Source organism: Streptomyces decoyicus (assembly GCF_019880305.1).
GTDB lineage: Bacteria > Actinomycetota > Actinomycetes > Streptomycetales > Streptomycetaceae > Streptomyces > Streptomyces decoyicus.
This window is the reverse complement of sequence record NZ_CP082301.1, coordinates 1,654,052-1,710,779: the sequence shown is the minus strand read 5'-3', so window position 1 is coordinate 1,710,779 and position 56,728 is coordinate 1,654,052. Positions and strand designations below refer to the sequence as shown.

Here is a 56,728-nt window from a genome sequence, read left to right as displayed (position 1 = left end):
TTGCGGTTCAGGGCGAGCGAGTCGGGAGCGAAGGTGGTCACGAGGCGATCCCCGGTGTCACGGGCGGAAGTGGCGCTGGAGACCCTGCCATACGTCGTCGTAACCGCGCTGGAGATGGCCGGCGTCCCGGGCCTGTTCGGTCAGCGTCAGCGGCCAGCGGGTCTCGAACATGAAAGCCAGCCCGTCGTCGATCTTCTGCGGTCGCAGCTCGGCGGCGCCGGCCCGGTCGAAGGTCTCCCGGTCGGGCCCGTGCGCCGACATCATGTTGTGCAGGGAGCCGCCGCCCGGCACGAAACCCTCGGCCTTGGCGTCGTAGGCGCCCTCGATCAGCCCCATGTACTCGGTCATCACATTGCGGTGGAAGTAGGGCGGCCGGAAGGTGTCCTCGCCGACCAGCCAGCGGGGCGCGAAGACCACGAAGTCCACGCCCGCCAGGCCCGGGGTGTCGGAGGGGGAGGTGAGGACGGTGAAGATCGACGGGTCGGGGTGGTCGTAGCTGATCGAGCCGATGACATTGAAGCGGCGCAGGTCATAGACGTACGGGACGTGGTTGCCGTGCCAGGCGACGACATCCAGCGGCGAGTGGTCGTAGGTGGCCGTCCAGAGGTTGCCGCAGAACTTGTTGACGACCTCGACGGGGCCCTCGACGTCCTCGTAGGCGGCGACCGGGGCGCGGAAGTCCCGGGGGTTGGCCAGGCCGTTGGCGCCGATCGGGCCGAGGTCGGGGAGCTGGAAGGGCCGTCCGTAGTTCTCGCAGACATAGCCGCGAGCTGTCGGGCTCCGCCCGTCGGATGCAGCGGCCGGCAGCTCGACGCGGAAGCGGACGCCGCGCGGGATCAGCGCCACCTCGCCCGGTTCGGCGCGCAGCAGGCCGAGTTCGGTGCGCAGCAGCAGCCCGCCGTGCTCCGGCACGATCAGCAGCTCGCCGTCCGCGTTGCCGAACACCCGCCGGTCCATGGAGGTGTTGGCGTGGTAGAGGTGGACGGCGATACCGGTGCGCTGGGTGGCGTCGCCGTTGCCGCCCAGCGTCCAGAGCCCGTCCAGGAAGTCGGCCGGGCCGGCGGGCTCGGGCAGGGGGTTCCAGCGCAGCCGGTTGGGGTCGGGAACGCAGTCGGTGAACGGCGCCGAGCGGAGCGCGCGCTGTTCGGCGCGGACGAACGGCGGATGCGCGGCCGACGGGCGGATGCGGTAGAGCCAGGAGCGGTGGTTGTGGTCGCGCGGTTCGGTGAACGCCGACCCGCTGAGCTGCTCGGCATACAGGCCGAGCGGTGCGCGCTGAGGGGAGTTGCGGCCCGCCGGCAGGGCACCCGGCACGGCCTCCGAGCTGTGCTCGTTGCCGAATCCGGTGGCGTACGCCAGCCCCTCGGCCGTCTTCCTCGCCTGCTCGTTGCCCGTGCCTGCCATCGCGTGCTCCCGCCGCTCAAGGAATCCTATGCAAGACCTTAGGATTGCCGTGGGGGGGAGTCAACGATGTCGGTACCTCCCTGTTCCTGGGGAGAGGCCGGGAACTTGGGGGGCCGGCCGCGTCGGCCGGATCGCGCCGATGGTGCCCCGCCCGTCCGGACGCCGGGCAGGATGGACGGGTGCAGCAGCCGACCCCCCGCCCCGCCGCCCCGCAGACCCCCCTTCGCCGCGCGCCCGTCCAGCGGCGCAGCGCCCAGCGCCTGGCCAGAATCCTCGACGCCTGTGCCGAGGTCCTGGAGGAGACCGGGTACGAGGAGCTGACCACCCGCGCCGTGGCCCTGCGGGCCGGCGTCCCGATCGGCTCGGTCTACCGCTTCTTCCCCAACAAGCGGGCCATGGCCGAGGCCCTCGCGCGGCGCAATCTCGACGCCTACGCGGACCGCATCACCGCCCGGCTCACCGCACCGGCCGACCAGCCCCTGCGGTGGCGCCATGCGATGGATGTGGTGGTCGACGAATACCTCGCCATGAAGCGGACGGTGCCGGGCTTCGCCCTGGTGGAGTTCACCGTCCCGGCCCCGCGCGAGTCCCGGCAGGCCAACTACGAGGTCGCCGACCGGTTGCGTGCCCTCTTCGCCGGACCGCTCGGCCTGGACACGGACGACGAGCGGCTGCGCACCGCCTTCCTGGTCGGCGTCGAGACGGCCGATGCGCTGCTCCAGCTCGCCTTCCGCACGGATCCGGCCGGCGATCCCGCCATCGTCACGGAGACCAAGGAACTGCTCCGGGCCTATCTGGCGCGTTATCTGGACGGGCCGGGCGCGGGGGAGGGGTGAGTGCCGGGCGGATACCGGCGGTGTGACGGGGAGCCGCGGGCCGATTTCCGCCGGAGGGCTGCCCTCATGCCAACCGGTCGGTATGGTCGGACGGTACGCAGCTCCGCCGCCGGCACCGTCCCCGGGAGGGACCGATGACCCGTACCGCCCTGCGCATCTGCCCGCTCTGTGAGGCCACTTGCGGGCTCAGCGTCACCGTGGACGGTGACCGGGTGACCGCGGTCCGCGGCGACCGGGACGACATCTTCAGCAAGGGCTTCATCTGCCCCAAAGGCGCGTCCTTCGGTGAGCTGGACGCCGACCCCGACCGGCTCACCCGCCCCCTGGTGCGCCGCAACGGAGCGCTGACGGAGGCCACCTGGGACGAGGCGTTCGCCGCCGTCCAGGCCGGGCTGCGCCCGCTGATCGAGGCGCACGGCAACTCCCCCGAGCTCCCGGGTGCGCGCGAAGCGGCCGGTCCCCCCGTCGCCGTGGTGCTCGGCAACCCCAATGTGCACACCGTCGCCGGCGCCCTCTACCCGCCCGTCCTGCTCGCCGCCCTCGGCTCCCGCAGCGTCTTCACCGCCTCCACCGTCGACCAGATGCCCAAGCATGTCTCCAGCGGGCTGCTCTACGGCGATGCGCTGGCCATCCCCGTACCGGACCTGGACCGCACCGACCACCTCCTGGTCATCGGCGCCAACCCACTGGACTCCAACGGGAGCCTGTGCACCGCACCCGACTTCCCGGGCCGGATCAGGGCGCTGCGCCGCCGCGGCGGGCGGCTCACCGTCATCGACCCCCGGCGCACCCGTACCGCGAAGCTGGCCGACGAGCATCTCGCGGTCCGGCCCGGCACCGACGCCCTGCTGCTCTTCGCGATGGTGCGGGTGCTCTTCGAGGAGGGCCTCGTCGACGTGGGGGAGCGGGCCGGGCACCTTGCCGGCATCGACGAGGTCGAGCGGCTGGCGGCGGACTTCACGCCCGAGGCGGTGGCGCCGCTGTGCGAGGTGCCCGCCGAGCAGATCCGGCGGCTGGCCCGTGAACTGGCCGCCGCCGAAACGGCCGCGGTGTACGGCCGGATCGGCTCCACCACCGTCGAGTTCGGCACCCTCACCAGCTGGCTCGTCGATGTACTCGCCATTCTCACCGGGAACTTCGACCGGCCCGGCGGCATCATGTTCCCGCTCTCGGCGACCGGCGCCGCACCCCGCCCGGCCGGGCCCGGCCGCGGCTTCGCCCTGGGCCGCTGGCACAGCCGGGTCTCCGGCCACCCCGAGGCCAAGTCCGAGCTGCCCATCGTCGCGCTGGCCGAGGAGATCGACACCCCTGGTGCGGGCCGTGTCCGGGCCGCCGTGGTGATCGCCGCCAACCCGGTCCTCTCGGTCCCGGACGGCGACCGCCTCGACGCCGCGCTCGCCTCGCTGGACTTCATGGTGAGCGTCGACCCGTACCTCAACGAGACCTCGCGGCACGCCGATGTCGTGCTGCCGCCACCCCCGCCGTCCCGCAGCCCGCACTTCGACTACGCCTTCAACGCCCTGGCCGTGCGCAACCAGGCCCGCTACACCCGGGCGGTGCTCCCGCTCGCCGACGGGCAGCCCGACGAGTGCGAGATCCATGCGCGGCTGATCCTCTGCCTGGGTGGCCAGGACGGCGCGGACCCCGGCCTGGTGGACGCCATGGTGATCGACACGGCGCTCGGCAAGGCGGCCGGGGATCCGCACTCTCCTGTGTACGGACGCCAAGTGGACGCGCTCGCAAAGGAGTTGACCGGACTGACCGGAGCCGAACGCCGGCTGGACATGATGCTGCGGCTCGGCCCGTACGGCGAGGGCTTCGGCGCCGACCCCGAGGGGCTGGCCCTCGGCCGGCTGCTGGCGCACCCGCACGGCATCGACCTCGGCCCGCTCGCGCCGCGGGTGCCCGGAGTCCTCAGGACCCGCAGCGGCGCCGTGGAACTGTGCCCCGGGCCGATCGCCGCGGAGGCGGCCCGGCTGCGCGGCCGGCTCGGCCGGCTCCCCGACGGCGTGCTGCTCGTCGGCCGCCGCCATCTGCGGTCCAACAACAGCTGGCTGCACAACGTCCCGGCCCTGACGGGCGGCAGCAACCGCTGCACGGTCCAGGTGCACCCCGACGACGCGGCGCGGCTGGAGCTCACCGACGGCGGGACGGCGCGGCTGAAGGGGGACGGCGGCGAGCTGGAGGTGCCGGTGGAGATCACCGAGGCCGTGCGCCCCGGTGTGGTGAGCCTGCCGCACGGCTGGGGCCACAACCGGCCCGGGACCCGGCTGAGGGTCGCCGCCGCCGACCCCGGCGTCAACGTCAACCAGCTCAACGCCGGGCGGCTGCTGGACCCGCTCTCGGGCACCGCGGTGCTCAACGGACTGCCGGTTGTGCTCACGCCCGTCCGGTGAGATCCGTATTGACCTGGGGTTTTGCTCGTATTGCTCGCGCGTCAAGGTCTTGTTAACAAAAGTTTGCGGGACCTAACGTCACCTGAACTGCCACCCCCCGGCAGATGTTCAAGGGCGAACGTGAGGTACCCCTAATGCTGACAATCCTCGGATTTGTCATGATCGCCACCTTCCTGGTGCTGATCATGATGAAGAAGATGTCACCGATGGCCGCGCTGGTGCTCATCCCCGCGCTGTTCTGCATCCTGGTCGGACAGGGCGCGCACCTGGGCGACTACGTCCTCAAGGGCATCGGCGACCTGGCTCCCACGGCCGCGATGCTGATGTTCGCCATCATCTACTTCGGGGTGATGATCGACGTCGGGCTCTTCGACCCGATCGTCCGCGGCATCCTGAGGTTCTGCAAGGCCGACCCCGTGCGGGTGGTGGTCGGCACGGCACTGCTCGCCGCGATCGTCTCGCTCGACGGCGACGGCTCCACCACCTTCATGATCACCGTCTCGGCGCTCTACCCGCTCTACAAGCGGCTGAAGATGAGCCTCGTGGTCATGACCGGTGTCGCCGCCACCGCCAACGGCGTGATGAACACCCTCCCCTGGGGCGGCCCGACCGCCCGCGCCGCCACCGCGCTCAAGCTCGACGCCGGCGACATCTTCGTCCCGATGATCCCCGCCCTCGCCGTCGGCCTGGTCGCGGTCTTCGCCCTCGCGTACGTCCTCGGCCGGCGGGAGCGCAAGCGGCTCGGCGTGCTGACCCTCGGCGACGCCCGGGTGGTCACGGAGGCCGCGGACGAGGAGGAGACCGAGCTGGTCCTGGTCGGCGCGGGCGCCGGCGGCAAGGGGGGCGCCCCGGCCGGTACGCAGCGCGGCACCGGCGGCGCGGGCACCGGCTCCGACACGGACCCCGAGGCGGCCCCGGACCCCGACGCGGCCGCCGACTCCGGCGACCACGCCGACGACGGCCTCCAGACCCTGGACCCGCAGCGCGCCACCCTGCGCCCCAAGCTCTACTGGTTCAACGCCGCGCTCACCCTCGCGCTGCTCACCCTGCTGATCCTTCAGGTCATGCCGATCCCGGTCCTCTTCCTCATCGGCGCGGCCCTCGCCCTCACCGTCAACTTCCCGCAGATGAAGGACCAGAAGGCCCGCGTCGCCGCGCATGCCGAGAACGTGCTCAACGTCTCCGGGATGGTCTTCGCCGCCGCCGTCTTCACCGGCGTGCTCACCGGCACCGGCATGGTCGAGCACATGGCGCGCTGGCTGGTCAGCGGCATCCCCGACGCGCTCGGCCCGCACATGGGCATCGTCACCGGCGTCCTCAGCGTCCCGCTGACCTACTTCATGTCCAACGACGGCTTCTACTTCGGCATCGTGCCCATCCTCGCCGAGGCCGGCGCCGCCCACGGCGTGGCCCCCATCGAGATCGCCCGTGCCTCCCTCGTCGGCCAGGCCCTGCACATGTCCAGCCCGCTGGTCCCCGCCGTCTACGTCCTCGTCGGCATGGCCAAGGTCGAGTTCGGCGACCACACCAAATTCACCGTCAAGTGGGCCGCTCTGACCTCCCTGGTGGTCCTCTGCGCGGGACTGCTCTTCGGCATCATCTAGATGACCGCCACCCGCCCCGAAGGGCCCGGCAGGAGTTGGCTGCTGCGCCTGGTCCTCACCTTCTCCTTCGCCCAAGGAGCGGTGAGCATGGCCAGGCCGGCCGTCTCCTACCGGGCCCTCGCCCTCGGCGCCGACGAACGCGCCATCGGCGTGATCACCGCCGTCTACGCCCTGCTGCCGCTGCTCGTGGCCGTCCCGCTCGGCCGCCGTACCGACCACGGCCGCTGCGCGCCGCTGCTGGTCGTCGGGGTGGCGCTGATCAGCGGCGGCTGTGCGCTCAGCGGGCTGGCCGCGTCGCTGCCCGTGATGGCCGCCTGGAGCGGGGTGATGGGACTGGGGCACCTGTGCTTCGTCATCGGTGCCCAGTCGATCGTCGCCCGCCGCAGCGCCCCCGAGGACCGCGACCGCAACTTCGGCCACTTCACCATCGGCGCCTCCCTGGGCCAGCTGATCGGCCCGGTCGCCGCCGGGCTCGTCATCTCCGCACACGACGGCCGGATGGCCCCGACGAGCGCCACCGCCCTGCTCGTCTCCGGCGCCGTGGCCGCCGTCTCCTACGCCTCGCTCTGGCGCCTCGAACAGCGCACCCGCGCCGTGCCGCCGGACGCCGCGGACCGTACGGCCGGGCCACCGGTCCCGGTACGCGCCATCCTGCGTACCCGCGGCGTCCCGGCCGGCATCTTCATGAGCCTGGCCGTGCTCTCCGCGACCGACGTCCTCACCGCCTACCTCCCCGTCATCGGCGAGGACCGCGCCATCGCCCCCACCACCATCGGCCTGCTGCTCAGCCTGCGGGCCGCGGCCACCATCGCCTGCCGGCTGGTGATGACGCCGATGATCCGGTGTCTGGGACGCACCGCGCTGATGGCCGGCAGCTGCGCGCCGGCCGGGGTGCTGTGCGGCGGCCTGGTGCTGCCGGTGCCGGTGTGGGCGCTGGCCGCGATGCTGCTCGCCCTGGGCTTCTGCCTCGGTGTCGGCCAGCCGCTGTCGATGACGACGGTCGTCCAGGCCGCCCCCGACCGGGCCGGCAGCACGGCACTGGCGCTCCGCCTCACCGGCAACCGGCTCGGCCAGGTCGCCGCCCCCGCCGGCGCCGGACTGCTGGCCGGCGTCGCGGGCACCGCCGCGCCCTTCGCCCTGCTCGGCGTGCTGCTGCTGGCCTCGGGCGCGATGGCGGCCCGTACGGGGCAGGCGAGGGGCGGCCCGGATGTGCCGGCACGGGGCACGCGGAGCGGACGGTCGTCGCGGTCCTTGGCAAGGCGGGATACCTCAGCGTGAGCGACGAAAAGTGCATGCCGTCCGCCAAGGCGGGCCTGTGACGACAGGCCCTAGGCTCGTGGCGACCGTCACCCCGGCGTGTGGCGGGATCCCTGGCGGCGCAAAACTACCGGCGCTAGTTTAGAGAGATGACCAGCAGCCGGCCCGGGAGGACCACGACGTGAAGCAGCACGACGCGATGTACATCGACGGAAGCTGGCGGCCCGCCGAGGGCAGCGGCACGATCGAGGTCGTCAACCCGGCCGACGGGCAGGTCTTCGCCACCGTCCCGGCCGGCTCGGCGCAGGACGTGGACGCCGCGGTCCGCGCCGCCCGCGCGGCGCTCCCGGGCTGGGCCGCCACCCCGCCCCAGGAGCGCGCCGCCCGGCTGACCGCGCTGCGCGACCAACTCGTCGCGCGCGGCGAGGAGATCGCCGAGACCGTCACCGCCGAGCTCGGCTCGCCGCTCGCGTTCAGCAAGATGGTGCACGCCGGGGTGCCGGTCGCGGTCTGCGGCTCGTACGCCGAACTGGCCGGCACGTACTCCTTCGAGGAGAAGATCGGCAACTCCACCGTGCTGCACGAACCGGTCGGCGTGGTCGGCGCGATCACGCCCTGGAACTACCCCCTGCACCAGGTCGTCGCCAAGGTCGCCCCGGCGCTCGCGGCCGGCTGCACGGTGGTGCTCAAACCCGCCGAGGACACCCCGCTGGTCGCCCAGCTGTTCGCCGAGTGCGCCGACGCGGCCGGCATACCCGCCGGTGTCTTCAACCTCGTCACCGGACTCGGCCCGGTCGCCGGGCAGGCGCTCGCCGAGCACGAGGGGATCGACCTGGTCTCCTTCACCGGCTCGACGGCCGTCGGCAAGCGGATCGGTGCCCTCGCGGGCGCCGCGGTCAAGCGGGTGGCGCTGGAGCTGGGCGGCAAGTCCGCCAATGTCATCCTGCCGGGCGCCGATCTGCCCAAGGCCGTCGCGGTCGGAGTCGCCAACGTGATGGCCAACTCCGGTCAGACGTGCAGCGCCTGGACCCGGATGCTGGTCCACAAGGACCACTACGCCGAGGCCGTCGAGCTGGCGACGGCGGCGGCCGCGAAGTACGTACCCGGCGAGAAGGTCGGCCCGCTGGTCAACGCCGGGCAGCGGGACCGGGTGCGCGGCTACATCGAGCAGGGCATCGCCGAGGGCGCGAAGGTCGTGGCGGGCGGCCCGGAGGCGCCCGCGGGGACGGGCTACTACGTCACACCGACGGTCTTCGCGGACGTCACACCCGAGATGACCATCGCCCAGGAGGAGATCTTCGGCCCGGTCCTGTCGATCCTGAAGTACGAGGACGAGGACGATGCCGCCCGGATCGCCAACGACACCGTCTACGGCCTGGCCGGCGCGGTCTGGGCGGGCGACGAGGCCGAGGCGGTCGCCTTCGCCCGCCGCCTGCACACCGGGCAGGTCGACATCAACGGCGGCCGCTTCAACCCCCTTGCCCCGTTCGGCGGTTACAAGCAGTCCGGCGTCGGCCGCGAGCTGGGCCCGCACGGTCTGACCGAATATCTCCAGACCAAGTCCCTCCAGTTCTGACCCGGCCGGGCGGCGGGACCGGCCGGTGCCGCCCCCGCCGCAACGCCGCCGTCCGGTCACCTGAGCTCCTCAGTCACCTGAGCCCCCTCAGTCCCCGAGCATCCTCAGCCCCGAGCTCCCTCAGTCCCTCAGTCCCCAGTCCCCTCAGCCCCCTGTCCTCCGCACCGAGGAGATCTTGTGGTTCGCGCCGCAGTACTGCCCGCCGTCAACGCCCCGTTGCAGGTCACCGAGATCGACCTGCCCGAGCCCGGCCCCGGCCAGGTCCGTATCCGGCTCGCCGCCGCCGGTGTCTGCCACTCCGACCTGTCGCTGTCCAACGGCACCCTGCGCCAGCCCGCTCCGGCCGTCCTCGGGCACGAGGGCGCGGGCACCGTCACCGCGGTCGGCCCCGACGTGACCACGGTGGCCCCCGGTGACCAGGTCGTCCTCAACTGGGCGCCGTCCTGCGGCGACTGCCACTTCTGCGGGCTGGCCGAGCCGTGGCTGTGCGCCCGTTCCGGCCTCGCCGCGAACGACCCGTACGCGAAGCGGGCCGACGACGCCACTGAGCTCTACCCCGGCCTGGGCACCGCCGCGTTCGCCGAGGAGACCGTGGTGCCCGCGCGGGCCGCGCTGCCGCTGCCGGACGGGGTGCCGCTCACCGATGCGGCGCTGCTCGGCTGCGCGGTGCTCACCGGCTGGGGCGCCGTGCACCACAGTGCGAAGGTCCGTGCGGGGGAGTCGGTCGTGGTCTTCGGCGTCGGCGGGGTGGGCCTGGCCACGCTGCAGGCGGCGCGGATCGCGGGCGCCGGTCCGATCGTGGCCGTGGATGTCTCCCCGGAGAAGGAAGAGCTGGCCCGCGCGGCCGGCGCCACCGAGTTCGTGGTGGCGGGTGACGACACCGCCAAGCGGATCCGCAAGCTCACCGGGGGCGTGGGTGCCGATGTCGCCGTGGAGTGCGTGGGCCGCGCCGACACCATCCGTACGGCCTGGTCGGCGACCCGGCGCGGCGGCCGCACGACGGTCGTCGGCATCGGTGGCCAGGACCAGCAGGTGACCTTCTCCGCCCTGGAGCTCTTCTACTTCGGCCGGACCCTCTCCGGCTGCGTCTACGGCAACAGCGACCCCGCCCGCGACCTCCCCGTGATCGCCGGGCATGTCCGCTCCGGCGCGCTCGACCTCTCCACCCTGGTCACCGACCGGATCGGCCTCGACGGCATCCCGGCCGCCTTCGACGCCATGCTGGCGGGCAAGGGCGGACGGGCGCTGGTCGTCTTCTAGCCCCCGGACCCGCCGGACCCGCCGGACCCGCCGGACCCGCCGGGCAGGCCCTGCGCCCGGTGGGTCCGCACCGCGATCCAGCCCGCCATGGCCCGTACGCCGATGCCGAGGGCACGCTCGTCGGGGGCGAAGTCGGGGTAGTGCGGGTAGCTGGTGGTGACGGGCGCGCCGGGGGTACGGACGCCGAGGAAGGTGAACGTGCCGGGGACACGGTCCAAGTAGAGGGCGAAGTCCTCGCCGCTGAAGGGCGGAAAGGCGGCATGGAGCTCGGTCACCGCGTCGCGGCCGCGGGTGCGCCGCAGGTGGTGGGCGAGCACGCGGGCGTCGCGTTCCGGGCAGACCATGGCCGGGAAGGGCTCGGCGGGGAAGCGCACCCCGGCCCCCGCGCAGGACGCGGCCAGGCGACGGATGTCCGTGCGTACGTCCAGGTACCGCTCCTGAGGCCAGCAGCGGTAGGACACGCTCACCTCGGTCTCCTGCGCTCGGGCCCGGACAGCCACGAACCGGGCCAGCGGCCCGTTGGGCGTCCGGGCGTCGGCGATGATGCGCTCAAGGTCAGCGGGAGTCCGCGGCAGTGCCACCGTGGCGAGCGCGCCGATCTCGTCGGCCAGCCGTCGCGCGGCAGCGGGCGCGTCCGGCCCGGAGACCGTCACCTCCGCCTTGTCCTGGCCCGGCATCCCGAAGCCCGGGGTCACGGCGAACCGGCCCACGGGGAACGGCCCGCAGTGCAGGGCGTGCATCTCCTCCACGCGGGTGCGCTCCAGCACCCCCGTGTCGATCAGTGCACGGGCCCCGGACAGGGTCTCCTCGGCAGGCTGGAAGAGGAACACCACCGTTCCGTCCAGTTGCCGCCGCAGCCGCGCCAGGACCTGCGCCACGCCGAGCGCCACGGCGGTGTGGACGTCGTGCCCGCAGTGGTGGGCCGCCGCCCGGCCGCCGCCGACGATGTCCTCGGGCGGCACCGCGTCCATGTCCGCCCGGTACGCGACGGTCCGGCCCGGCCGCGCCCCGCGCAGGACACCGACGACGCCGTGGCCGCCCACCCCGGTGGTGACGGCCAGCCCGGCCGCCCGCAGCTCCCGGGCCACCACACCGGCGGTGCGCTGTTCCTGCCCAGGCGCCTCGGGGTGCCGATGGAGATCCCGCCGCAGCTCGATCAGCCCCTGCTCCAGGCGCGCCACCTCGGCGTCCACGGCCCCTTGCCCCACCGGCCCTTGCCCCGCCGGCCGTCCCGACCCGCCGGCGACGGCCCTCCCCGACGCACCCCACACCACTCCCGTACCGGCTGCCGCCGTGCCGGCCAGTAACGTACGGCGCGCGAGAGCACGCTCCATGGGACGGTCCACTGTTCCCCCTCGATGATCCTTCGTCGGTCTCCCGGAACGCCTGACGGGCAGTCGCTTTCCGCCATGCGTGTCCGGGCCGGCGCCGCCAGGTGAACAAAAAACCCGGATACGACACGATTGCCGCAGGCGGATGCCGTTGCCCATCCGACGGGCCACCCCTTGGAGGTGGGGACAACCCCAGCGCGGCCGGCAGCGGCCGGCAGCAGTCATCTCGCCCTGCAAACGCCCTGCGCGGCTCGGCCGGGCGCACCGGCTCCGGGCGCCCCGGCTCCCGGGCGCCCCGGCCTCCCCCCCCCCGCACCGGTCGCAGAAAACTCGTGCCGCGCGGTCCGTTGACGGCGTACCGGCCGGTCGGTACGGTCACCCGACATCACGGCGCCGCCCCCCTTCCTTCCCGCACCCCTCGGAGCGTGCACGCATGGACACGGCCCCCTCCGCGCCACACGACCAGTCCGGTACCCCGCCCTCCTCCCGCAACCGCCGCAAGGTCGCCACCGCCGCGGCCCTCGCCTCCGCCGTCGAGTGGTACGACTACTTCGTCTTCGGCATCGCCGCCGCGCTCGTCCTCGGCCCCGCCTTCTTCCCCTCGGGCAGCGAGGCCGCCGGGGTGCTCGCTTCCTTCGCGACCTTCGCGGTGGGCTTTCTGGCCCGGCCCGTCGGCGGGGTGATCGCCGGTCAGCTCGGGGACCGGCGCGGCCGCAAACCCATGCTGGTGCTCGCCCTGACCGTGATGGGGCTGGCCACCACCGCCATCGGGCTGCTCCCCTCCTACGACACCATCGGGCTGGCCGCCCCGGTCCTGCTGGTCCTCCTGCGGCTGCTCCAGGGCCTCGCGGTCGGCGCGCAGTGGGGCGGCGCGATGCTGATGGCCACCGAATACGCCCCCGAGGGCAAGCGCGGGCTCTACGGCTCGCTGGTGCAACTCGGCGTCCCGATCGGCGTGATGACCGCCAACTCCGTCTTCCTCCTGGCGGGTGCGCTCACGGACGAGCGGTCCTTCGGCACCTGGGGCTGGCGACTCCCGTTCCTCGTCGGCGTGCTCGTGCTGCTGCTCGCCCGCTATATCCACACCCATGTCGAGGAGACCCCCGAATTCCGGGCCGCGGAGGAGAAGCTGGCGGCGGCGGAGCAGGCCGTCGAGGCGCGCCGTTCACCCCTGCGTACGATCCTGCGGCACCATCTCGGCACGGTCCTGCTGGCCGGCGGCTCGTTCGCGGTGAACACCGCCACCTTCTACATCCTGATCACCGGCGTCCTGGACTACGCCACCCGCGAGCTGGAGATGCGGCGCACCTCCGTGCTGGCCGTCTCGCTCCTGGTCAGCCTCACCCAGCTCGTCCTGATCCCGGCCGCCGCCGCGCTGTCCGACCGGATCGGCCGGCTGCGGGTCTATGCCGCGGGCGCCGTCGGGCTGCTGCTCTGGGCGGTGCCGATGTTCCTGCTCATCGATACCGCGTCGCTGGTGTGGCTGGGCGTCGGCACCTTCGTCGGCAGTTGCTTCCTCAGCATCATGTACGGCCCGCAGGCGGCGCTGTTCGCCGAGCTGTTCACCGCCGAGATGCGCTACACGGGCGCCTCGCTCGGCTATCAGATCAGCGCGATCCTGGGCGGCGGACTCGCGCCGTTCCTGATGGTGCTGCTGCTGGAGGCGAGCGGCACGTCGATGGCCGTGTCCGGATACATCATGGTGCTGTCCGTCATCGCGCTGGTGTCCATCTGGCTGCTCACCCGCCGGTCCGCCGCGGCCGCCGAGCCGGACGCGGCGCCCAGGCCGCAGGGGTGACGGCCGGCGGCTCCCCGGCGCACGGAATCCGCGTACCGGGGAGCCGCGCCGCCCGTTCAGGCGCCTTACGGCCGGTCCCCGTACGGGCCGCCATACGGTGAGCGCCGTGTGGTCAGCCGCCCTGCGGCGGTACGAGTTCCGGGTGCTGGAGTGCCAGGCCGTCCACCAGCGCCCGCAGCCCGGTCTCGAACGCGCCCTCGTCCACCTGTCGCTGATGCTCGGCCAGGAGATGGGCCTGGCCCAGGTGCGGATAGTCGGCGGGGTCGTAGGCCCTCGGATCGTCGACGAAGCCGCGGGCGAACGAGCCCAGCGCGGAGCCGGCCACGAAGTAACGGACCATGGCGCAGACCCTGGTGGCCTGGGCGGGCGGCCAGCCCGCCTCGACCATGCCGCCGAACGCCGCGTCGGCCATCTTCAGCCCGGCGGGACGGCGGCCGGGGCCCTGGGCGAGGAACGGCACGATATGCGGATGTGCGGCGAGCGCCGCGCGGTAGGAGCGGGCCCAGTCGAGCAGCCCGGCGCGCCAGTCCGCGCCCGCCTCGAAGGCCGACACGTCGACCTTCGCGATGACCGTGTCGGCCACCGCGTCGAGGATCTCGTCCTTGGTCGTGAAGTGGTTGTAGAGGGACGGCCCGCTCACGCCCAGCTCCGCCGCCAGACGGCGGGTGGAGAGCGCCGGCAGCCCTTCGGCGTCGATGAGCGCCAGCGCCGTGGTGACGATGCGCTCGCGGCTCAGAAGGGGCTTGCGGGGTCGGGCCATGACGCACATAGTAGAGGCTTCCCACCAAAAACTAGCAGTGCTAATTAACTCTGCTCGTCCACAAGGGGCCCGAGATGAACCTGGAGCTCAGCGCGGAGCAGGCCGCGGTGCGGCAGCTCGCCAAGGACTTCGCCGACCGTGAGATCACTCCGCACGCCACCGCCTGGGACCGTGCGGAACAGGTCGACCGCGGCATTGTGAAGAAGCTCGGCGAGCTCGGCTTCCTCGGGCTCACCGTCCCCGAGGAGTACGGCGGCTCCGGGGGTGACCACTTCTCCTACGTCCTGGTCACCGAGGAACTGGGCCGCGCCGACTCCTCGGTGCGCGGCATCGTCTCGGTCTCCCTGGGGCTGGTGGCCAAGACCCTCGCCGCATGGGGCGACGCGGACCAGAAGCGGGCGTGGCTGCCGCGGCTCACCTCCGGCGAGGCGGTCGGCTGCTTCGGCCTGACCGAGCCGGGTACCGGATCCGACGCGGCCAACCTCGCCACCCGGGCGGTACGCGACGGGGACGAGTACGTCATCGACGGCGCCAAGATGTTCATCACCAACGGCACCTGGGCCGATCTCGTGCTGCTCTTCGCCCGCACCGGCGGAGCCCCCGGGCACCAGGGCATCAGCGCCTTCCTCGTGCCGGCCGACAGTCCCGGTCTGGAGCGCCGTGAGATCCACGGCAAGCTGGGCCTGCGCGGCCAGGCCACCGCGGAGCTGGTCCTTCAGGGCGTACGGGTCCCGGCCACCGCCATGCTCGGCCCCGAGGGCAAGGGGTTCTCGGTCGCGATGTCCGCGCTGGCCAAGGGCCGGATGTCGGTCGCGGCCGGCTGTGTGGGCATCGCCCAGGCCGCCCTGGATGCCGCGCTCGGCTACGCGGGCGAGCGCGAGCAGTTCGGCAAGCCCATCGCCCGGCACCAGCTGGTGCAGGAGCTGATCAGTGATATCGCCGTGGACGTGGAAGCCGCACGGCTGCTGACCTGGCGGGTCGCCGATCTGATCGACCGCGGCGAGCCGTTCGTCACCGCCGCGTCCAAGGCCAAGCTCTTCGCCTCCGAGGCCGCGGTGCGCGCCGCCAACAACGCCCTCCAGGTCTTCGGCGGCTACGGCTATATCGACGAGTACCCGGTCGGCAAGCTGCTGCGGGACGCACGGGTGATGACGCTGTACGAGGGCACCAGCCAGATACAGAAGCTGGTCATCGGCCGTGCGCTGACCGGGGTCTCCGCCTTCTGACCGGCCCGTCCACGGATGTCCCGGCCGCCCGCCGCCAGCCCCTAAGCGCTTGCTCAGCAGCGCGATATGGTGTTCGATCCGTCAGAGGAGGGTCCCTGGCGGATCGAGGAGCGGGGTAGGCGATGGGTGCGGCGGCGGAGCGGGCCGAAGAGGAGAACGAGGAATGGGCCGGGGTGACCCCGGACGCCGCGCGACGTCTGGTCAGCGCCGCCGTCGAGGCGTTCGCGGAGCGTGGCTATCACGCCACCACCACCCGTGACATCGCCGGCCGGGCCGGTATGAGCCCGGCCGCCCTCTACATCCACTACAAGACCAAGGAAGAGCTGCTCTACCGCATCAGCGGCATCGGCCACGAAAAGGCGCTGCGCATCATGGGTGCCGCGGCCGAGGCCGAGGGCAGCGCCACCGAGCGCCTCCGCGACGCCGTCCGGACCTTCGCCCGCTGGCACGCGGAGCACCACACCACCGCCCGGGTCATCCAGTACGAACTCCAGGCGCTGGGCCCGGAGCACTACACCGAGATCACCGGTCTGCGCCGCCGGACCGACCGTTTGCTGCGGCAGATCATCCAGGACGGCGCGGACAGCGGGGAGTTCCGGGCCGACGACGTGCCGGGCACCACCCTCGCGGTGCTGTCGCTGTGCGTGGACGTCGCCCGCTGGTTCACCGCGGACGGCCCGCGCACCCCCGACGAGGTCGGCACCCTCTATGCCGACCTCGTGCTGCGCATGGTGGGTGCACCGGCGGACCGGGCCCGTTCTCCCGAGGGCCAGGCCGGCTAGGGCCTGTCGTTCGGATCAGGCCCTAGGGGAGAGACCTAAAGGTAGAAGCGGCTGACCGTCTCCGCGACGCAGACCGGCTTGTCGCCGCCCTCGCGCTCGATCGTCACGACCGTGGCGAGCTGGACGCCGCCGGTCACCTCGGTCACCTCGGCGATCCTGGCCGTGGCGCGCAGCCGTGAGCCGACCGGGACGGTGGCGGGGAAGCGCACCTTGTTGGCGCCGTAGTTGATGCCCATCTTCACGTTGTCGACCCGCATCAGCTGCGGTACGAGGGCGGGCAGCAGCGACAGCGTCAGATAGCCGTGCGCAATGGTGGTGCCGAAGGGGCCGGCCGCGGCCTTCTCCTGGTCCACATGGATCCACTGGTGGTCGCCGGTGGCCTCCGCGAACAGGTCGATCCGCTTCTGGTCGATCTCCAGCCAGTCGCTGGTGCCCAGCTCCTCACCGACTGCGTCCCGCAGTTCGTCGAGCGATCCGAACACTCGGGGCTGTGCCATCTTGTCCGCCTCCTCGGGATCCATCCGCCGCCGCTGTGCACCGGCCGATGCTTACTAAGCGCTTGCTCAGCATGCTGAGTGCGGGTAGCCGCTGTCAACGCCTGGGCAACGGCAGGTGGGGCCGTCTGATGGCCCGGGGCCGGGGCCGGGACAGCCCTTAGGGTTGAACCGTGCCCCAGCTTCCGTACAAGGTTCATGAACTCACCGTCGGCCAGCTCTCCGCGCGCAGCGGTGCCGCGGTCTCCGCGCTGCACTTCTACGAGTCCAAGGGACTGATCAGCAGCACCCGGACGGCGGGCAACCAGCGTCGCTACACCCGTGACGCACTGCGCCGGGTCGCGTTCGTGCGGGCGGCACAGCGGGTCGGGATCCCGCTCGCGGTGATCCGTGACGCGCTGGCGGAGCTGCCCGATGAGCGCACCCCCAACCGCGCCGACTGGGCCCGGCTCTCCGAGGTCTGGCGCACCGAGCTGGACGAGCGGATCAGCCAACTCGTCGAACTGCGCGACCGGTTGACCGACTGCATCGGTTGCGGCTGCCTCTCGCTGGAGAAGTGCGCGCTGTCCAACCCGTACGACAACCTCGGCGAGCAGGGCCCCGGTGCGCGGCGGCTGCGGGTCGACCGGAGGGCCACGGACCCGGAGGGGGCCCAGGAGCGCGCCGGCGGCGACCAGCGGCACACGGCGGACCGGCACGGCGCGCCTGACGCGCAGGGGTGCTGCCCGGACGAGTCGTGAGCGCCGGTGCGCCCGCCCCCTGGCGGGGCGGGCGCACGTCCTCCGGCATCCGTCACCACATGGGCGGAGTGCGGTCCGCCCACGGGCGGGCCTGCTCCAGCTGTGCCGACAGCGCGATCAAGGTGGCCTCGTCGCCGTACCGCCCGGCCAGCATCACCCCGATCGGCAGCCCCTCGGCGTTCCACTGGAGCGGGACGCTCACCGCGGGCTGGCCCGTGGCGTTGTAGAGCGCGGTGAACGGCGTGAAGGCGCCGATGGCGGAGAACTCGGCCTGGGGATCGGCGTCGTTGCGCAGCCCGCCGACCGGCACCGGAGGCGCGGCCACCGTCGGCGTGAGGATCACGTCGTAGCCGGTCTCCGGCGGCATCAGGCCGTCCGCGAGGGACTGGGCGAGGATCCGGAAGGCGTACAGGGAGCGCGCGAAGTCCGTACCGGAGACCTCGGCGCCACGGGCGCGCAGATAGCGGGTGAGCGGCATCAGCAGCTCCTCGCCCTCCGGCGGCAGCGGGCGGTTCGCGGCCAGCACCGACCAGACGCGGGTGAAGGCGTGGAGGATGCCCTCGTCGGCGGGCAGTGACAGCTCCTCCACCTGGTGGCCGAGCCCGGTCAGCAGCGTGGCGGTGTCGGTGGTGGCGGTGCGGCAGTCGGGGTGGACCTCGACACCGGGGACGGGGGCCTCGGTGAGGCAGGCGATCCGCAGCTGTCCGGGGTCGCGGCGGGCATGAGCGGCGAAGGTCTCGCCGGGCGGCAGCGACGGCGCCGCGTACGGGTCTCCGGGCATCGCGCCGGCCAGGACGTCCAGCAACGTGGCCGCGTCGGCGACCGTACGGGCCAGCGGCCCCGAGGTGGCCAGGCCCGTGACGTCATGGAGCAGCGGGCCGCCGCTGACCCGGCCGCGGCTGGGCTTGATGCCGAACAGCCCGCAGACGGACGCCGGGATACGGATCGAGCCGCCGCCGTCGCTGGCGTGCGCGACGGGCGCCAGACCGCCGGCCACGGCCGCGGCCGCCCCGCCGCTGGAGCCGCCCGCCGAGCGCTCCAGGTCCCACGGGGTGCGGGCGGGCGGGGCGAGGCCGTTCTCGGTGTAGCAGGGCAGCCCGAATTCGGGGGTGTTGGTCTTGCCGAGCAGGATCGTGCCGCCCGCCCGCAGCTTCTGGACGACATGGTCGTCGACGGTCGGCACATGCTCGGCCAGTGCCCGCGAACCCATCGTGCAGCGCACCCCGGCGACCTGGTTGAGGTCCTTCACCGGGACGGGTATCCCGTGCAGCGGCGGGAGTTCGCGGCCCTCGCGACGGGCCGCGGTGGCCTCGCTCTCGGCGTCCGAGGCCTGCTTGCGGGCGATCTCGGGGGTACGGGTGAGGAAGGCGCCGAGTGAGTCGTCGAGCCGCTCGATCCGCGTCAGGTAGTGCTCGGTGAGTTCCACGGGGGAGAGCTCACCCGACCGGATCCCCTCGGCCTGTTCGATCGCGGTCAGATCGTGCAGTTCGGCCATGGACGTCCACCCTCTCCTCAGGGTGCCCGTACGGCCCTGTGCCGTACGGGCAGGAGGGCCGGCGCCGGCCGGGCGCGAGGCCCGGGCGGGGGTCAGCCCGTGAACAGTTGTTTCAGTTTGAGGGTCAGCTCGTAAAGGCCGTATATGAACGGGATGCCCACCCAGAGCCAGACGAGGGCGAACAGGAGGGCGCGGCGGGCGGTCACTGCCCGGCTCCCTTCGGGGCGGCGGGCGCGGCTGCCAACTGGTCCGCCTTTTCCGGTGGTTGGTGGTGCCGTGGGTGCACGGGGCGGACCAGTTCGTTGGCGACGAAGCCCACGACGAGCAGGCCGATCATGATGAAGAACGAGGTGGTGTAGAGGTCCGGGCCGCTGCGGCCGGCGGACTTCTGCCCGTCGGCGATGGCGTTGACGATCAATGGGCCGAGCACGCCGGCCGTGGACCAGGCCGTCAGCAGCCGCCCGTGGATCGCGCCGACCTGGTAACTGCCGAACAGATCCTTCAAATACGCCGGGATGGTGGCGAATCCGCCGCCGTAGAAGGACAGGACCACCACCGCGCAGGCGATGAACAGCGGCTTGGAGGAGTCGCCGGCCAGCGCGATCAGCAGATACATCAGGGCGCCGGCGCCGAGGTAGAGACGGTAGATGTTCTTGCGGCCCACCAGGTCGGAGGCGGAGGACCAGACGATCCGGCCGAGCATGTTGGCCAGCGAGAGCATGCCGACGAATCCGGCCGCCGCCGGGGCGCTCACCGGCGCCGCGGTGTGCGCGAAGAAGTCGGAGATCATCGGGGCGGCCTTCTCCAGGATGCCGATGCCCGCCGTGACATTCATGCAGAGGATGACCCACAGACACCAGAACTGCGGGGTCCGCAGCGCGCTGCGGGCCGAGACCTGTGCGGTGGTCACGAGCGGGCGGGCCGGGGAGGCGCCCGCGGGCGGTCCGGCGGGCGGCCGCCATTCGTCGGCGGGGACCCGCACCAGTACGACCCCGAGGGTCATGAAGACGGCATAGGCCAGGCCCATGATCAGGAAGGTCCGGGCGATCCCGGAGGCGTCCGCGCCGAGGGAGCCCAGGAGTTGGGCGGACCAGGGGGAGGCGATCAGCGCGCCGCCGCCGAAGCCCATGATGGCGATGCCGGTGGCCATCCCGGGACGGTCGGGGAACCACTTGATGAGGGTCGAGACCGGGGAGATGTAGCCGATGCCCAGGCCGATGCCGCCGATGAAGCCGTAACCGAGGACCACCAGCCAGTATTGGCCGGTGGCCGCGCCGAGAGCGGCGACCAGGAAGCCCGTGGAGAAGCAGACCGCGGAGACGCACATCGCCCAGCGCGGGCCGTTGCGTTCGACGAGCGTGCCGCCGAACGCGGCGGACAGGCCCAGCATCACGATGGCGAGCTGGAAGGGGAGCGCGGAGGCCGTCCCGGACAGCTGGAGGGAGGACTCCAGGGGCGGTTTGAACACACTCCAGGCGTAGGCCTGGCCGATGGCGAGATGGATGGACAGGGCGGCGGGCGGGACGAGCCAGCGGCTCCACCCCGGAGGGGCGACGATGCGGGAGCGGGCGAGCGCGATCATGCGGCGGAACGTACCTCCCCGGTCACCCGCCGGGAAGGCCACTGACCAAAGTCGTTGCACTGGCCACCAGTTGGGCGTTGTCGGTGGCCGGCCGGCCGTCGGGCAGCAGGAGAGTGTCCTCGATGCCGATCCGGGTGGCCAGTCCCAGTGCGCCGGCCAGTCGCAGCACGGGCCAGGCCCCGCCGTCCTCCCCGTGCAGCAGCACCGGGCGGCCGGGCGCGGCGCCGGCCACGGCGGTCAGCAGCTCGCGGGCTGTGGCCGGCGCGGATCCGGCGTCGGTGTCGGTCACTTCGGCCAGCACCCGCAGCACCCGCGGCGCGAGCGGTGAGCGGGCGAACGACTCCGCGCCGTCCGTGCCCGACCAGATGCCGGCCTCGATGCCGATGCCACGCTCCAGCAGGGCGGTGGCGACGGCCTCGGCGCCCGGCTCGTGCCAGTTCACCGAGGCGTGGTCGGGCAGCACCGTCCAGGAGCGGATCCGCTCCGCCCGGCGTACGGGATCCGGCTCGCTCCAGGCGCCGGTCGTCACCCCCACCGGGGCATCCACCACCGCCCGGACGGCCTCCAGGACGGCGGCCACCACCCGCGGCGCAAGGGAATCCTGGCCGCACGGGGTCTTGGGATGGACATGGACATCGTCGGCACCGGCCGCCACCGCCTGCCGCGCGGCTTCGGCGAGGGCGGCCGGCGACATCGGCACCGCCGCGGAATCGGCCGCCGTCCGGGCGCCGTTGAGACAGACCTGAAGCATGCCCCGATGATGACAGCAGGGTCTGACAGCTCCCCTGACGTCGGCCGTTCCGGGTGTACGCGGCGCGCGGCCGCTGTCCGGGGGTCAGGCCGCCGCGAACGCCCCCGCCCCGTGCAGCCGGCCCGCGGCGGTCAGCACCTCGGGCGTCAGCACGGACGCCGGGGCCAGCACCCCGCACCGCAAGCAGGCCGGTCCGGGTGCCGGGGCGTCCAACGCCTCCGGGAGCCAGGTGAAGCGGGTGCCGCCGCACACGGGGCAGTCACGGCGCGGCCGCCCCGTCTCCATCGCCACGATCATGCGGCGCAGCACCACCGCGAGGCGGGCCGCCGGGTGCCGTTGCGGTGACTCGCACGGCACGATGTCACAGCCGCCCCAGGTCCGCCGGTGCCATTCGTCGATGGCGCCTGGCTGCCGGATGCCGTCGTGCTTCTCCTTCCGGCGCCGGGCGGCGAACTCCTCCTCGTACGCGAGCCAGAGCGCGCGGGCCTCTTCCAGCTCGGCCAGCGCGGCTACCAGCCGCTCCGGATCGGGGTCGCGGTCCTGGGTCGCGATACCGGCCCGGGTGCACAGATGGTGCCAGGTCGCCCGGTGCCCGTAAGGGGCGAAGCGTTCAAGGCACTTGCGCAGGGCGGTGCGTCGCTGAGCCGCGACGAGTCGTGGATTGCGGACCTGTTCTGCGAGGGCTCTGAAACCGGCCATTTCATCCCACCTCCGTGGGGAGGATCCGACTGGACGGGGATGGGACGTAGTCGATCACCAACTGGATCCATCGAACTTTCGTGCGGTTTTTCGGGGGTGATGTTCCGAGCGTCCTGGCGTCGTCGAAAGATTCTCCCCGAAAGAAGGAAAGTTGACTGTTGTTCATCTTCCGGCCAGGGATAACCGCCGGTAACGTCCCGCCCACCCTCCCCCGGGCTCTAGCAAGCAGGGGACCCCCATCGAGGAGCAGGAATGCGACGACGTACCGGAAGGCTCAGGACCGCCGCCGCGGCAGCCCTGTTCGCCCTGGGTGCCACGCTCTTGGCACCGCCCCCCACCGCGGCCGCCGTGCCGAAGGACGCCAACGACTACTGCCAGGGCCAGTGCGCCGACATCCTGCCGCCCGGCGCCACCGGCAACGCCACCCTGATGGAGATCCTCGGCAACAAGCTGTTCGGCACCCACCCCGAGCACTCCACCGACCAACTCGGCCCGTACGGCGCGCTGGCGAGCGGCTACCAGTCGCTCACCGACGACACCCTTTCCCAGTTCTTCAACGATGCCTCCTTCGGCGTCCCCCAGGACCAGGTCGGCAAGGTCAGCACGCCCCGCAGCGACGTGACCATCACTCGGGACAAGAAGACCGGAGTGCCGCACATCAAGGGCACCACCCGCTACGGCACCGAGTACGGCGCCGGCTACGCCGCCGGCCAGGACCGGCTGTGGCTGATGGACCTCTTCCGCCACATCGGCCGCGGCGAACTGACCTCCTTCGCCGGCGGTGCGCTCGCCAACCAGGGCCTGGAGCAGCAGTTCTGGCCGCAGGCGCCGTACACCGAAGCCGATCTCCAGGCCCAGGTCGACCGCATCCGCGACACCAACGGCGAGCGCGGCAAGCTGGCCATGGCGGACGCCCAGGCCTACATCGACGGCATCAACGCCTACCGCGAACAGTCCAAGAACGGCCGCTACTTCCCCGGTGAGTACGTCCTCACCGGCCACGTCGACGCCCTCACCAACGCCGGTGAGATCCAGCCCTTCAAGCTCACCGACCTGATAGCACTCGCCTCCGTCGTCGGCGGCCTCTTCGGCAACGGCGGTGGCGGCGAGGTCCCCTCGGCCCTCGCGCTGCTCTCCGCCCAGCAGAAGTACGGCGTCGAGAAGGGCACCGAGGCCTGGGAGTCCTTCCGGGAGCGCAACGACCCCGAGGCCGCCAAGACGCTGCACGACGGCAGCAGCTTCCCGTACGCCGTCAAGCCGGCCAAGGCGAAGGGCACCGCGCTGCCCGACCGCGGCTCGGTCACGTCCGAGCCGCTGGTCTTCGACCGCACCGGCGCGGCCACCGTCAAGAGCGGGACACCGCCACGGGACCCGGTCAAGGCGCCCGAGAAGTACAAGAAGCTGGAAGGCCTCTTCAAGGACGGGGTGTTGCCCGAGGGCAGCCTCGACCCCACCCGGCACCGCGGGATGTCCAACGCCCTGCTGGTCTCCGGCAAGCACACCGCGAGCGGCCACCCCGTCGCCGTCTTCGGCCCGCAGACCGGCTACTTCGCGCCCCAGCTGCTGATGCTCCAGGAGATCCAGGGGCCCGGCATCAGCGCCCGCGGCGCCTCCTTCGCGGGCGTCGGGATGTACGTCCAGCTCGGCCGCGGCCAGGACTACGCCTGGAGCGCCACCTCCGCCGGCCAGGACATCACCGACACCTACGCCGTCGAGCTGTGCAACGCGGACGGCTCCGCGCCCACCAAGGACTCCACCTCCTACCGCTACCGCGGCACCTGCGTCCCCATGGAGAAGCTGGAGCGCACCAACTCCTGGAAGCCCACCGTCGCCGACCCGACGGCGGCCGGCTCCTACCGGATGCAGGTCTTCCGGACGAAGTACGGGACCGTCACCCATCGCGCCACCATGGACGGCAAGCCCGTCGCCTACACCGCGCAGCGCTCCACCTACCGCCACGAGGCCGACTCGATCATCGGCTTCCAGATGTTCAACGACCCGTCCTACGTACGCGACGCCAAGACGTTCCAGAAGGCCGCCGAGCACATCGGCTACGCCTTCAACTGGTTCTACGCCGACTCCCGTGACGTCGCGTACTACAACAGCGGTCTCAACCCGGTACGCAACCCCGATGTCGACCCGTCCCTGCCCGTCAAGGCGGAGGACGCCTACGAGTGGAAGGGCTACGACCCGGCCACCAACACCACCGACTACACCCCGCCCGCCCAGCATCCGCAGTCCGTCGGGCAGGACTACTACATCTCGTGGAACAACAAGCAGGCCGAGGACTACGACTCGGCAGGCTTCGGCAACGGGTCGGTGCACCGCGGCAATCTCCTGGACGACCGGGTGCGGGCGCTGACCGAGGACGGCGGGGTGACCCGGGCGTCACTGACCCGCGCCATGGCCGAGGCCGCCGTCACCGACCTGCGCGGCGAGGACGTCCTGCCCGAACTCCTGCGGGTCCTCACCAGCAAGCCCGTCACCGACCCGAAGCTGAAGACCGCGGTCCAGCAGCTGGAGGCCTGGCGCAAGGACGGCGCCCAGCGCAAGGAGACCGCGGCGGGCTCGCACACCTACACGCACCCCGACGCGGTACGCCTCATGGACGCCTGGTGGCCGCTGATGACCGAGGCCGTCTTCAAGCCGGGCCTCGGCGGCGACCTCTACGACGCACTGCGTGCCAACCTCGCCATCGACGAATCACCGTCGGCCGGCCACGGGCCGACCGGGGGGCACGCCGGATCGGCGTTCCAGTACGGCTGGTGGAGCTACGCGGACAAGGATCTGCGTGCGGTGCTCGGAGACAAGGTGGCGGGCCCGCTCGCGCAGTCGTACTGCGGCAACGGTGACCTGTCCGCCTGCCGCGACACCCTGCTGGCCACGCTCCAGCAGGCGAGCGGGAAGACCGCCGAGCAGGTCTACCCCGGCGACGGCAGCTGCAAGGCCGGCGACCAGTGGTGCGCGGACGCGATCATCCACCGCGCGGTGGGCGGCCTGACCCACGACACCCTCAGCTGGCAGAACCGGCCGACCTATCAGCAGGTCGTGGAGTTCCCGGCGCACCGGTAGACGGCAGGCGGCATACGAAGGCCCCGGGGCGGGTGGTCCCGGGGCCTTCGTGCGTGCACGCCGGATGCCCCCGGCGCTTCAACTCCCGTGCAGGGTGCCCCGGCTGCCCTCGGGCCGGGATTCCGCTGGGGGTATGCTGAAGGGTTCTGAACTCCAGGGGATGGGAAAGCGAGGCATGGCCTTGTTCGGTCCGCAGCAGTACCCGACGGAGCTGCTGGATACCACCATGGACCAGCTGCGCACGCTGATCGTCGTTCACGAGGCGGGTACCGCGCTGGGCGCCGCGCGCCGGCTGGGCCGCGAACAGTCCAGTGTGCAAAAGCAGCTGGACACCATGAACCGCACCTTCTCCGCGCTGTGCGGCGAGGAACTGGTCCTCAAACAGGGGCGGGGGAGGGACGCCCTGTTCACCGCGACCGGCGAGGCACTGGTCGACCTGGCCCGGCGCACGCTGGGGGAGTGGTCGGACGGTGTGCACGACGCCCGCCGCCGGCTCGGCCGGACCCTGTCCGTCGGCACCACCCGCTATACGCTCGGCTTCCTGCTGGACGCGGTGGAACGCGTCACCGAGGACTACGAGCGCGACGACGTCGATCTGAAGGTCACCCACGTCCGCACCGGCGACCTCTTCGCCAAGTTGCGCTCCAAGGAACTCGATCTGGTCTGCGGCAGCGTCGTGGTCACCGAGGCCGACGAAGCGGAACTGCTGGCCCCGTACGAGGTCATGGAGTGGCGGCGCAGCGGGCTCTCACTGCTGACGAACCTGCCGCCGGAACGGCTCCCCGGTACCTCCTTCGGCGCCCGCGACCTGCCCCGGCTGCCCCTGGTCGTCTCCGCGCGCGGTCTGATCGGCCGCTTCCTGACCTCGTGGTACGGCCCCGAATACCAGCAGAAGCTGTCCATCGCGGCCGAGATCGAGGCCGCGCACTACGGCTTCGAACTGCTGCGGTCGGGAGTGGTCAGCGGGGCGATGCTGGTCACCCGGGGCATCGGGGAGGCGGCCGCGGACGGCCGCCTCCCGGAAGCCGGCGGGCTGCGCACCCTGGAGATCGTCGGGGAGGTGGGCCCCAGGACCGAGGTGCTGGTCGGCGTCTTCACCCGCCGCGGCGAGCGGGACTCCTACGCCCCCGGCCACCCCCTCAACCTCCTGTGGGACGCACTGTCCGGGGAGAGCGGGCGATGGTGGCTGAGCTCATGAGGGCGGGCGGCATCGGCACCTCAGACCAGTTCCCGCTCCCGGGTCTCCGGCAGCGCCAGTACGCACAGCAGTGAGACGACCGCCATCGCGCTGACGTACCAGCCCACCGACGCCGAGCCGTACGCCGACTGGAGCCGGGTGGCGACCAGCGGAGCGACCGCGCCGCCCAGCACACCGCCCAGGTTGTAGGCGAGGGAGGCGCCCGAGTAGCGCACCGTCGCGCCGAACAGCTCCGGCAGGTAGGCGCCCATCGGGCCGTACACCACGCCCATGCAGAACAGCGCGCCACCGATGGCGACGGCGATCAGCACCGGCTGTCCGGTGTCCAGCAGCGGAAAGAGCACCAGCCCCCACACCACCGCAAGGGCGCTCCCGGCAAGGATCAGCTTGCGGCGGCCGGCGCCGTCGGAGCGAGTGGCGGCGAGCCAGGTGCCGGCTGCCAGGAAGAGGCAGGCGACGAGGGAGAGCGCCAGCATGGTGTTGCGGGAGATGCCGAGGGTGCCGGTGGCGTAGGAGAGGCAGTAGGTCGTCGCGGTGTAGAAGAGGCCGTACGCGACGATCATCCCGCCCGCGCCCAGCAGCAGTTCGCGCGGATGCCGGCGCAGCACATCGGCGGTGGGGACCTTGCTCGCCTCCTGGGCGTCCAGCACCTTGGCGAAGACCGGCGTCTCGCTGATCTTCAGCCGTACGAACAGCCCGACGCCGACCAGCAGGAACGACAGCAGGAACGGCACCCGCCAGCCCCACGAGCGGAATGCCGCGTCGTCGAGCGCGGACGACAGCAGCCAGAACACCCCGGTCGCCGCGAAGAACCCGACGGACGGCCCGAGTTGCGGGAAGGCCGCGTACAGCCCACGGCGCTTGCGCGGCGCATGCTCGACGGCGAGCAGCGCGGCCCCGCCCCACTCCCCGCCCAGGCCGATGCCCTGGAGAAAGCGCAGCGCGATCAGCAGCAGCGGCGCCCAGACTCCCCATGTGCCGTAGCCCGGCAGCAGCCCGACGCACGCCGTCGAGAGCCCCATCAGCAGCAGCGAGACGACCAGGACGGACTTACGGCCCACCCGGTCGCCGAAGTGGCCGAAAATCACCGACCCGAGCGGCCGCGCGGCGAACGCCACCGCATAGGTGGAGAAGGACGCGAGGGTGGCGTTGACCGGGTTGAGCGTCGGGAAGAACGCCTGGTTGAGGACGAGCGCGGCGGCCGTTCCGTAGATGTAGAAGTCATAGAACTCGATGGCCGTCCCGATGAACGAGGCCACCGCCACCCGGCGCAAACTCTCCCCGCCGGCGGCCTCCTGACCCCCCTTCGACAGAGAGGTGTCTGATGTCTGTGCTGTTGTCTGCGCTGATGTCGCGTCGCTACTCACGAGCGCACTTTCCGGCTCGGTGTAGGGGGCAGTCAATAGGTGAAATGGCCTGTCTCGGCGCTTGAGACCGGGACAGGCCACGACCGGAGGCCGGCCCCACGCTCTCACCGATAGCGCAGGTACCGCCGCCGTACCGCACGGAAGCGGGTCAGCTTCTCCTGCCAGGCGGCGGTGATCTCGTCCGGGGCTGCGCCCGCGTCGATCATCTTTCGTACGGTGACGGAGCCGGTCAGCCGGTCGATGCCGTTGTCCGGCCGCCAGGCGAAGCCGCTCCAGACCCGCTTCGCGGTCACCAGGAGGCCGATGCCGGTGCGTACCGGGTCGAACGTCTCGGGGTCGTGGACGTGCAGTTGGACGCCGCCGATCGTCTTGCCCTGGAACTTGGAGAAGGTGGGGGCGAAGTAGGCCTCCCTGAAGTGGACGCCGGGCAGGCCCAGTTCGGTGGCGGCCGCGGCCCACCGCCGGTCGATGCCGTCCGCGCCCAGCAGCTCGAAGGGGCGGGTGGTGCCGCGCCCCTCGGAGAGGTTGGTGCCCTCGAAGAGGCAGGTGCCGGAGTAGACGAGGGCGGTGTCGGGGGTGGGCATGTTGGGGCTCGGCGGCACCCACGGCAGGCCGGTCGTCCCGTAGAAGTCGCCGCGCCGCCAGCCGGTCATCCGGACGGTCTCCAGCTCCACGGGGCGCCCGGCGGCCTGCGGCACGAACTCGCCGTTGAACAGCAGGGCCAGCTCCGCCACCGTCATGCCGTGCGCCTGCGCGATCGGCTCCCGGCCGACGAAGGAGGCGTACGCCTTGTCGAGCACCGGGCCGGTGGCCGAACGGCCGGTGACCGGATTGGGCCGGTCCAGGACCAGGAAGCGCTTGCCGGCGAGCACCGCGGCCACCATGCAGTCGTACAGCGTCCAGATGTAGGTGTAGAAGCGCGCGCCCACGTCCTGGATGTCGAAGACGACGGTGTCCACACCGGAGGCGGTGAAGATGCCGGCGAGTTCCCTGCCGCTCTTGTTGTACGTGTCGTAGACCGGCAGCCCGGTGGCCGGATCGTCGTAGCGGCCCTCGGAGCCGCCGGCCTGTGCGGTGCCGCGGAAGCCGTGCTCGGGGCCGAAGACGGCGGTCAGCCGCACCCTGTCGTCGGCGTGCATCACATCCACGATGTGCCGCAGGTCCCGGGTGACGCCGGTGGGGTTGGTGACGATGCCGACCTGGTGGCCGTCCAGGAGGCGGTAGCCGTCGGCGGACAGCCGGTCGAAGCCGGTGTGCACCCGCCGCCCGCCGCCGTGCGCCGGGGCCGCCGCCCGGGCGGGGCCCGCGCCCGTGGCCAGCGCCGCACCGGCCGCTCCGGTCGCCGCCAGCCGCCCGAGCAGAACGCGTCTCGACAGAGCCATCCGCACACCTCCGTGATCAGAGAATCGACCGGGTACGTGTCGTGTGCACGCTAACGCGCTCCGGGGCGTGGGGGAACGGACCCGGCCGTACGGCCACGGACTCTTCCGCCGGGACATACCGACCGGTTAGTCTGCCTGTCAGCCGCATCGACGCGACCGAGGGAGACCCAGCGTGGAAGCCGTACGGGACAAGACCGTTGTCGTGACCGGGGCGGGCGGGGGGATCGGCGCCGCGCTGGCCCGCCGGTTCGCCGCCGAGGGCGCCCGGGTCGTGGTCAACGATCTGGACGGGGCCAAGGCGGCGAAGACCGCCGAGGAGATCGGGGCGGTCGCGGTCGCCGGGGACGCCTCCGCCATCGTCCCGGCGGCGCGCGAGGCGCTCGGCGGCGGCATCGACATCTTCTGCGCCAACGCCGGGGTCGGTACCGGCGGCGGACCCGAGGCGTCCGAGGAGGACTGGACGCTGGCCTGGGACGTCAACGTCATGGCGCACGTCAGGGCCGCGCGCGAGCTGGTGCCGGAGTGGCTGGAGCGCGGCAGCGGGCGCTTCATCTCCACGGTCTCCGCCGCCGGCCTGCTCACCATGGTCGCCGCCGCCCCCTACAGCGTCACCAAGCACGGCGCCTATGCCTTCGCCGAGTGGCTCTCGCTGACCTACCGGCACCGCGGCATCGACGTCCACGCCATCTGCCCCCAGGGCGTCCGCACCGACATGCTGGCCGCCACCGGGGCCGCCGGGGACCTCGTCCTCACCCCCACGGCCGTCGAGCCCGAGGACGTCGCCGAGGCGCTCTTCGCGGCCATGGCCGAGGGCCGCTTCCTGGTCCTGCCGCACCCGGAGGTCGCGGACTACTACACCGCGCGGGCCGCGGACCCCGACCGCTGGCTCAGCGGGATGAACCACCTCCAGCGGAAGTTGGAGCAGGCCGAGGGCGGCCGCTCCTAGGGGGAGACGCCCTCTAGGGCGGACCACGCCCGAGCAGGGCCGGTGGCGGGCCGGCCGGACCCGGCCCGCCACCCCGCGTCACCCAGGTGTTTCCCCCGCAGGGATGATCAGGCGATCAGGAAGAAAGGGCCGCACCCCGATGACCTCCTACCAGGACATGCCGTGGCTGGCACAGCTCACCGACGCCCAGCGCGCCCCTGTCCAGCCGCCCCCCTCGATGCTGCACGCCTTCCGGGCCGTGGTGGGCCGCGTCCCGGACCGTACGGCGCTCGCCTACTTCGACGGCCGGCTGTCCTACGCCGAGACCGACGCACTCTCCGACGGCATCGCCGCCCACCTCGCCGAGCGCGGCTTCCGGCGCGGCGACCGGGCCGCGGTCATGCTCCAGAACACCCCGCACTTCGTGCTCGCCCTGCTCGGTGTGTGGAAGGCCGGCGGTGTGGTGGTGCCGGTCAACCCCATGTACAAGTCCGCCGAGATGCGGCACATCCTGGACGACGCCGAGGTCACCGCCGTCATCTGCGCCGACCGCACCTGGGACGGCTTTCTGCGCGCCACCGCCGCCGAGGCGCCGTCCGTACGGATGGCGCTCACCGCCTGGGAGCGGGATCTGCAGACCCGCGACGACCGGCGGGTGCTGCGCGGTGAGCGGCTCGGCCCGCAGGAGGGCGCCGACGATCTGCTGACCGTCGCCCGCACCGCAGGACAGATCCGCGCGGTGCCGGCCGACCCGGAGCTCACCGCCGACGACCTCGCGCTGATCAGCTACACCTCTGGCACCAGCGGCACCCCCAAGGGCGCCACCAACACCCACGGCAACATCACCTACAACGCCGAACGCCAGCGCACCGGCCTGGGTCTCGCCGAAGGCGCCACCTACTTCGCGCTCGCGCCGCTCTTCCACATCACCGGCATGGTCTGCGAACTGGCGGCCTGCGTCGCCAACTCCGGCACCCTCGCCCTCGCCTACCGCTTCGACGCGGGCGTCGTCCTGGACGCCTTCCTGGAGCACCGCCCCGCTTACACGGTCGGCCCCTCCACCGCCTATATGGCGCTGATGGCCCACCCCGGCGTCACCCGCGATCACTTCGCGTCCTTCCGGACCATGTCCTCGGGCGGCGCGCCGCTGCCGCCCGCCCTGGTCGAGAAGTTCCGTACGGACTTCGGCCCGTACGTCCACAACGGCTACGGCCTGACCGAGTGCACCGCCCCCTGCGCCAGCGTCCCACCGGGCAAGGAAGCGCCGGTCGACAAGGTCTCCGGCACACTCGCCGTGGGCGTCCCCGGCCCCGACACCGTCGTCCGGATCATCGACGAGACGGGCCAGGACCTGCCGTTCGGCGAACAGGGCGAGATAGCGGTCCGCGGCCCCCAGGTCGTCCCCGGCTACTGGCGCCGCCCCGACGCCACCGCCGAGGCCATCCCGGACGGCGAGCTGCACACCGGCGACATCGGCTTCATGGACGCCGACGGCTGGCTGTATGTCGTCGACCGCAAGAAGGACATGATCAACGCCTCCGGCTTCAAGGTCTGGCCACGCGAGGTCGAGGACGTCCTCTACAGCCACCCCGCCGTGCGCGAGGCGGCGGTCGTCGGGGTGCCCGACGCCTACCGCGGCGAGTCGGTCAAGGCCTATGTCAGCCTGCGCCCCGGCACCGCTCCGGACCCCGCCGAGCTGGCCGCCTACTGCAAGGAACGGCTCGCGGCGTACAAATATCCCCGTGCGGTGGAGATCCTGGCCGAGCTTCCGAAGACCACGAGTGGCAAGATCCTCCGACGGGAGCTGCGCCACCGCGCATGACTAAGCACGAAGGACAGGTGAGGGCGATGGCCGGCACGAAGGACGGCAACGGCAACGGCGGTGCGAAGCCGGTGGCCCAGCGGCTGCTGGCCACCGCCACCAAGCTCTTCGCGGAGCAGGGCTACGACCGCACCTCCGTCCAGGAGATCGTCGATGCGGCGGGCGTCACCAAGGGCGCCCTCTACCACTACTTCGGCTCCAAGGAGGATCTGCTCCACGAGGTCTACGGCCGGGTCCTGCGCCTCCAGCAGGAGCGGCTCGACCACTTCGCCGGCGCCGACGCGCCGGTGCAGGAGCGGCTGCGCGACGCCGCCGCCGATGTCGTCGTCACCACCATCCAGAACCTCGACGACACCAAGATCTTCTTCCGCTCGATGCACCACCTCAGTCCGGAGAAGGACAAGCAGGTACGCGCCGAGCGGCGGCGCTACCACGAAAGGTTCCGCGCCCTGGTCCAGGAGGGCCAGCGCACCGGTGTGTTCGCCGCCGACATCCCCGCCGACCTGGTCGTGGACTACCACTTCGGCTCCGTGCACCACCTGGGGACGTGGTACCGCGAGGACGGGCCGCTCAGCCCGCAGCAGGTGGCGGACCATCTCGCGGATCTGCTGCTGCGCGCCCTGCGGCCGTAGGCCCCCAGCGGACGCCGGACGCCGGACGCCGGATGGGATGCCGGATGCCGGCCGCGGCGGAGGACCCTCCGCCGCGGCGTCCGGCATCGGTGTTTTCTTGGCCACACATCCCGCGCGGGACGCGGCCGCGTCTGCTCACCGTGCGTATCGGAAAGGCCACGTCGCGGTGAGACCGGACGTCTCGCACGGCGCCTCGGACGGCTCTCGTCACATCTCTCGGAATTTGTTGGATTGCGCGCAAGAGCAGTGGGCATGCGCCTCGGGGTGATGACACTCAAGGGGCGGCTGTGGCTCGGGGGTGTCCTCATCCGCCATCCGTAACTTACGGTATCGATAGTTCTGCTATCACAACCGATGTGGGTGGCCTAGTGGCTGAAGTGACGCTGTTTCTCCGGGAGTACGCACGGACGCGCGGAGAGGTGGGCGCGATCGTTCCGAGCAGTCCCCGGCTCGGCAGGGCCCTGACCCGCTATCTGGTCCCCAGCCCCGGCCGCTCCCGCGCCGTCCTGGAGGTGGGGCCGGGCACCGGAGCGGTGACCCGCCACATCGCCGACGCGCTCGGCCAGGAGGACACCCTCGACCTGGTCGAGGCCAACCCGCGCTTCGTCGACATCCTGCACGGCGCCTACGGCGGCGACCCGCGGCTCCAGTTCCTCACCGGCATGGTGCAGGAGCACGAACTCGGCACCTACGACACGATCGTCTGCGGCCTGCCGTTCGCGAACTTCGACGCCCCCACGACGACGGACATCTTCGACCGGCTGCTCGGTGCCGTGCGCCCCGGCGGCACCCTCTCCTTCTTCGGCTACGTCGGAGGCGCGACGGTACGCCGCACCTTCACCGGGGGCGCAGCCCGCGTCCACGCCGTCAACGGGCAGCTCGCGCTGCGCCGCATATTGGACCGGCACACCTTCCGTACGGAACTGGTGCTGGGCAACCTGCCGCCGGCCCGGGTGCATCACCTCGTACCGGCCGGCGACCCCGTTCACCCCGGGTGAGGCTGCGCCTCCGGCCGCCGGGAGACGTCCTCCTGGGCGATACGCCGTAGCCCGGCCATCGCCGCGTCGCCGAGCACGGTCCCGAGCACCGCGCCCTCGATTTTGGCGTCGATGCTCGGGACCCCGTCGAATGCGGTCAGCTCGGCGGCGGCAAGGGCCCCCGCCGCGTCCGCGTACCGGTCGAGCAGACCGAGCAACTCGCTCCGGCCGAGCTCGTGATAGGCCACCACGACCTGCACCAGCGTCTGCCACCCCGGATTCTCCGGCCGCACCGTCCAGCCGTGCCGCCGCACCAGCTCCCCGACCTCCCGCTCGGCGCGCTCCCAGGTCTCGTCGGTGCCCCGCTCGGCTGCCACCCGGCTGACCGCCGACTGCGCCGTGCCGAGCATGCCGTGCACGGTGCTGCCCGGAGAATCGATGCCCGCCAGCACCTCACCGGCAGCCGCGATGGACAGTCCGCCCACTTCGGTCAGCGCACGGATCAGCTTCAGCCGCCGGATGTGCGACTCCGCATATTGGACCTGGTTCGGACCGGTGCGCTCACCCGCGGGCAACATGCCTTCGCGCGTGTAGTACTTGATCGTCGGAACCGGCACACCGGTCCGCCGCGCCAGTTCTCCGATACGCATCCCCCGAGGATAGCGGCGCGCCCCACCCCGGCAGCAGGCCGCTCCGGCCGCTGGACGGCCGCCCGGCATCGCGGCGGGCGGCCGTCCGCGGACCGTCGTTCCCGGCCCGGCCGCAGTACCGAAAAGCCCTACAGGTAGCGCTTCAACTCCCGGCGCGCCAGGGACCGTTGGTGCACCTCGTCCGGGCCGTCCGCCAGCTGGAGCGTGCGGGCCCCGGCCCACAGCTCCGCCAGGGGGAAGTCCTGGCTGACGCCGCCCGCGCCGTGCAGCTGGACCGCCTTGTCGAGGATGCCCACGACCGTGCGCGGGGTGGCGATCTTGATGGACTGGATCTCGGTGTGGGCGCCCTTGTTGCCGACGGTGTCCATCAGCCAGGCGGTCTTGAGCACCAGCAGCCGCAGCTGTTCCACCGCCACCCGGGCGTCCGCGATCCACTCCTGCACCACGCCCTGCTGGGCCAGCGGCTTGCCGAAGGCCGTACGGGTCACCGCGCGGCGGCACATCAGCTCGATGGCGCGCTCGGCCATGCCGATCAGCCGCATGCAGTGGTGGATCCGGCCGGGGCCGAGCCGGGCCTGCGCGATACCGAAGCCGCCGCCCTCCTCGCCGATCAGGTTGGCCGCCGGCACCCGGACGTCATGGAAGAGCACCTCGGCGTGGCCGCCGTGCCAGTGGTCCTCGTAGCCGTAGACCTGCATGGCGCGCTTGACCTCCAGACCGGGGGTGTCGCGCGGTACCAGGATCATCGACTGCTGGCGGCGGAGGTCCGCGCCGTCCGGGTCGGTCTTGCCCATCACGATGAAGATCTGGCACCGGGGGTTCATCGCCCCGGAGATGTACCACTTCCGGCCGTTGATGACGTAGTCGTCGCCATCGCGTGCGATATGCGTCTCGATGTTGGTGGCGTCCGACGAGGCCACCTCCGGCTCGGTCATCGCGAATGCCGACCGGATCTCACCGGCCAGCAGCGGCTCCAGCCACTGCTTCTTCTGCGCCTCGTTGCCGAACTGCGTCAGCACCTCCATGTTGCCGGTGTCCGGCGCCGCGCAGTTCAGCGCGGTGGGAGCCAACTGGGGGCTGCGGCCGGTGATTTCGGCCAGCGGCGCGTACTGGAGGTTCGTCAGCCCGGCGCCGTGCTCCGCGTCGGGGAGGAAGAGGTTCCACAGGCCCTGCCGGCGGGCCTCGGCCTTGAGCTCCTCGACGACGGCCGGGGTGTCCCACGGCGAGGCGAGCGAGGACCGCTGCTCATGGGCGGTCTGCTCGGCCGGATGGACATGCTCGTCCATGAACGTCAGGAGCTTCTCGCGGAGCTCCTCCGTGCGGGCGTCGAATGCGAAGTCCATGGGTCTCTCAGCCTTCCTTGAGGGTGGTGAGTCCGTGGTCGATGAAGACGGGGACGAGCTCGCCGATCCGGTCGAACCCGGCGCCGACGGTCTGGCCGAGCGTGAAGCGGTAGTGGATGCCTTCGAGGATCACGGCGAGCTTGAACCAGGCGAACGCCGTGTACCAGGCGATGGCGGAGGTGTCCCGGCCGGAGCGGGCGGCATAGCGCTCGATCAGTTCGGCCGGCGAGGGGTGGCCGGGGGCGCCGCTGGTGGTGCTGACCGGCGACTCGGGCAGGCCGAGGTCCGAGCTGTACATCACCAGCAGGCCGAGGTCGGTCAGCGGATCGCCGAGCGTGGACATCTCCCAGTCCAGTACGGCCCTGATCGTGTCGTCGGCGCCGACCAGGACGTTGTCGAGGCGGTAGTCGCCGTGGACGACGGCCGGTGCGGGCGAAGCGGGCAGCGCCCGGCCCAGCGACTCGTGCAGCTCGTCGATCCCCGCCAGATCGCGGTTCTTGGAGGCGCTCAACTGCTTTCCCCAGCGGCGCAGTTGGCGCTCCAAGAAGCCCTCGGGCCGGCCGAAGTCGCCGAGTCCGACCGCTTCCGGTTCCACCGCGTGCAGGTCCACGAGCGTATCGACCAGGGAGAGCACCACGGCGCGGGTGCGCTCGGGCCCGAGCGGGGCCAGCTGGCCGGCCGTGCGGTACGGCACGCCCTCGACCAGCTCCATCACATAGAAGGGCGCGCCGATGACCGACTCGTCCTCGCACAGCAGCAGCGTCTCGGGCACCGGCACCGGTGTGGTGTGCAGGGCACTGATGACGCGGTGCTCGCGCCGCATGTCGTGCGCGGTGGCGAGCACATGGCCGAGCGGCGGCCGGCGGACGACCCAGGACGCGGCGCCGTCACTGACGCGGTAGGTGAGGTTGGACCGCCCGCCCTCGATCAGCTGGGCCCGCAGCGGGCCGCCGGTCAGCCCCGGCCGCTCCCGGTCCAGATGCTCGCGCAATCGCTCCAGGTCGAGGCCGGGAGGTTCCGCGTCCTCCCGGCCGGGGGCCTGCGGGGGAGGGGTGCCCTTGCTCATCGTGCTCCTCCGTACGGAGTGGACGGTCCATCGGTCGCAGCACGATCATGCCGACTAGTCGGTATGGAGTCCAGTGCCGGGACGTGGGGCGTCGGTCACGCGGGGATTTTCCGCCACGTCGGCGGCCCCTGCTTCCCCGGCGGCCCCTGCTCCCCGGTCACCACTGCTTCCCCGAGCACCCCTGCTTCCCCGATCACCCCGGCTTCCCCGGCCGCGCCGGGCGGCTCAGGCACGAGCGGCCGGGCTCAGGCGTGACAAGCCATCGGCACTCCGCCGTTCATCACCGTCATGTCGCCGAATCCGGCCACGAGGTCGAGCGGGGCACCGGGGGCGACGCCCGCCAGCTCCGCGTACGCCCGATGCAGATTCGCCACCAGCCGCTCGCTCTCGGCCAGCCCGGCGAACGGCCCCAGGTCCGCCTCCCGGGCCACCTCCAGCGGCGTACGGCCGGCCGCCCGACCCTCCTGCGCCAGCCGGCCGACGAACCGCAGATAGCGCTCGATGCCGTCGTACACCTCGGGGCCGGTCACCGGGCCGTGCCCGGGGACGACGGTGACCGCGTCCAGGGTGCGCAGCAGCTCCAGCGCACGCAGCGAGCCGGCCAGCGAACCCATGAAGACGAACGGTGTGCCGCCGTGGAAGACCAGATCGCCGGCGAAGACGATGCGCTGCCGGGGCAGCCAGACGAGGGTGTCGCCGGTGGTGTGCGCCACGCCCGGATGGATCAGCCGCACCTCGATGTCGCCGACGTGCAGGGCCAGCTCGTCGGTGTAGGTGATCTCCGGCGCCGTCAGACGGATGTCGCCGTAGTCCACCTGCGGCCACACCGCATGCAGCTGCTGCCCGGCGGCCAGCAGCTCACGGCGGCAGGAGGCATGCCCGATCACCGTCGCCTCGGGTGCGAAGACGCCGTTGCCGTAGGTGTGGTCGCCGTGGTGGTGGGTGTTCACCACCATCCGGGGCGCCGGCGCGCCGCTCTCGGCGATCCGGCGGCGCAGCAGACGTGCCCGGCGCTCGGTGGCGGCGGTGTCCACGACCAGGGTGGCGTCCCCGTCGGTGACGAAGCCCGCGTTGTTCAGGCACCAGCCGCCGTCCGGCTGGATGAAGGCATGGACGCCGGCGGCGAGTTCGGTGAGGTAGGGCTCGGGGACGACGGGGCCCTCGGTGGCGGGGGAGGCGTCCACGCGGGAGGCGTCCGCGGGGGAGGTGCCCACAGGCGTCGCGGCGCCCGGTGGTGGCGCGGCGTCCGGTCCGGTGGCGCCGGGCCCGGAGGACCGTGCCGCCGTCTGCGCCGCCGAGGCCTGCGCCGGCGTGTTCCGTGCTGCCGAGTCGCACATGTGGGTCGTGTCCCCTCGTCCGATGGTCCCTCATGCCGCCGCGGCCGGGGCGGGGATGGGGCCCGCTCCCGGAACGCGAGGGTCACGCCACGGTATCTCCGCCGCCGGCCACGGTGGCGCCGCGCCCCGGCTCACTGCCCCGGCCGTACCAGGAGCACCGCGCCGCACAGCGCCAGGGCGAGGGTGCAGCCGACCAGCAGCAGTGCGGTCCGCGGCGGCAGACCCGGCGGACGGCCGGTGGCCAACGCCTGCATCCGGCGGTGCGAGAGCGCCACGAACGCGAGCCACAACAGCCCTATCAGCACCGCCAGAACCACCTCCACCGGTCCCGGGGCCGCGCTCTGAAGCAGCTGACGCCCGGCCAGCACCGCCATCGCCGTGGCGGACAGGGTCGTACGCCGCCACGCCATCCGGGTCCGCTCCGGCTGCAGTCCGGGGTCCCGGTCGGGAGCCGGCCGCGGCGGCCCCGCGTCCGGCCGCGCTCCGTCCGCCATCGGCTAGTTCGTCCAGCCCAGCAGGACCAGCACGACCACCGCCACCGCCAGCACGCCGACGCCCAGCGCCAGCGCCGTGGGGAAGCGGGTGACCGGCAGGTCGCCGCCGCGCCGCATCGCGCGCTCGCAGCGCACCCAGTGATTGACCGCCCGCAGCGCACACAGCGCGCCGCCCACCAGCAGGACGACGGTGAAGGTCACCCGCAGCCCCTGGTGCAGCCGGGGCAGGAACTGGTCCACCGCGAACCCGCCGCCGATCAGTGCCAGCCCGGTGCGCAGCCAGGCGAGAAAGGTGCGCTCATTGGCGAGCGAGAAGCGGTAGTCGGGGGTCGCGCCCTCCTCGCGGATCCGCGCGGGCGAGAACCACAGCCGTACGGCCGCGCCGGCCGACCGCAGCGCCTCAGTGAGGATCATGGCCGAAACCCTATCGGCCGGCCCGACCCGTGACCGGGACCCATCAGAGCTCCCCCGCCTCCCGGCGGGCGAGCAGCTCCCCGTACGCGGCGAGTCCGTCCGGTGTCCACGGCCACTCGTCGATCCGCCGGGCCAGCTCCTCCTCGGTCAGGAAGGCGGACCAGTCGATCTCCGACTCCTGCGGGGCGACCGGCAGGGTGCAGCGCACCTGGTAGACCGCGGACCACCAGGTGTGCTCGGCGGTCTCGTAGAGGAACTTGAACAGCGGTTCCGGTGGTGCCAGCCCCTGCACGCCCAGCTCCTCCTCCGCCTCGCGCAGCGCCGCCTGGTCGTAGGTCTCGCCGGTGCCCACCACCCCTCCGACGAACATGTCGTAGTGCGAGGGGAAGACGAGCTTCTGCGGGGTGCGGCGGTGCACGAAGATCCGGTCCCGGTCGTCCCGGGCGAGGACGAAGGCGCAGCGGGTGCGCATCCTGCGCGCATAGGCCTCGCCGCGCGGAGCCTGTCCCACGACCTGATCGTTCTCATCGACGACATCGAGGATTTCGTCCGCACTGAGCGGTTGCTGATCCGTCATGGGCCCATGCAACCACCCGGGCCCGGGCCGGCACCCACCGGGAAGAGGGCACCCATCGGGAAGGGGACGGCCGCGCCGGGCGGCCGGCTCAGTGCGGCTGGAGCTCCCGTACGTTCTGCGTCCGGCCGGACCCCGGCGGCATCGCCGGATGGCTGCCGATCAGCACGATGCCCGCGACGACGGCGATGATCCCGATCACCTCCCACGCCAGCGCCCCGGCCGTCACCTGGAGCTGGTCGCCGAGGAAACCCACCCCGCAGGCGATACCGGCCAGCGGCTGGGCGGCGGTCAGCGCGGGCAGCGAAAGCCGCAGCGGGGCCGACTCGAAGGCGCTCTGGACGAACACCAGCGCCAGCACACCGAGCACGACAATGGCGTACGGCTGCCAGCTGGTGAGCAGGGCCGACCAGCCGCCCTCGCCGAAATGCTCCCCGCTGATCCGGGTCAGCGCGTCCTGGAGTCCGTAGATCAGCCCCGCCGCGATGCCCAGCAGTGCGGCCTCCAGGCTCACATGCACCCGCTCGCGCTTGGCGACCGCCGCCAGCAGCAAAGCGGTGCCCAGCACCATGCCCATGATCAGCCACTGCCACAGATGATCGGGGCTGCGCTCCCCGCCCTGTGGACGCCCGGCCACGATGAAGGCCGTCACCCCGCCCGCCAGCAGCCACAGTCCGGCCCAGCCGCTGCGGCCGAGCCGCTGCCGGGTCAGCCGCCGCGACAGAGCCATCGCGAACAGCAGATTGGTCGCCAGCAGTGGCTCCACGAGAGTGATGTCGCCCATGCCCAGCGCCACCGCGCCGAGCGCCATCCCCACCACCATCAGACCGATACCGGCCAGCCACAGCGGCATCCGCACCAGGTCCAGCAGCAGCCGCACGGACAGGAAGTCCTTCATCGGGGCGCGCTGCGCCGCGGCCTGCTGGAACACAAAACCGAGTCCGAGACAGCACGCCGCTCCCAGGGCGAGCAGTATCACCGTCACGTCACACCTCGTATCGCGCGGGGTGGGGGATTGCGCCTGAGGATAGTCATCCGGCGGCGGGCGTGGGGTGGCCCTCGTCACCCACCATTCTCCCGCGCGTCCCGGTGTACCGCGCGGTAACCACGTGGTTGACGCGGCAGTCGGGTGCGCTGAGGATCGTTCCACCACGGCGGCCGGGGCGCCCGGTGTGCCCCGTTGAGGAGAAGCTGACATGGCGTACGACGCTGATGTGATCGTGATCGGAGCGGGGCTCGCGGGCCTGGCGGCCACCGCGGAGCTGGTGGCCGCCGGACGGAAGGTGATCCTCCTCGATCAGGAGCCGGAACAGTCCCTCGGCGGACAGGCCCACTGGTCCTTCGGCGGTCTCTTCCTGGTGAACTCCCCCGAGCAGCGCCGGCTGCGGATCCGCGACAGCCACGAGCTGGCCTGGCAGGATTGGCTGGGCACGGCCGGCTTTGACCGGCCGGAGGACCACTGGCCGCGCAAATGGGCGGAGGCCTACGTCGACTTCGCGGCCGGCGAGAAGCGCTCCTGGCTGCACCGGCAGGGCGTCCGGCTCTTCCCCGTCGTCGGCTGGGCCGAACGCGGCGGCTATGACGCGACCGGGCACGGCAACTCCGTCCCCCGCTTCCACATCACCTGGGGCACCGGGCCCGGTCTGGTCGCCCCGTTCGAGCGCCGGGTGCGGGCCGGGGCCGCCCGGGGGCTGGTCGAGCTGCGCTTCCGCCACCGGGTGACCGGGCTCTCGCGCACCGCGGGCAGCGTGGACACCGTCAGCGGCGAGATCCTGGAGCCCTCGGATGCCGAGCGCGGCAGGCCCAGCAGCCGTGAGGTGGCCGGTGCCTTCGAGCTCAAGGCCCAGGCGGTGATCGTCACCTCGGGCGGGATCGGCGGCAATCACGCCCTGGTGCGCGCCAACTGGCCCGAGCGGCTCGGCAAGCCCCCGCGGCGGATGCTGTCCGGGGTGCCCGCGCATGTGGACGGCAAGATGCTGGGCATCGCCGAGGCGGCCGGCGGCCGGATCATCAACCGGGACCGGATGTGGCACTACACGGAGGGCATCGACAACTGGAACCCCCTCTGGCCGCTGCACGGCATCCGGATCCTGTCCGGCCCGTCCCCGCTGTGGCTGGACGCCCGCGGCAAGCGGCTGCCGGTCCCGCTGTTCCCCGGCTTCGACACCCTCGGCACGCTGGAACACATCATGCGGACCGGCCATGACCACACCTGGTTCGTGCTCACCCAGAAGATCATCGAGAAGGAGTTCACGCTCTCCGGCTCGGAGCAGAACCCCGATCTGACCGGCAAGAGCATCCGCGGGGTGCTGGGCCGGGCCAGGGCCGGCGCGCCGGGCCCGGTGCAGGCGTTCATGGACCACGGCGCGGACTTCATCGTCGAGCGTTCGCTGACCGATCTGGTGCGGCGGATGAACGAGGTGACCCAGGAGAAGCTGATATCGGAGGAGGCGCTGCGCGGCGAGATCGTGGCGCGGGACCGGGAGATCGCGCACTCCTTCACCAAGGACCTCCAGGTGACCGCGATGCGCGGGGCCCGAAAATACCTCGGCGACCGTCTGATCCGCACCGCCGTCCCGCACCGGCTGCTCGACCCCAAGGCCGGCCCGCTGATCGCCGTACGGCTGAACATCCTCACCCGCAAGACGCTCGGCGGTCTGGAGACCGACCTCTCCTCGCGGGTGCTGACCGAGGGCGGGGAGCCGCTGCCCGGCGTGTACGCGGCGGGCGAGGCGGCCGGGTTCGGCGGTGGCGGGGTGCACGGCTATCGCTCGCTGGAGGGCACCTTCCTCGGCGGCTGTCTGTTCTCCGGGCGGATGGCGGGGCGGGCGGCGGCGCGGTCGGTGTCCTGACGGGGGCCGGGGCGGGCGGATCCGGCCATTCCTTTTCTCGTCTTGACGCGGAGCTCTGCGTACCGCTTTGCTGTCCGTGATGACTGGTGCGGACCAAGCCATCACCCTCTGTAGAGGCGTGCGCGGATCCGACCCCCTCCCACCGAGGACGACTCGGTGCGGTGAGACGGCCGGTGCGGCGCGCCATGGAGCCCCTGACCCGTGATTTCGATTTCTCCTTCGCCACCGCCGCCGTCCCTCGGACGTACCCGCTGCCCGGGTGCCCCGGTGCTCGCGCCGGCCCTGGACGACACCCAACTGGCCATCGCCGCCGAGGCGTTGGCGCTGGGCCAATGGGCCCGGGTGCGCACCCTGCTCGCCGGGACCGGCGAGGACTGGGATCTGCGCGGCCACCGATTAACCGTCCTGGCCACCGGTCCCGGCAGCGCCGCCTGGGCCGGCGACTGGCAGCTCGCCGAACCGGACAGCGGCGACGCAGCCACCCTCCTCGCCCTCGCCACCGTCCATCTCGCCCTGCGCGGCGAGAGCAGCGCCGAGGCCGCCGCCAAGGCCTGTGCCACCGCCGCCCGGATGCTGCCCGACGACCCCACCCCCTGGCTCGGCGCGCTGATCCTCGCCCGCCGCACCGGCACCCCGGACGAACGGGCACACGCCTTCCACCAGGTACGTGCCCGCCACCGCGACCACCACCACGCACACCACCTCATGACGGCCTCCCTGGCCGAACAGTGGCCCGGTGCCACCGACGACCCGCGGCACCCGGCCCACGCCTTCGCGGCCCGGTCCGCGGCAGGCGCCCCCGCCGACTCCCCGCTCGCGCTCCTCCCCGTCGTGGCGCACGCCGAGCGCTACCGCGTACTGGCCGCCGCGGGACTGGCGCCCCCCGACCCCGCGGACTGGGGCCCCTGGTCCACCCGGCGCGCCCGGCAGGTCCTCCAGAGCGCCGTCGACTGGTGGCTGGAATGGGAGGGCGAGGAGCATCCGCGCCGGAAGATCGATCTCAACTTCCTGGCCCATGCCACGTTCCACCAAGGGAGGATGGCCGAGGCCGCCGCGCTCTTCGGGCGCATCGGCCCGTACCCCACCCGCGCACCGTGGTCGTACCCGGGCCGCGACGCCGAAGGCGCCTTCCGGGCCGCACGGGCCACGGCACTCCGCCGGGCCGGGGACGCCGCCGCCCCGTGACCCCCGGCGCTGATGACGAAAGTCTGACGCGGGGGCCCGGACGCTGGCCCCGCTGCCCGCCGGGTGCTCGAATCGAAGGGTGACCAAGGACGTGAATCCGGCCCGCACGGCGGGCGGCGAGGACGGGCGGGGCACCCCCGTGGGCCGACGTGTGGTGCTCGGCATGCTCGCCGCCGGTGCCGCCGGCGTTGCCGCGGCCCCCTTCCTCCAGAGCGCCTACGACAACACCCTCGGTGCCGCCGCGCAGCAGGACCCCACCGGCCTGTCCGGTCTGCTCCCGGGCGGCGGCGGCTTCCGCTACTACTCGGTGACCGGCTCCGTACCGGAAAAGACCGAACGCACCTACCGCCTCACGATCGACGGCCTGGTCCGTCACCGCACCAGCTACCGCCTCGCCGACCTCCGGCATCTGCCGCAGACCCGGCTCGTCCGCGATGTCCAGTGCGTCACCGGCTGGCGGGTGCCCGGCACCCCCTTCGAGGGCGTACGCCTCGCCGCCCTCCTCGACGCCGCGGGTGTCCGCCCCGAGGCCAAGGCCGTCCGCTTCACCTGTTTCGACGGCGCCTACAGCGAGTCCCTCACCCTCGAACAGGCCCGCCGCGACGACGTCCTGGTCGCCCTGCGGATGCAGGACAAACCGCTCACCCATGCACACGGCGGTCCGGTGCGCCTCTATGCCGCGCCCATGTACTTCTACAAGTCGGCGAAGTGGCTCTCCGGGATCACCGTCACCGACCATGTGCAGCCCGGATACTGGGAGAACCGCGGATATGACATCGACGCCTGGGTCGGCCGGTCGAACGGACGCGATGATGCCCCGACCACCTGAGAGCCCCTCCGAGCCCGCCACCGCGCGTCCCCGCATCCGGCGCTTCACCGCCGTCGAACACCAGGTGCACCGCGCCACCGCCACCTTGATGGCCGTCTGCGTCCTCACCGCGGGCTGCCTCTATCTGCCCTTCCTCGCCGAACTCGTCGGCCGCCGCGCCCTGGTGGTCACCGTCCACGAGTGGTCCGGCATCCTGCTGCCCCTCCCCCTGCTGCTGGGCCTCGGCTCCCGCGCCCTGCGCGCCGACCTCACCCGCCTCAACCGCTACGGCCCGCACGACCGCCACTGGCTGCGCGCCGCCCTGCGCCGCCGAGGGGGCCGCCGGGCCGGAAAGTTCAACGCCGGACAGAAGCTCTACGCGGCCTGGATCGCCGGCGCCGTCCTCGTGATGCTCGGCACCGGCCTGCTGATGTGGTCCACCCTCCCCCAGGCCCTCGGCCTCACCCGGGCAGGGGGGACCCTCGTGCCCCTGGTCTGGCGCACCGGCGCCACCTTCGTCCACGACTGGCTCGCGCTCGCCGTGGTCATCGTGATCGCCGGCCATGTCTGGAAGGCGTTCGGCGATCCCGAGTCCCGGCGCGGCCTGCGCACCGGCACCGTCGACGCCCAATGGGCCCGGCGTGAGCATCCGTTGTGGGTGGACGGGGCGGACGCCGTGGACGGGGTGCATGACGTGGACGACGGCGACGAGGACGGACGTGGGGGCGAGGGCAAGGAGGATGCCTGAAGGCGGTCCGGTTACGGCCGTTGCCGCGCCCGGACTCCGTTCCACGGGGCACTCGGCCGCAGATCCGCCGCCACGCCGCATACTCTCGGGGAATGGACCGCTACGAGGGCACCGCACACCTGGAGTGGTGGGCCAACCGCTCCACTTGTCTGGCACGCCTCCCCGTCAGGCTCGTCCCCGCGGCCGGCCACGGCACCTGGAACGCCACTGTCCCGCCGCCTCTTGACCGCGACGCGGGGGAAGGCCTCCCACTGCTCATCGACGCCGGACCGCACTTCACCCTCCGCTTCGACGAGGACGCGGCCACGGAGGTGGAGGTGGAGGTGGCGCACTCCGGAGGCGTCAACCAACTCCTTCTGCGTACGGGCGCCGCCCCGGACACCGGCGCATGACCGGGCGGAGCCCCGGACTGCTGCGCCGCCATCGTGACTTCCGGCTGTTGTGGTGCGGCGAGACGGCGGGGAAGTTCGGGGCGGCGGTCACCAACGTGGCGATGCCCCTGGTGGCGGTGTCCACCCTCCATGCGCCCACCTTCGCGGTCGGGCTGCTCAGTGCCTGTACCTGGCTGCCCTGGCTGCTCATCGGCCTCCCGGTGGGCGTCTGGGTGGACCGGCTGCGCCGCCGCCCCCTGATGCTGGGTGCCGCCGGACTGTCGCTGGTGCTGTTCGCCGCCGTACCGGTCCTCGCCCGGTACGGCGGGCTCAGCCTCGGCCTGCTGATCACCGTGGCCCTGCTGACCGGTGCGGCAGCGGTGGTCTTCCAGACCGCCTACAGCGCCTACCTCCCCGCCCTGCTCGCACCGGCCGACCAGCCCGAGGGCAACGCCAAGCTGCACGGCAGCGCCTCCGCGGCGCAGATCGCGGGACAGGGGGCGGGCGGCCTCATCGCCCAACTGGCGGGCGCGGTCAACGGGTTGTTCGCCCACGCGGCCACCTTCCTCATCGCCCTGCTGTGCCTGCTCGGCATCCGGCACCGCGAACCGCGCCCGGCTCCCCGGGCCGCACCGCGGGCACTGACCGCGGAGGTCGCCGAGGGACTGCGCCTGGTGGCCGGCGACAGGTGGTTCCGTACCCTGACGCTCTTCGGCGCCGCCTCCAACCTCGCGCTCATGGGGTACCAGTCGATGGCGACGGTCTTCCTGGTCCGTGAGGTCGGCCTGTCGCCCGGCACGGTCGGCGGGGTGCTGGCGCTGGCCAGTACGGGCGGGATCGCGGGCGCTTTCCTGGCACGACGGGCCGCCGACCGGTTCGGCACGGCCCGTGCCATGCTGCTGTGCGAACTGGGCCTGCCCGGAGCCGCGTTGCTCATCCCGCTCGCGGCCCACGGCGCCGGGGCACTGCTCTATGTCGCGGGCAGCTTCGGTGTCTCCGCCGGGGTGGTGGCCGGAAACATCCTCAAGGCGAGCTTCCAGCAGCGCTACTGCCCGCCGGCCCTGCTCGGCCGGCTGATCGCCAGCAGCTCCTTCGTCAACTACGGCACGCTGCCCCTGGGCGCGCTGCTCGGCGGTGCCCTCGGCTCCGCCCTCGGCCTCCGCCCGGCAATGTGGATCATGACCGCCGGTGTGCCGCTGGCCGCCCTGATTCTCCTCTTCTCGCCGGTGGGGACCGTCCGCGACCTGCCGACGCGCCCTACGGGGGAGGAGCAGCGGGAGCCCGGCGAGGGCGGCCCGGATCCCGAGCGCCGTGGCGGCCCGGACCCCGAGCAGGGCGACGGGCCGGGCCCCGGTACGGAGGGGCGCGACGGCGCGTCGGCACGGCGCTGAGGCACCCCGGGCGCCCGTACGCTCAGGCCGGCGGCTCCGCTTGCGGGCCCGTTACGTTCAGCCCGGCGGCGGCTCCGCCTGCGGGACCTTGTGCTCAGGCCGTTGGCGGCTCCGCCTGCGAGCCGGTCCGCCGCTCCGGCCGTGGCTCCGTCTGCCGCTCCGCCGGCGGGCCCGTCCGCTGCTCGGTCTGCGGCTCCACCTGCTGTTCCGCCGACGGCAGTTCGACCTCGAAGCGGCAGCCGGAGGCGGTATTGCGCACCGTCGCGCGGCCCTCATGGGCCTCCACGATGCCGCGGACGATCGCCAGGCCCAGCCCGGCGCCGCCCTTGCCGTCCGCGCGCGGGGTGCGTGCCGCACCGCCGCGCCAGCCGGTGTCGAAGACCCGCGCCAGATCCTCCGGCGGGATGCCGCCGCAGCCGTCCTCGACCGCGAGCACCACCCGGCCCGCCTCGTGCCGGGCGCTGACCGCGACCGTGCCGTCGGACGGTGTCGCACGGATCGCGTTGACCAGCAGATTGCCCAGTACGCGGGTGATCTGCTGGGCGTCCACCCGCACCGGCAGCGGTACCACCCCGCCGTCCACCAGCCGCACCCCGCTCACCCGCGCCAGCGGCCTGGCTCCCGCGAGCGCGTCGTCCACCAGGTCGTACACCGACACCCGCGACAGCGTCAGGGCCAGCGCCCCGGCCTGGATACGGGACAGTTCGAAGAGGTCGTCGACCATCGCGGCCAGCCGGTCCACCTCGATCCGCATCCGTGCGTGGTAGCGCGCGGTGTCCTCGGCGACGCCGTCCTCCAGCGCCTCGGCCATCGCCCGCAGCCCGGCGAGCGGGGTGCGCAGATCGTGCGAGATCCCGGCGATCAGTTCGCGCCGGGAGGCATCCAGCGCCCGCTCCCGCTCCCGTGCCGCGGCGAGCCGCCCGCTGGTCTCCTCCAACGCCCGGGACAGTGCGGCCAGTTCGGCGGTGGGCGGCTCGGCGGGCGCCACGAAGCCGCCCTCGCTGCCGACCGTACGGGCCGAGCGCGCCAGCTCCCGGCTGCCCGCCGCGATCCGCCGCCCGAAGAGCAGCGCGGCCGCCAGCGACACCACCCCGGATACGGCCACCACGGCCATCACCACGCCCAGGTCGTGCCCGGACAGGAACATCGCCTGGGCGACCGCCACCGTCCCCGCCGCCATCGCGGCCACCGCCAGCGCCGCCACCGCGAACAGCGACAGGGCGACCGAGCGCCGCCGCAGGGCCCGTACCGCGGGCGCGGCGAGCAGTCCCGCCAGCGCCGCGCCGAGCGCCGCCAGCGCCACGATGACCAGGAAGTCCGTCATGGCCGAAGCTCACCTCCCGGCAGCGGACCGGGCTCCGGCTGCTCCTCGTCGCCCAGGGGGTCGAAGCGGTAGCCCGCGCCCCAGACCGTCGTCACCAGCCGTGGCGCGGCCGGATCCTCCTCGATCTTCTCGCGCAGCCGCCGCACGTGCACGGTCACCGTGGACAGATCGCCGAACTCCCAGCCCCAGACCCGGTGCAGCAGTTCCTCCCGGGAGAAGACCTGCCCGGGGTGGCGCATCAAGAAGACCAGCAGGTCGAACTCGCGAGCCGTGAGGGAGAGTTCCCGGCCGCCCCGGTCGGCGCGCCGGCCGCCGGGGTCGGCGCTGAGCTCCCCGGCCCGCAGCACGGAGGAGGGCGCGGCGGCCGGCGGCGCGGCCTCCGCCCGGCGCAGCACCGAGCCGATCCGCAGCACCAGCTCCCGCGGGCTGAACGGCTTGGTCACATAGTCGTCCGCGCCCAGCTCCAGGCCGAGGATGCGGTCCGCCTCCTCGCCGCGGGCCGTCAGCATCACGACCGGGACCGCCGGGCCGTTGCCGGCGCGGCGCAGCCGGCGGCACACCTCCAGACCGTCGATGCCCGGCAGCATCAGATCGAGCACGATGAGATGCGGACGGAACTCCGCGGCCCGGTCGAGGGCGGCGAAACCGTCGGCGGCGTGCCGGGTGGTGTAGCCGGCGCGGGAGAGGTAGCCGGTGACGACCTCGGCGACGGTCGGATCGTCCTCGACGACCAGGACGCGGCGCGGCGGCCCGTTCAGCGGGGCGGGCGGGGGCGCGGAAGGCGGTGTGGGGTGGTGCACGGGGTCAGCGTGCCATTCCGGGGAGGGAGGTCATGGTCCCAGCCAACACCAGGACGCGCGGTGGCGGGCGGCCCGGTCCGCTGCCGTAAGACTCCGGTAACCGTGGGCGGTGCCTTCGGAGGCGACGACGGGCGACGGGGCCGGGCGCGGCACGGGCGGGCCGGGGCGCGGCGCCTCAGCTCTCCAGCCCCTCCCGTACCCGCCGCGACACCGTGATCGCGTACAGGTCGAGCACGCCCGGCGGATCGGCGAGGCCGGGGCCGCCGGCGCGGATCCAGGCGGCGATGTCCGCCAGCGCCTCGTCGTCGTTGACCAGCCCCAGCCAGACGGGGCGCCCGCCCGCCGCCCGGCCCGCGGGCGACGGCTGGACCACCACCACATTCGCCTGGTCACAGACGTCCAGACACTCCGAGGCCCGCACCGGGGCCGCGCCGTCGAGCGCCGCGCGCAGCTTCGGTATCTGCCCGGCGTGGTCGACGCCCGGGATCTTGGCTGCATCGCCGCAGCAGCAGCCGCGGCATACGGTGACCCGGCACGGGGTCGCGGTGGCTGCCCGTTCGGCAGGCTTGTCGATCATCCGGTTCATGCTACGGGGGCCGATGCCGGGCACGACGCCGGGAGGGCAGCCGCGCACTCCGCGGGCGGGCGAGCCGGGGCGCGGCGCCGGGCGGGTGATCCGGATCTGCGGAAGATGCGCGGGAGAGCAACTCGGTATACGGGGGTAGGAAGCGTCGCCCGCGGGATAGACATCCGGCATGCCCATGACCGAGTCCCACTCCCACTCCTCCCACCCCGGTCCCGCACCGAAGCGCGCGATACCCGGCCCGGCCGGTCTGCCCGTGCTCGGCTCGATGCTCGACCTCCGGCGTGACTCCCTCGGCACATTCCTGAACGCCGGGCGTGCGCACGGCGATGTGGTCCGTCTGGAGGCCGGCCCGCCCGGTCTGCGCAGCGTGTTCCACGCCGTCTTCGCGCCCGAGGGCGTGCAGCAGATCCTCGCCTCCCGGGCCACCAACTTCCGTAAGGACCACCCGCTCTACGAGGAGGTCCGGCAGGCCTTCGGCAACGGCCTGCTCACCAGCCAGGACACCGACTACCTCAGGCAGCGGCGGCTGGTGCAGCCGCTGTTCACCAAGCGCCGCGTCGACAGCTATGCGGCGGCCGTGACGAGCGAGGCCGACACCCTCGTCGACCGCTGGCGGACCGCGGACGCGCACACCGTCGACCTGGTCCCGGAAATGAACCGGCTGGCGCTGCGCACCGTCGCCCGGATCCTGTTCGGCCTCGACGCGGGGGCGGCGGAGGACGCCTTCCACCGGTGCGCCCCGGTCATCAACGCCTATGTCGTGCGGCGTGCCTATGTGCCCGTGAAGGTCCCGCGGGCATGGCCCACCCCCGGGAACCGGCGGGCCCGCGCCGCCACCGACGAGCTGAACGCGCTGTGCGACCGCATCATCGCGGACCGGCGGGCGGCAGGCGCAACGGCGGGAGAGGCGGCGGACGAGGGTGACGACCTGCTCTCCTTGCTGGCCGCGGCCGGCAATGACGAGGACGGCTCGCTCGACGCGACCGAGGTCCGCGAACAGGTCCTGATCTTCCTGCTGGCGGGGCACGAGACCACCGCGACCTCCCTCGCCTTCACCCTCCACCTCCTCGCCCGGCACCCCGAGGAGCAGACGAGGGTCCGCGAGGAGATCGACGAGGTGCTGGGGGACCGCACCCCCACGGCCGCGGATCTGGACCGTCTGCCGTATCTGACACAGGCCCTCAAGGAGTCGATGCGGCTGTATCCGGCGGCACCGGTCGTCAGCCGGCGGGCCGTGGAGGCCACGGAGATCGGCGGATTCCGCATCCCGGCCGGCGCCGATGTGGTCGTCGCGCCCTGGGTCACCCACCGCAACCCGGACCTGTGGGAGGACCCGGAACGCTTCGATCCGCAGCGCTTCGCACCCGAACGGGAGGCCGGGCGGCACCGCTATGCGTGGTTCCCGTTCGGCGGCGGGCCGCGGGCCTGCATCGGGCAGCACTTCTCGATGCTGGAGTCCGTACTGGCGCTGGCCATGGTGCTCCGTGCGTACGAACTCGACGCCGTGGACCAGGAGGTGCCGGTCGCCGCCGGCATCACCCTCCAGGCGACCGGCCCGGCCCGCGTGCGCCTGCGCCCGCACGAGGGGGCGCGGGAGTAGGACCCGGGGGCGCCGCACCCGCCGCACAGTGGAAAACGCAAACGCAACGAAAATAGCGTTTGCGTTTCGGCGGCGTCCCCCGTATCGTCGTTCCCGGTCCCATTGCCGCCGATCGGAGAAGGCCGTTGCTCGTCTGAGGTCCTGAGACACCGCGCCCGCGACGGTGATTCGCCCTGCGCTTCCGGTATCCGGAGCGGCGAATCATGCCTCGCGCGGCCCGTCCGCGACCTCGGCGTACGTACGGCGTACCCGACGCACCCCGGCGTTCCGGCGACGCGGTGTCTCCCAGCGCATTCCCCGCACTCCCACCCGCGCCCAGGAGACCCTTGTGTCAAAGTCACCCACCTCCGCATCCTCCGCGGCCATCGTCTGCACCGGCCTCGGCTTCACCTGGCCCGACGGCAGCCCCGTCCTGGAGGGCTTCCCGCTGACCGTCGGCCCCGGCCGCACGGGCCTCATCGGTCTCAACGGGGCCGGAAAGTCCACCCTGTTGAAGCTCATCGCGGGCGAACTGACCCCGACCGCGGGAAGCATCAAGGTCGCCGGCGAGGTCGGCTACCTCCCCCAGCACGCCCCGCTCGACACCGAGCTGCGGGTGGACGAGGCGCTCGGCATCGCCGCGGCGCGCGCCGCCCTGCACGCCATCGAGGGCGGCGACGCGCGCGAGGAGCACTTCACCGTCATCGGCGACGACTGGGACGTCGAGGAGCGCGCCCGCGCCACCCTCGACCAGCTCGGACTGCCCGGCCTCGATCTCGACCGCACCATCGGCGAGGTGTCCGGCGGCGAGTCCGTGCTGCTGCGGCTGGCGGCCCTGCTGCTGCGCCGGCCGGACGTCCTGCTGCTCGACGAGCCCACCAACAACCTCGACCGGGCGGCCCGGCAGCGGCTGTACACGGCGGTCTCCGGCTGGACCGGCGTCCTCGTCGTGGTCAGCCACGACCGTGAACTCCTCGAACTCGTCGACCGGATCGCCGACCTCCGCGACGGAGAGGTCCACTGGTACGGCGGCAACTTCAGCGCCTATGAGCACGCCCTGGCCGTCGAACAGGAAGCGGCCGAGCGGATGGTGCGGTCCGCCGAGGCCGACGTACAGCGCCAGAAGCGCGAACTGGCGGACGCACACACCAAGTTGGCCCGCCGGGTCCGCTACGGCAACAAGATGAACGCCACCAAGCGCGAGCCGAAGATCGTCATGAACGAGCGCAAGAGGGAGGCCCAGGTATCGGCGGGCAAGCACCGCATCATGCACACCGAACGCCTCAAGGAGGCCAGGGAACGCCTCGACGAGGCGGTCGAAGCGGTCCGGGACGACGACGAGATCCGCATCGACCTGCCGCACACCGCCGTGCCGCCGGGCCGGACCGTCCTCACCCTGCACGCCCTCCAGGCCCGCTACGGCGCCCGTGCCGACCTGGAGGTGCGCGGCCCCGAACGGATCGCGCTGACCGGCCGCAACGGCTCCGGCAAGACCACCCTGCTGCGGACCGTCGCCGGTGAGATCCCACCGCAGGACGGCACGGCGCAGACCCATGTCCCCTACCGCTTCCTCCCACAGCGGCTGGAGGTGCTCGACCCTGCGCTGACCGTGGTCGAGAACGTCGCCCGCTTCGCCCCGGACGCCACCAACAACCGCATCCGGGCCCGGCTCGCCCGCTTCCTGTTCAAGGGCGCACGGGCCGACCAGCAGGCCGGCACGCTCTCCGGCGGTGAACGCTTCCGCGCCTCGCTCGCCGCGCTGATGCTGGCCGAGCCGGCCCCGCAGCTGCTGATGCTCGACGAGCCGACGAACAACCTCGACATCGCGTCGGTCCGCCGGCTCGTCACGGCCCTGGAGTCCTACGAGGGCGCGCTCCTCGTCGTCAGCCACGACCTGGCATTCCTCCGGGACATCGGCATCACCCGGTGGATGGGGCTGGAGGACGGTGAACTGACCGACATCGCACCGCTGTAGACCGGTGGGGCGGGGACACCCCCCGCCCCACCACCAGCAGCGGTCAGCCCTGCGGACGGCCGGACTGCCGCCCCCGGGCACCCGTGCCGTACAGCTCCAGCGTCTCCCCGCACTGCGAGTGCAGCGGCACCGGCAGCTCATGGGGAGCGAACCACGCGAGCGCATCGAACTTGTGCGGTTCGCCGATCTTCACCTCGTCCGGCTCCACGCGTGCGGCGAAGACCACCGCGACCCAGTGCGAGTCGACCGGCTCGCCGCGCAGCACATTGCGCACCCCGATCTGTTCGATACCGAGCGGGCGCACGCCGTACTCCTCATGCACCTCCCGTGCCACGGCCGTCTCGAAGGACTCACCGAACTCCAGCGCCCCCGCACCGCAGTCCCAGGTCCCCGGCTCGTCCCTGGCCCCCGCGCTCCGCCGTGCCAACAGCACCCGCCCCGCGCCGTCATGGCACACGAAGACACAGGACACCTTGGGCCCCCTGGCTGTCATATCCCTCACCCCTCTCAGAAGTGCCGCAGCAACTCACCGAACGTCGGCAGTCGCAGTACCTTCTTGTCGTCGGGGTCGAGTTCGCTGTGCTCCAGGACCCAGGTGTGCTCGTGCGGGATGAACACCGCGTTCAGACCGGCCGAACGGGCCGGCAGGATGTCCGACTTGGGGGAGTTCCCGATCATCCATGCCGAGGCCGGCACCAGGTCGTAGGCGCGGGTAAGGTCCTCATAGGTGGCGGTGTTCTTCTCCGCCACGATGTGGACGCCCCGGAAGTACCGGGCCAGCCCGGAGGCCGCCACCTTCCGCTGCTGCTCCTCGGCGTCGCCCTTGGTCAGCAGCAGCAGTTCGTGCCGCCGGGCCAGCTCGGCCAGGGTCTCGGCCACCCCGGGCATCAGCTCCACCGTGCCCCCGTCGAAGGCCGCCGCCCACCCGGAGATCCGCGCCGACTCCTCGGCCGTCGCGGCCCGCCCCCGCAGCCGCGCCACGCACTCCCCGAGGCTGTGCAGAAACACCTTGCTGCCGTATCCGAGGGTCAAAGCGTTCGCCGCTTCGATCCCGTCGAGCACGGCCCGCACCCCGGACCGGTCGTGTCCCGGCGGGGTCATCCACTCCAGGAACTCGTCGATGACCCGCTCGAAGACCACGTTGTTCTCCCACAACGTGTCATCCGCATCGAAGATCAGCATCCGCCGGCCCGCCCCTCTCGTACTCCGTCGACCCGCGCACCCTACGCAGGCCCGGCGGCCGTCCGCGACGGGAATTAGTGCGGGGGAGGGGAGCCGTGTCCTGCCCTCACCACCACCGCAGGTACGACAGCAGCCGCAGGATCTCCAAGTAGAGCCACACCAGGGTCATCGTCAGCCCGAAGGCGACGTACCAGGCCCAGCGGTGCGAGGCACCGGACCGCAGAAAGCGGTCGGCGGACTCGAACTCCAGCAGGAGGAAGTAGGACGCGGCGGCGATCGCCACCACACTCACGGCGATCGCCAGGCCGCCGCCGTCCCGCAGACCGAGGTCCGCACCGAACACCCACGACGCCACCAGATCCGCCAGGAACAGCACCAGCAGCCCGCACGCCGTACCGACCGCCCAGCGGGTCGCCTTCGCACTGACCCGCACCACCCGTGTGTGATACGCCGCCAGCATGCCGGCGAAGATGCAGCCGGTGCCGATGACGGCCCGGGTGCCGACACCCGGGTACAGCGCGTCGAAGAACTGCGTCGCCCCGCCGAGCACCACCCCTTGAGCCGTCGCGTAGAGCAGGGCCAGCGGGGCGCTGGGCCGGGGCCGCAGGGCCAGGAAGATCCCGAGGCCCAGTCCGGCCAGCAGCGCGGGCAGGACGAGGAACCCGAGTTCCAGGTAGACGGTGAGGAAGGCGCTCGCCGTGAGGACGCCGAAGACGGCCAGGGTCTTGATGACGATGTCGTCGAGGGTGATCGGACGGTCCGTGGCCGCAGCCCTGACCGCACCGCCGCTCGGGCTCGGGCCGGCCGGCGCCACCGCACCGTCCAGCGTCAGCAGGTTACGGATCGCAGGGTTGCTCGTCGTGGGCACCGGCCCTCCCGGCGGATCGGATGTCACACAGTGGGTGGCGAGGGGTGTGCACGACGGTGTGCACGCCGCCGCAACGGGCGCCCCGCCGGTGCTCAACTCCTCGTGGTGACAGCATAGTTGCGGAGGGTGTCAATCCGCCCCGGACCGGCTCACTCCACCTCCACGACCCGCCGTGTGCGGGGCACGCTCTCCCGCAGCGCACGGGTCACCTCCGGCGTCGCGGCGAACACGGTGTCCCCGCCGGGCGGCGCCGCGTACGGCAGCGACGTGCCCAGATGATCGCGCCATGGCGCGGGCACGGCGACCGGCTGGCGGATCCCGGTCAGCACCACGCACTGCACCGCCTCGGCGCTGTGGTGCTGCAGCGCGGACCGCAGCCGGCCCGGCAGGCCCAGGCGCTGCGGCACCGCCGTGCGGAGCAGCCGCTCGCCCAGGCTCTCGCCCTGCGTCGAGAGGTCACTGCCGCGCAGCCGACGGACGGTGTCGCGCAGGGCGGGGTAGTGCTCCGGCAGCACCCCACGGCAGCGCAGCACGACCAGCGGGTGCGACGCCCCCTCCACCTCGCAGGCGATGTCGAACGACATCCGCCGCTTCAGGAAGCCGTAGCGGACCTCGTTGATCACGTCCAGATGCTCGTCCGGCTTCGGCCTGCCCGTCTCCGGGGGCGGCTGGCTGTGCAGACCCTCGAACTGCTCGGCGACCGTCACGGAGCCGGTGAACAGCCGCCGCATGCCCACGGCCACCGCATGGTGCTCGTACAGCTCCAGCCATGCGGGCAGCCGGCTGACGCTGGTGAGATCGGGCGCCAGCCGCGCGGCCTCCTCGGCGTGTTCCAGCGCGTCGCCGCGCAACTGCTCGCTGAGCAGGCCGATCCGCCGGCGGAGCTCGATCAGCGCCAGCGCGTCGAACTGCGCCGACCGGTCGGCGTCCTGCCGCCCGCCGACGCCTTCCAGCACGCCCGCGAGGATCTGGGTGGGGGCGGCGTCGGCGGACCATCCGCGCCGCCGGGCGAGCTCGGTGAGCCGGTCCAGTGCGTACGGGGTCAGCCAGGCCCGCCCCTCGACGAAACCGCCCCAGTCGCGCGACTCCAGACCGTGCCGGGCGGCGAGCCGCGGCAGCCGGGCCAGCAGCGCCAGCAGCAGCAACTCGGCGTCGTCGATGCCGTCTTGGTGCGCCCCCGTCTCGCGCAGTGCCTGAGCGAGCTGATGCGCGTCGAAGAGGGTGGCGAACACATCGGACTCCGGGCACCGGAGGATCTTCGCGAGCAGCGGCTGTGCGGTGGGGCCGACCAGCAGATGCAGATGGCGCCCGGTGAACACGGCCGGCAGCTCCGGTGGCGTGAAGGCGGCCCGGATACGGGCGGCCAGCTCCGCCAGCCGGCTCTCGGCCTCGCTGAACCGGCCGATCCGGTGCAGCAGATCATGCGCGGCGAAGTTCCCCAGCGCCTCCTCGGCCGCCGCCATCGCGCGGTCCGAGGTCCGCACCATCCACACGACATACAGCTCGTTGTCCATGCCTCATCTCCCCGCCACACGGCCGTAGCGCGGGGGTTCCTGCCCGGAGAGCACCTCGAAGAGCTCCTCGGCCTCACCCCGCGAACCCCCGACGTACGGCCCCACAAGAATCTCCTCCAGTGCCCGGCCCAGCTTGGCCAGCGCCGTATCGACGGCCTCCTGATCCTCGGCGAGCTCCTCACCGGCCTCGTCCAGCTGACGGGCCAGCCGGGCGTTCTCCACCGCACGACGGAAGAGCCACACCGCGTACTCCCGCTCGGCGCTCACCTTGTGCAACGGGTCCCCCTTGCAGCCGGCCCGG

At 72.5% G+C, this 56,728-nt stretch carries 52 protein-coding genes (2 of these 52 cut by a window edge); 24 read left to right on the top strand and 28 right to left on the bottom strand.

The genetic code is table 11. The features are described 5' to 3' along the window. Both K7C20_RS07540 and hmgA read right to left on the bottom strand, forming a co-directional pair. Window positions 1-41, bottom strand: the 5' end (the start) of a protein-coding gene (locus tag K7C20_RS07540) for a GntR family transcriptional regulator (protein ID WP_030086873.1). 706 nt of this gene lie to the left of the window's left edge; 41 of the gene's 747 nt are visible here — the first part of the coding sequence; it begins with the start codon at window positions 39-41; its stop codon lies beyond the left edge, outside the window. Window positions 42-57: 16 nt separating this feature from the next. Continuing rightward, a complete protein-coding gene (hmgA, locus tag K7C20_RS07535; protein ID WP_030086872.1) occupies window positions 58-1,404 on the bottom strand; it encodes a homogentisate 1,2-dioxygenase in 1,347 nt (448 codons plus the stop codon). A 179-nt stretch (window positions 1,405-1,583) separates the two neighbouring features. Between hmgA and K7C20_RS07530 the strand changes: the two genes are divergently transcribed. The 6 genes from K7C20_RS07530 (at window position 1,584) to K7C20_RS07505 (ending at window position 10,333) form a co-directional block, all read left to right on the top strand. Further along, window positions 1,584-2,240, top strand: a complete 657-nt coding sequence (locus K7C20_RS07530) for a TetR/AcrR family transcriptional regulator (RefSeq protein ID WP_030086870.1) — start codon at window positions 1,584-1,586, stop codon at window positions 2,238-2,240. Window positions 2,241-2,374: 134 nt separating this feature from the next. Then, window positions 2,375-4,636, top strand: coding sequence for a molybdopterin-dependent oxidoreductase (locus K7C20_RS07525; RefSeq protein ID WP_053208354.1), 2,262 nt, complete (start codon window positions 2,375-2,377; stop codon window positions 4,634-4,636). Between the two features lie 134 nt (window positions 4,637-4,770). Next, window positions 4,771-6,240, top strand: a complete 1,470-nt coding sequence (locus K7C20_RS07520) for a CitMHS family transporter (RefSeq protein WP_030086867.1) — start codon at window positions 4,771-4,773, stop codon at window positions 6,238-6,240. Next, on the top strand, window positions 6,241-7,518 hold the full coding sequence (locus K7C20_RS07515) for an MFS transporter (protein ID WP_078952768.1): 1,278 nt from the start codon (window positions 6,241-6,243) through the stop codon (window positions 7,516-7,518). 160 nt (window positions 7,519-7,678) lie between these two features. Then, window positions 7,679-9,073, top strand: coding sequence for an aldehyde dehydrogenase family protein (locus K7C20_RS07510; protein ID WP_030086863.1), 1,395 nt, complete (start codon window positions 7,679-7,681; stop codon window positions 9,071-9,073). A gap of 177 nt (window positions 9,074-9,250) precedes the next feature. Further along, entirely contained in the window at window positions 9,251-10,333 is a 1,083-nt protein-coding gene (locus tag K7C20_RS07505) for a Zn-dependent alcohol dehydrogenase (protein WP_030086857.1), read from the top strand. Here K7C20_RS07505 and K7C20_RS07500 read toward each other — a convergent pair. Continuing rightward, entirely contained in the window at window positions 10,330-11,667 is a 1,338-nt protein-coding gene (locus K7C20_RS07500; RefSeq protein WP_053208353.1) for a M20 metallopeptidase family protein, read from the bottom strand. The two genes, K7C20_RS07505 and K7C20_RS07500, sit on opposite strands and share 4 nt — an antisense overlap. A gap of 430 nt (window positions 11,668-12,097) precedes the next feature. On the opposite strand from K7C20_RS07500, the gene K7C20_RS07495 reads away from it, so the two are divergent. Continuing rightward, complete coding sequence (locus tag K7C20_RS07495; protein ID WP_030086853.1) at window positions 12,098-13,462, top strand: MFS transporter; 1,365 nt, start codon at window positions 12,098-12,100, stop codon at window positions 13,460-13,462. A gap of 112 nt (window positions 13,463-13,574) precedes the next feature. Here K7C20_RS07495 and K7C20_RS07490 read toward each other — a convergent pair whose 3' ends face one another. Beyond that, window positions 13,575-14,222 (bottom strand): TetR/AcrR family transcriptional regulator, encoded by a 648-nt coding sequence (locus tag K7C20_RS07490; protein ID WP_030086851.1) that lies wholly within the window; start codon window positions 14,220-14,222, stop codon window positions 13,575-13,577. Between the two features lie 74 nt (window positions 14,223-14,296). On the opposite strand from K7C20_RS07490, the gene K7C20_RS07485 reads away from it, so the two are divergent. Then, on the top strand, window positions 14,297-15,448 hold the full coding sequence (locus tag K7C20_RS07485) for an acyl-CoA dehydrogenase family protein (protein ID WP_053208352.1): 1,152 nt from the start codon (window positions 14,297-14,299) through the stop codon (window positions 15,446-15,448). A 122-nt stretch (window positions 15,449-15,570) separates the two neighbouring features. Further along, entirely contained in the window at window positions 15,571-16,230 is a 660-nt protein-coding gene (locus K7C20_RS07480) for a TetR/AcrR family transcriptional regulator (protein ID WP_030086845.1), read from the top strand. A gap of 35 nt (window positions 16,231-16,265) precedes the next feature. Here the strand turns inward: K7C20_RS07480 and K7C20_RS07475 are convergent, their stop codons facing one another. Then, window positions 16,266-16,727 (bottom strand): MaoC family dehydratase, encoded by a 462-nt coding sequence (locus K7C20_RS07475; RefSeq protein ID WP_030086844.1) that lies wholly within the window; start codon window positions 16,725-16,727, stop codon window positions 16,266-16,268. A gap of 170 nt (window positions 16,728-16,897) precedes the next feature. On the opposite strand from K7C20_RS07475, the gene soxR reads away from it, so the two are divergent. Beyond that, window positions 16,898-17,464 carry a redox-sensitive transcriptional activator SoxR gene (gene soxR / locus K7C20_RS07470; RefSeq protein WP_078952767.1) on the top strand — a complete coding sequence of 189 codons (567 nt, stop codon included), beginning with the start codon at window positions 16,898-16,900 and terminating at the stop codon, window positions 17,462-17,464. A gap of 52 nt (window positions 17,465-17,516) precedes the next feature. Here the strand turns inward: soxR and K7C20_RS07465 are convergent, their stop codons facing one another. From K7C20_RS07465 to K7C20_RS07450, 5 genes are all read right to left on the bottom strand, one after another. After that, window positions 17,517-18,959: an amidase gene (locus K7C20_RS07465; RefSeq protein ID WP_053208351.1), complete on the bottom strand. Its 1,443-nt coding sequence runs from the start codon at window positions 18,957-18,959 to the stop codon at window positions 17,517-17,519. Between the two features lie 92 nt (window positions 18,960-19,051). Beyond that, on the bottom strand, window positions 19,052-19,165 hold the full coding sequence (locus K7C20_RS39680; protein WP_413254108.1) for an MFS transporter small subunit: 114 nt from the start codon (window positions 19,163-19,165) through the stop codon (window positions 19,052-19,054). Next, entirely contained in the window at window positions 19,162-20,541 is a 1,380-nt protein-coding gene (locus tag K7C20_RS07460) for an L-lactate MFS transporter (protein ID WP_053208411.1), read from the bottom strand. The genes K7C20_RS39680 and K7C20_RS07460 overlap by 4 nt, the downstream gene beginning before the upstream one ends. Before the next feature lie 22 nt (window positions 20,542-20,563). Next, on the bottom strand, window positions 20,564-21,292 hold the full coding sequence (locus K7C20_RS07455) for a 3-keto-5-aminohexanoate cleavage protein (RefSeq protein WP_053208350.1): 729 nt from the start codon (window positions 21,290-21,292) through the stop codon (window positions 20,564-20,566). Between the two features lie 84 nt (window positions 21,293-21,376). Then, window positions 21,377-21,991: a hypothetical protein gene (locus tag K7C20_RS07450; protein WP_030086836.1), complete on the bottom strand. Its 615-nt coding sequence runs from the start codon at window positions 21,989-21,991 to the stop codon at window positions 21,377-21,379. Window positions 21,992-22,243: 252 nt separating this feature from the next. Here K7C20_RS07450 and K7C20_RS07445 point away from each other — a divergent pair, with 252 nt between their 5' ends. Together K7C20_RS07445 and K7C20_RS07440 are read left to right on the top strand one after the other, a co-directional pair. Next, entirely contained in the window at window positions 22,244-25,063 is a 2,820-nt protein-coding gene (locus K7C20_RS07445) for a penicillin acylase family protein (RefSeq protein ID WP_053208349.1), read from the top strand. A 175-nt stretch (window positions 25,064-25,238) separates the two neighbouring features. Next, on the top strand, window positions 25,239-26,261 hold the full coding sequence (locus K7C20_RS07440; protein ID WP_053208348.1) for a LysR family transcriptional regulator: 1,023 nt from the start codon (window positions 25,239-25,241) through the stop codon (window positions 26,259-26,261). A 20-nt stretch (window positions 26,262-26,281) separates the two neighbouring features. On the opposite strand, the gene K7C20_RS07435 is transcribed toward K7C20_RS07440, so the two are convergent. Further along, complete coding sequence (locus tag K7C20_RS07435; RefSeq protein ID WP_053208410.1) at window positions 26,282-27,574, bottom strand: MFS transporter; 1,293 nt, start codon at window positions 27,572-27,574, stop codon at window positions 26,282-26,284. A gap of 158 nt (window positions 27,575-27,732) precedes the next feature. Next, window positions 27,733-29,010 carry an exo-beta-N-acetylmuramidase NamZ family protein gene (locus K7C20_RS07430; protein ID WP_053208347.1) on the bottom strand — a complete coding sequence of 426 codons (1,278 nt, stop codon included), beginning with the start codon at window positions 29,008-29,010 and terminating at the stop codon, window positions 27,733-27,735. A 172-nt stretch (window positions 29,011-29,182) separates the two neighbouring features. Here K7C20_RS07430 and K7C20_RS07425 point away from each other — a divergent pair, with 172 nt between their 5' ends. From K7C20_RS07425 to K7C20_RS07410, 4 genes are all read left to right on the top strand, one after another. Beyond that, window positions 29,183-29,956, top strand: a complete 774-nt coding sequence (locus K7C20_RS07425) for an SDR family oxidoreductase (RefSeq protein ID WP_030086828.1) — start codon at window positions 29,183-29,185, stop codon at window positions 29,954-29,956. Window positions 29,957-30,095: 139 nt separating this feature from the next. Then, window positions 30,096-31,757 (top strand): class I adenylate-forming enzyme family protein, encoded by a 1,662-nt coding sequence (locus tag K7C20_RS07420; protein WP_030086826.1) that lies wholly within the window; start codon window positions 30,096-30,098, stop codon window positions 31,755-31,757. A 26-nt stretch (window positions 31,758-31,783) separates the two neighbouring features. Next, window positions 31,784-32,389 carry a TetR/AcrR family transcriptional regulator gene (locus tag K7C20_RS07415; protein ID WP_053208346.1) on the top strand — a complete coding sequence of 202 codons (606 nt, stop codon included), beginning with the start codon at window positions 31,784-31,786 and terminating at the stop codon, window positions 32,387-32,389. A gap of 377 nt (window positions 32,390-32,766) precedes the next feature. After that, window positions 32,767-33,387, top strand: a complete 621-nt coding sequence (locus tag K7C20_RS07410) for a class I SAM-dependent methyltransferase (RefSeq protein WP_053208345.1) — start codon at window positions 32,767-32,769, stop codon at window positions 33,385-33,387. On the opposite strand, the gene K7C20_RS07405 is transcribed toward K7C20_RS07410, so the two are convergent. The 8 genes from K7C20_RS07405 to K7C20_RS07370 form a co-directional block, all read right to left on the bottom strand. After that, complete coding sequence (locus tag K7C20_RS07405) at window positions 33,375-34,016, bottom strand: MerR family transcriptional regulator (RefSeq protein ID WP_030086819.1); 642 nt, start codon at window positions 34,014-34,016, stop codon at window positions 33,375-33,377. The genes K7C20_RS07410 and K7C20_RS07405 overlap by 13 nt on opposite strands. Before the next feature lie 128 nt (window positions 34,017-34,144). Beyond that, complete coding sequence (locus tag K7C20_RS07400) at window positions 34,145-35,359, bottom strand: acyl-CoA dehydrogenase family protein (RefSeq protein WP_053208344.1); 1,215 nt, start codon at window positions 35,357-35,359, stop codon at window positions 34,145-34,147. A gap of 7 nt (window positions 35,360-35,366) precedes the next feature. After that, entirely contained in the window at window positions 35,367-36,425 is a 1,059-nt protein-coding gene (locus tag K7C20_RS07395; RefSeq protein WP_048830089.1) for a phosphotransferase family protein, read from the bottom strand. A gap of 245 nt (window positions 36,426-36,670) precedes the next feature. Then, window positions 36,671-37,762, bottom strand: coding sequence for an MBL fold metallo-hydrolase (locus K7C20_RS07390; RefSeq protein ID WP_078952764.1), 1,092 nt, complete (start codon window positions 37,760-37,762; stop codon window positions 36,671-36,673). 131 nt (window positions 37,763-37,893) lie between these two features. Then, on the bottom strand, window positions 37,894-38,256 hold the full coding sequence (locus tag K7C20_RS07385) for a DUF202 domain-containing protein (protein ID WP_053208343.1): 363 nt from the start codon (window positions 38,254-38,256) through the stop codon (window positions 37,894-37,896). A 3-nt stretch (window positions 38,257-38,259) separates the two neighbouring features. Then, the gene (locus tag K7C20_RS07380; RefSeq protein ID WP_030086808.1) at window positions 38,260-38,670 is read right to left on the bottom strand and encodes a YidH family protein; all 411 of its coding nucleotides are present in this window, start codon (window positions 38,668-38,670) and stop codon (window positions 38,260-38,262) included. Window positions 38,671-38,713: 43 nt separating this feature from the next. Next, on the bottom strand, window positions 38,714-39,247 hold the full coding sequence (locus K7C20_RS07375; RefSeq protein WP_030086807.1) for an NUDIX hydrolase: 534 nt from the start codon (window positions 39,245-39,247) through the stop codon (window positions 38,714-38,716). Window positions 39,248-39,335: 88 nt separating this feature from the next. Further along, window positions 39,336-40,229 carry a DMT family transporter gene (locus tag K7C20_RS07370; protein WP_030086805.1) on the bottom strand — a complete coding sequence of 298 codons (894 nt, stop codon included), beginning with the start codon at window positions 40,227-40,229 and terminating at the stop codon, window positions 39,336-39,338. A 211-nt stretch (window positions 40,230-40,440) separates the two neighbouring features. Between K7C20_RS07370 and K7C20_RS07365 the strand changes: the two genes are divergently transcribed. The 6 genes from K7C20_RS07365 (at window position 40,441) to K7C20_RS07340 (ending at window position 46,599) form a co-directional block, all read left to right on the top strand. After that, complete coding sequence (locus tag K7C20_RS07365; RefSeq protein WP_053208342.1) at window positions 40,441-42,096, top strand: FAD-binding dehydrogenase; 1,656 nt, start codon at window positions 40,441-40,443, stop codon at window positions 42,094-42,096. Window positions 42,097-42,363: 267 nt separating this feature from the next. Then, complete coding sequence (locus K7C20_RS07360; protein WP_245170919.1) at window positions 42,364-43,281, top strand: hypothetical protein; 918 nt, start codon at window positions 42,364-42,366, stop codon at window positions 43,279-43,281. Between the two features lie 79 nt (window positions 43,282-43,360). Next, complete coding sequence (locus tag K7C20_RS07355) at window positions 43,361-44,110, top strand: molybdopterin-dependent oxidoreductase (protein WP_030086799.1); 750 nt, start codon at window positions 43,361-43,363, stop codon at window positions 44,108-44,110. Next, window positions 44,094-44,837 carry a cytochrome b/b6 domain-containing protein gene (locus tag K7C20_RS07350; RefSeq protein ID WP_078952762.1) on the top strand — a complete coding sequence of 248 codons (744 nt, stop codon included), beginning with the start codon at window positions 44,094-44,096 and terminating at the stop codon, window positions 44,835-44,837. The genes K7C20_RS07355 and K7C20_RS07350 overlap by 17 nt, the downstream gene beginning before the upstream one ends. A 92-nt stretch (window positions 44,838-44,929) precedes the next feature. Continuing rightward, window positions 44,930-45,229, top strand: coding sequence for a hypothetical protein (locus tag K7C20_RS07345; protein WP_052414365.1), 300 nt, complete (start codon window positions 44,930-44,932; stop codon window positions 45,227-45,229). Beyond that, window positions 45,226-46,599: an MFS transporter gene (locus K7C20_RS07340; RefSeq protein ID WP_053208341.1), complete on the top strand. Its 1,374-nt coding sequence runs from the start codon at window positions 45,226-45,228 to the stop codon at window positions 46,597-46,599. Before K7C20_RS07345 ends, K7C20_RS07340 begins: the two co-directional genes overlap by 4 nt. Window positions 46,600-46,693: 94 nt before the next feature. Here the strand turns inward: K7C20_RS07340 and K7C20_RS07335 are convergent, their stop codons facing one another. The 3 genes from K7C20_RS07335 to K7C20_RS07325 form a co-directional block, all read right to left on the bottom strand. Continuing rightward, entirely contained in the window at window positions 46,694-47,923 is a 1,230-nt protein-coding gene (locus K7C20_RS07335; protein ID WP_245170918.1) for a sensor histidine kinase, read from the bottom strand. Then, on the bottom strand, window positions 47,920-48,723 hold the full coding sequence (locus K7C20_RS07330; RefSeq protein WP_107083308.1) for a response regulator transcription factor: 804 nt from the start codon (window positions 48,721-48,723) through the stop codon (window positions 47,920-47,922). Before K7C20_RS07330 ends, K7C20_RS07335 begins: the two co-directional genes overlap by 4 nt. 175 nt (window positions 48,724-48,898) lie before the next feature. Then, window positions 48,899-49,300, bottom strand: coding sequence for a hypothetical protein (locus K7C20_RS07325; protein ID WP_078952760.1), 402 nt, complete (start codon window positions 49,298-49,300; stop codon window positions 48,899-48,901). Between the two features lie 184 nt (window positions 49,301-49,484). Between K7C20_RS07325 and K7C20_RS07320 the strand changes: the two genes are divergently transcribed. Both K7C20_RS07320 and K7C20_RS07315 read left to right on the top strand, forming a co-directional pair. Then, window positions 49,485-50,909 carry a cytochrome P450 gene (locus K7C20_RS07320; RefSeq protein ID WP_409351342.1) on the top strand — a complete coding sequence of 475 codons (1,425 nt, stop codon included), beginning with the start codon at window positions 49,485-49,487 and terminating at the stop codon, window positions 50,907-50,909. 328 nt (window positions 50,910-51,237) lie between these two features. Next, window positions 51,238-52,863, top strand: a complete 1,626-nt coding sequence (locus tag K7C20_RS07315; RefSeq protein WP_030086777.1) for an ABC-F family ATP-binding cassette domain-containing protein — start codon at window positions 51,238-51,240, stop codon at window positions 52,861-52,863. A gap of 43 nt (window positions 52,864-52,906) precedes the next feature. On the opposite strand, the gene K7C20_RS07310 is transcribed toward K7C20_RS07315, so the two are convergent. From K7C20_RS07310 to K7C20_RS07290, 5 genes are all read right to left on the bottom strand, one after another. After that, complete coding sequence (locus K7C20_RS07310; protein ID WP_048830087.1) at window positions 52,907-53,356, bottom strand: NUDIX hydrolase; 450 nt, start codon at window positions 53,354-53,356, stop codon at window positions 52,907-52,909. A gap of 14 nt (window positions 53,357-53,370) precedes the next feature. Continuing rightward, the gene (locus K7C20_RS07305; protein ID WP_053208339.1) at window positions 53,371-54,045 is read right to left on the bottom strand and encodes an HAD family hydrolase; all 675 of its coding nucleotides are present in this window, start codon (window positions 54,043-54,045) and stop codon (window positions 53,371-53,373) included. A 106-nt stretch (window positions 54,046-54,151) separates the two neighbouring features. Continuing rightward, window positions 54,152-54,913, bottom strand: a complete 762-nt coding sequence (locus K7C20_RS07300) for a Bax inhibitor-1/YccA family protein (RefSeq protein WP_053208338.1) — start codon at window positions 54,911-54,913, stop codon at window positions 54,152-54,154. Window positions 54,914-55,062: 149 nt separating this feature from the next. Further along, window positions 55,063-56,427, bottom strand: coding sequence for a hypothetical protein (locus tag K7C20_RS07295; protein ID WP_053208337.1), 1,365 nt, complete (start codon window positions 56,425-56,427; stop codon window positions 55,063-55,065). A gap of 3 nt (window positions 56,428-56,430) precedes the next feature. Next, window positions 56,431-56,728: the end of a hypothetical protein gene (locus K7C20_RS07290; RefSeq protein WP_053208336.1), read on the bottom strand. Its footprint extends 2,234 nt past the window's final position; 298 of the gene's 2,532 nt are visible here — the last part of the coding sequence; its start codon lies beyond the right edge, outside the window; its stop codon occupies window positions 56,431-56,433.

Excerpts from the sequence above, each read along its gene's own strand:
- K7C20_RS07525 (WP_053208354.1), top strand. The coding sequence starts at position 2,375 with ATGACCCGTACCGCCCTGCGCATCTGCCCGCTCTGTGAGGCCACTTGC.
- K7C20_RS07480 (WP_030086845.1), top strand. The coding sequence starts at position 15,571 with ATGGGTGCGGCGGCGGAGCGGGCCGAAGAGGAGAACGAGGAATGGGCC.
- K7C20_RS07365 (WP_053208342.1), top strand. The coding sequence starts at position 40,441 with ATGGCGTACGACGCTGATGTGATCGTGATCGGAGCGGGGCTCGCGGGC.
- K7C20_RS07415 (WP_053208346.1), top strand. The coding sequence starts at position 31,784 with ATGGCCGGCACGAAGGACGGCAACGGCAACGGCGGTGCGAAGCCGGTG.
- K7C20_RS07485 (WP_053208352.1), top strand. The coding sequence starts at position 14,297 with ATGAACCTGGAGCTCAGCGCGGAGCAGGCCGCGGTGCGGCAGCTCGCC.
- K7C20_RS07325 (WP_078952760.1), bottom strand. The coding sequence starts at position 49,300 with ATGATCGACAAGCCTGCCGAACGGGCAGCCACCGCGACCCCGTGCCGG.
- K7C20_RS07305 (WP_053208339.1), bottom strand. The coding sequence starts at position 54,045 with ATGCTGATCTTCGATGCGGATGACACGTTGTGGGAGAACAACGTGGTC.
- K7C20_RS07440 (WP_053208348.1), top strand. The coding sequence starts at position 25,239 with ATGGCCTTGTTCGGTCCGCAGCAGTACCCGACGGAGCTGCTGGATACC.
- K7C20_RS07345 (WP_052414365.1), top strand. The coding sequence starts at position 44,930 with ATGGACCGCTACGAGGGCACCGCACACCTGGAGTGGTGGGCCAACCGC.
- K7C20_RS07495 (WP_030086853.1), top strand. The coding sequence starts at position 12,098 with ATGGACACGGCCCCCTCCGCGCCACACGACCAGTCCGGTACCCCGCCC.
- K7C20_RS07465 (WP_053208351.1), bottom strand. The coding sequence starts at position 18,959 with ATGGCCGAACTGCACGATCTGACCGCGATCGAACAGGCCGAGGGGATC.
- K7C20_RS07460 (WP_053208411.1), bottom strand. The coding sequence starts at position 20,541 with ATGATCGCGCTCGCCCGCTCCCGCATCGTCGCCCCTCCGGGGTGGAGC.
- K7C20_RS07390 (WP_078952764.1), bottom strand. The coding sequence starts at position 37,762 with ATGTGCGACTCGGCAGCACGGAACACGCCGGCGCAGGCCTCGGCGGCG.
- K7C20_RS07310 (WP_048830087.1), bottom strand. The coding sequence starts at position 53,356 with ATGACAGCCAGGGGGCCCAAGGTGTCCTGTGTCTTCGTGTGCCATGAC.
- K7C20_RS07320 (WP_409351342.1), top strand. The coding sequence starts at position 49,485 with ATGACCGAGTCCCACTCCCACTCCTCCCACCCCGGTCCCGCACCGAAG.
- K7C20_RS07295 (WP_053208337.1), bottom strand. The coding sequence starts at position 56,427 with ATGGACAACGAGCTGTATGTCGTGTGGATGGTGCGGACCTCGGACCGC.
- K7C20_RS07420 (WP_030086826.1), top strand. The coding sequence starts at position 30,096 with ATGACCTCCTACCAGGACATGCCGTGGCTGGCACAGCTCACCGACGCC.
- K7C20_RS07450 (WP_030086836.1), bottom strand. The coding sequence starts at position 21,991 with ATGGCCGGTTTCAGAGCCCTCGCAGAACAGGTCCGCAATCCACGACTC.
- hmgA (WP_030086872.1), bottom strand. The coding sequence starts at position 1,404 with ATGGCAGGCACGGGCAACGAGCAGGCGAGGAAGACGGCCGAGGGGCTG.
- K7C20_RS07380 (WP_030086808.1), bottom strand. The coding sequence starts at position 38,670 with ATGATCCTCACTGAGGCGCTGCGGTCGGCCGGCGCGGCCGTACGGCTG.
- K7C20_RS07430 (WP_053208347.1), bottom strand. The coding sequence starts at position 29,010 with ATGGCTCTGTCGAGACGCGTTCTGCTCGGGCGGCTGGCGGCGACCGGA.
- K7C20_RS07445 (WP_053208349.1), top strand. The coding sequence starts at position 22,244 with ATGCGACGACGTACCGGAAGGCTCAGGACCGCCGCCGCGGCAGCCCTG.
- K7C20_RS07405 (WP_030086819.1), bottom strand. The coding sequence starts at position 34,016 with ATGCGTATCGGAGAACTGGCGCGGCGGACCGGTGTGCCGGTTCCGACG.
- K7C20_RS07340 (WP_053208341.1), top strand. The coding sequence starts at position 45,226 with ATGACCGGGCGGAGCCCCGGACTGCTGCGCCGCCATCGTGACTTCCGG.
- K7C20_RS07395 (WP_048830089.1), bottom strand. The coding sequence starts at position 36,425 with ATGAGCAAGGGCACCCCTCCCCCGCAGGCCCCCGGCCGGGAGGACGCG.
- K7C20_RS07335 (WP_245170918.1), bottom strand. The coding sequence starts at position 47,923 with ATGACGGACTTCCTGGTCATCGTGGCGCTGGCGGCGCTCGGCGCGGCG.
- K7C20_RS07455 (WP_053208350.1), bottom strand. The coding sequence starts at position 21,292 with ATGCTTCAGGTCTGTCTCAACGGCGCCCGGACGGCGGCCGATTCCGCG.
- K7C20_RS07400 (WP_053208344.1), bottom strand. The coding sequence starts at position 35,359 with ATGGACTTCGCATTCGACGCCCGCACGGAGGAGCTCCGCGAGAAGCTC.
- K7C20_RS07350 (WP_078952762.1), top strand. The coding sequence starts at position 44,094 with ATGCCCCGACCACCTGAGAGCCCCTCCGAGCCCGCCACCGCGCGTCCC.
- K7C20_RS07385 (WP_053208343.1), bottom strand. The coding sequence starts at position 38,256 with ATGGCGGACGGAGCGCGGCCGGACGCGGGGCCGCCGCGGCCGGCTCCC.
- K7C20_RS07490 (WP_030086851.1), bottom strand. The coding sequence starts at position 14,222 with ATGGCCCGACCCCGCAAGCCCCTTCTGAGCCGCGAGCGCATCGTCACC.
- K7C20_RS07520 (WP_030086867.1), top strand. The coding sequence starts at position 4,771 with ATGCTGACAATCCTCGGATTTGTCATGATCGCCACCTTCCTGGTGCTG.
- K7C20_RS07515 (WP_078952768.1), top strand. The coding sequence starts at position 6,241 with ATGACCGCCACCCGCCCCGAAGGGCCCGGCAGGAGTTGGCTGCTGCGC.
- K7C20_RS07500 (WP_053208353.1), bottom strand. The coding sequence starts at position 11,667 with ATGGAGCGTGCTCTCGCGCGCCGTACGTTACTGGCCGGCACGGCGGCA.
- K7C20_RS07475 (WP_030086844.1), bottom strand. The coding sequence starts at position 16,727 with ATGGCACAGCCCCGAGTGTTCGGATCGCTCGACGAACTGCGGGACGCA.
- K7C20_RS07375 (WP_030086807.1), bottom strand. The coding sequence starts at position 39,247 with ATGACGGATCAGCAACCGCTCAGTGCGGACGAAATCCTCGATGTCGTC.